General features: G+C 62.8%; 53 protein-coding genes and 1 pseudogene (1 of these 54 running past the window's edge). 30 read left to right on the top strand and 24 right to left on the bottom strand.

The features are described from left to right. Positions 1-337 carry the 3' portion of a (R)-mandelonitrile lyase gene (locus NKI70_RS27020; RefSeq protein WP_023678338.1) on the top strand. The gene continues 59 nt to the left of window position 1, outside the view, so the window shows 337 of its 396 coding nt (coding positions 60-396); its start codon lies beyond the left edge, outside the window; the stop codon is at positions 335-337. Between the two features lie 6 nt (positions 338-343). On the opposite strand, the gene NKI70_RS27015 is transcribed toward NKI70_RS27020, so the two are convergent. Then, a complete protein-coding gene (locus NKI70_RS27015) occupies positions 344-1,546 on the bottom strand; it encodes a pyridoxal phosphate-dependent aminotransferase (protein WP_023678337.1) in 1,203 nt (400 codons plus the stop codon). 202 nt (positions 1,547-1,748) lie between these two features. Here NKI70_RS27015 and NKI70_RS27010 point away from each other — a divergent pair, with 202 nt between their 5' ends. From NKI70_RS27010 to NKI70_RS27000, 3 genes are all read left to right on the top strand, one after another. Then, on the top strand, positions 1,749-2,642 hold the full coding sequence (locus NKI70_RS27010; protein WP_352586856.1) for an EAL domain-containing protein: 894 nt from the start codon (positions 1,749-1,751) through the stop codon (positions 2,640-2,642). Then, positions 2,639-3,493 carry an EAL domain-containing protein gene (locus tag NKI70_RS27005; protein ID WP_352586858.1) on the top strand — a complete coding sequence of 285 codons (855 nt, stop codon included), beginning with the start codon at positions 2,639-2,641 and terminating at the stop codon, positions 3,491-3,493. Before NKI70_RS27010 ends, NKI70_RS27005 begins: the two co-directional genes overlap by 4 nt. A gap of 262 nt (positions 3,494-3,755) precedes the next feature. Continuing rightward, positions 3,756-4,364 carry a glutathione S-transferase family protein gene (locus NKI70_RS27000; protein WP_352586860.1) on the top strand — a complete coding sequence of 203 codons (609 nt, stop codon included), beginning with the start codon at positions 3,756-3,758 and terminating at the stop codon, positions 4,362-4,364. A 332-nt stretch (positions 4,365-4,696) separates the two neighbouring features. On the opposite strand, the gene NKI70_RS26995 is transcribed toward NKI70_RS27000, so the two are convergent. Beyond that, on the bottom strand, positions 4,697-4,909 hold the full coding sequence (locus NKI70_RS26995) for a cold-shock protein (RefSeq protein ID WP_023678332.1): 213 nt from the start codon (positions 4,907-4,909) through the stop codon (positions 4,697-4,699). 300 nt (positions 4,910-5,209) lie between these two features. On the opposite strand from NKI70_RS26995, the gene NKI70_RS26990 reads away from it, so the two are divergent. Continuing rightward, the gene (locus tag NKI70_RS26990) at positions 5,210-5,536 is read left to right on the top strand and encodes a hypothetical protein (RefSeq protein ID WP_023719370.1); all 327 of its coding nucleotides are present in this window, start codon (positions 5,210-5,212) and stop codon (positions 5,534-5,536) included. 52 nt (positions 5,537-5,588) lie between these two features. Here NKI70_RS26990 and NKI70_RS26985 read toward each other — a convergent pair whose 3' ends face one another. Next, entirely contained in the window at positions 5,589-6,161 is a 573-nt protein-coding gene (locus NKI70_RS26985; protein ID WP_352586862.1) for a methylated-DNA--[protein]-cysteine S-methyltransferase, read from the bottom strand. 207 nt (positions 6,162-6,368) lie between these two features. Here NKI70_RS26985 and NKI70_RS26980 point away from each other — a divergent pair, with 207 nt between their 5' ends. From NKI70_RS26980 to NKI70_RS26965, 4 genes are all read left to right on the top strand, one after another. Next, positions 6,369-7,145 (top strand): transglycosylase SLT domain-containing protein, encoded by a 777-nt coding sequence (locus tag NKI70_RS26980; RefSeq protein ID WP_352697631.1) that lies wholly within the window; start codon positions 6,369-6,371, stop codon positions 7,143-7,145. Then, positions 7,138-7,626, top strand: coding sequence for a GNAT family N-acetyltransferase (locus tag NKI70_RS26975; protein WP_352697633.1), 489 nt, complete (start codon positions 7,138-7,140; stop codon positions 7,624-7,626). Before NKI70_RS26980 ends, NKI70_RS26975 begins: the two co-directional genes overlap by 8 nt. 351 nt (positions 7,627-7,977) lie before the next feature. After that, positions 7,978-8,361, top strand: coding sequence for a DUF6152 family protein (locus NKI70_RS26970; RefSeq protein ID WP_352725406.1), 384 nt, complete (start codon positions 7,978-7,980; stop codon positions 8,359-8,361). Continuing rightward, entirely contained in the window at positions 8,362-8,826 is a 465-nt protein-coding gene (locus tag NKI70_RS26965) for a hypothetical protein (protein WP_352725404.1), read from the top strand. Between the two features lie 268 nt (positions 8,827-9,094). On the opposite strand, the gene NKI70_RS26960 is transcribed toward NKI70_RS26965, so the two are convergent. The 4 genes from NKI70_RS26960 to NKI70_RS26945 all read right to left on the bottom strand — a co-directional run bounded on the left by NKI70_RS26960 (position 9,095) and on the right by NKI70_RS26945 (position 15,257). Beyond that, positions 9,095-9,676, bottom strand: a complete 582-nt coding sequence (locus NKI70_RS26960) for a Swt1 family HEPN domain-containing protein (protein WP_352725402.1) — start codon at positions 9,674-9,676, stop codon at positions 9,095-9,097. Beyond that, on the bottom strand, positions 9,673-10,401 hold the full coding sequence (locus tag NKI70_RS26955) for a DUF5343 domain-containing protein (protein ID WP_352725400.1): 729 nt from the start codon (positions 10,399-10,401) through the stop codon (positions 9,673-9,675). Before NKI70_RS26955 ends, NKI70_RS26960 begins: the two co-directional genes overlap by 4 nt. A gap of 254 nt (positions 10,402-10,655) precedes the next feature. Then, positions 10,656-14,159 (bottom strand): carbamoyl-phosphate synthase large subunit, encoded by a 3,504-nt coding sequence (gene carB / locus NKI70_RS26950; protein ID WP_352725398.1) that lies wholly within the window; start codon positions 14,157-14,159, stop codon positions 10,656-10,658. Between the two features lie 216 nt (positions 14,160-14,375). Continuing rightward, positions 14,376-15,257, bottom strand: coding sequence for an SH3 domain-containing protein (locus NKI70_RS26945; RefSeq protein ID WP_352725397.1), 882 nt, complete (start codon positions 15,255-15,257; stop codon positions 14,376-14,378). Between the two features lie 263 nt (positions 15,258-15,520). Here NKI70_RS26945 and NKI70_RS26940 point away from each other — a divergent pair, with 263 nt between their 5' ends. After that, entirely contained in the window at positions 15,521-17,911 is a 2,391-nt protein-coding gene (locus NKI70_RS26940; RefSeq protein WP_352725395.1) for a DNA/RNA non-specific endonuclease, read from the top strand. Positions 17,912-17,977: 66 nt separating this feature from the next. On the opposite strand, the gene NKI70_RS26935 is transcribed toward NKI70_RS26940, so the two are convergent. Continuing rightward, positions 17,978-18,724 (bottom strand): metallophosphoesterase family protein, encoded by a 747-nt coding sequence (locus tag NKI70_RS26935; RefSeq protein WP_352725393.1) that lies wholly within the window; start codon positions 18,722-18,724, stop codon positions 17,978-17,980. Positions 18,725-18,818: 94 nt separating this feature from the next. Continuing rightward, positions 18,819-19,172, bottom strand: coding sequence for an ArsR/SmtB family transcription factor (locus tag NKI70_RS26930; protein ID WP_352457526.1), 354 nt, complete (start codon positions 19,170-19,172; stop codon positions 18,819-18,821). A gap of 193 nt (positions 19,173-19,365) precedes the next feature. Between NKI70_RS26930 and NKI70_RS26925 the strand changes: the two genes are divergently transcribed. Beyond that, on the top strand, positions 19,366-20,544 hold the full coding sequence (locus tag NKI70_RS26925) for an MFS transporter (RefSeq protein ID WP_352457527.1): 1,179 nt from the start codon (positions 19,366-19,368) through the stop codon (positions 20,542-20,544). A gap of 146 nt (positions 20,545-20,690) precedes the next feature. After that, complete coding sequence (locus NKI70_RS26920; protein WP_352725391.1) at positions 20,691-20,903, top strand: hypothetical protein; 213 nt, start codon at positions 20,691-20,693, stop codon at positions 20,901-20,903. On the opposite strand, the gene NKI70_RS26915 is transcribed toward NKI70_RS26920, so the two are convergent. Continuing rightward, the gene (locus NKI70_RS26915; RefSeq protein ID WP_352567933.1) at positions 20,878-21,477 is read right to left on the bottom strand and encodes a LysE family translocator; all 600 of its coding nucleotides are present in this window, start codon (positions 21,475-21,477) and stop codon (positions 20,878-20,880) included. The genes NKI70_RS26920 and NKI70_RS26915 overlap by 26 nt on opposite strands. 92 nt (positions 21,478-21,569) lie before the next feature. On the opposite strand from NKI70_RS26915, the gene NKI70_RS26910 reads away from it, so the two are divergent. Beyond that, positions 21,570-22,439 carry a LysR family transcriptional regulator gene (locus NKI70_RS26910; protein WP_352567932.1) on the top strand — a complete coding sequence of 290 codons (870 nt, stop codon included), beginning with the start codon at positions 21,570-21,572 and terminating at the stop codon, positions 22,437-22,439. A gap of 53 nt (positions 22,440-22,492) precedes the next feature. Here NKI70_RS26910 and NKI70_RS26905 read toward each other — a convergent pair whose 3' ends face one another. Continuing rightward, on the bottom strand, positions 22,493-23,146 hold the full coding sequence (locus NKI70_RS26905; RefSeq protein WP_023678310.1) for a dihydrofolate reductase family protein: 654 nt from the start codon (positions 23,144-23,146) through the stop codon (positions 22,493-22,495). A 153-nt stretch (positions 23,147-23,299) separates the two neighbouring features. Next, on the bottom strand, positions 23,300-24,667 hold the full coding sequence (locus NKI70_RS26900; protein WP_352450711.1) for an Nramp family divalent metal transporter: 1,368 nt from the start codon (positions 24,665-24,667) through the stop codon (positions 23,300-23,302). Between the two features lie 235 nt (positions 24,668-24,902). Here NKI70_RS26900 and mntR point away from each other — a divergent pair, with 235 nt between their 5' ends. The 3 genes from mntR (at position 24,903) to NKI70_RS26885 (ending at position 27,920) form a co-directional block, all read left to right on the top strand. Beyond that, positions 24,903-25,358: a manganese-binding transcriptional regulator MntR gene (mntR, locus tag NKI70_RS26895; RefSeq protein WP_023678308.1), complete on the top strand. Its 456-nt coding sequence runs from the start codon at positions 24,903-24,905 to the stop codon at positions 25,356-25,358. A gap of 225 nt (positions 25,359-25,583) precedes the next feature. Then, a complete protein-coding gene (gene ypfJ / locus NKI70_RS26890; RefSeq protein ID WP_352725389.1) occupies positions 25,584-26,501 on the top strand; it encodes a KPN_02809 family neutral zinc metallopeptidase in 918 nt (305 codons plus the stop codon). A 150-nt stretch (positions 26,502-26,651) separates the two neighbouring features. Beyond that, positions 26,652-27,920, top strand: a complete 1,269-nt coding sequence (locus tag NKI70_RS26885; protein ID WP_352567929.1) for a TCR/Tet family MFS transporter — start codon at positions 26,652-26,654, stop codon at positions 27,918-27,920. A 54-nt stretch (positions 27,921-27,974) separates the two neighbouring features. Here NKI70_RS26885 and carA read toward each other — a convergent pair whose 3' ends face one another. Next, on the bottom strand, positions 27,975-29,192 hold the full coding sequence (carA, locus tag NKI70_RS26880) for a glutamine-hydrolyzing carbamoyl-phosphate synthase small subunit (protein ID WP_352567928.1): 1,218 nt from the start codon (positions 29,190-29,192) through the stop codon (positions 27,975-27,977). Positions 29,193-29,510: 318 nt separating this feature from the next. Here carA and NKI70_RS26875 point away from each other — a divergent pair, with 318 nt between their 5' ends. Then, complete coding sequence (locus NKI70_RS26875; protein WP_352697656.1) at positions 29,511-29,960, top strand: GatB/YqeY domain-containing protein; 450 nt, start codon at positions 29,511-29,513, stop codon at positions 29,958-29,960. A 56-nt stretch (positions 29,961-30,016) separates the two neighbouring features. Further along, positions 30,017-30,574 carry a GNAT family N-acetyltransferase gene (locus NKI70_RS26870; protein WP_352697658.1) on the top strand — a complete coding sequence of 186 codons (558 nt, stop codon included), beginning with the start codon at positions 30,017-30,019 and terminating at the stop codon, positions 30,572-30,574. Between the two features lie 2 nt (positions 30,575-30,576). Here NKI70_RS26870 and NKI70_RS26865 read toward each other — a convergent pair whose 3' ends face one another. The 3 genes from NKI70_RS26865 to NKI70_RS26855 all read right to left on the bottom strand — a co-directional run bounded on the left by NKI70_RS26865 (position 30,577) and on the right by NKI70_RS26855 (position 33,890). After that, on the bottom strand, positions 30,577-31,758 hold the full coding sequence (locus NKI70_RS26865) for an MFS transporter (RefSeq protein ID WP_352450716.1): 1,182 nt from the start codon (positions 31,756-31,758) through the stop codon (positions 30,577-30,579). 128 nt (positions 31,759-31,886) lie between these two features. Then, a complete protein-coding gene (locus NKI70_RS26860; RefSeq protein WP_023678301.1) occupies positions 31,887-32,096 on the bottom strand; it encodes a DUF2061 domain-containing protein in 210 nt (69 codons plus the stop codon). A gap of 129 nt (positions 32,097-32,225) precedes the next feature. Then, complete coding sequence (locus tag NKI70_RS26855) at positions 32,226-33,890, bottom strand: Na/Pi cotransporter family protein (protein ID WP_352638252.1); 1,665 nt, start codon at positions 33,888-33,890, stop codon at positions 32,226-32,228. 378 nt (positions 33,891-34,268) lie between these two features. Between NKI70_RS26855 and NKI70_RS26850 the strand changes: the two genes are divergently transcribed. The 5 genes from NKI70_RS26850 (at position 34,269) to NKI70_RS26830 (ending at position 40,246) form a co-directional block, all read left to right on the top strand. Next, positions 34,269-34,640, top strand: coding sequence for an RcnB family protein (locus NKI70_RS26850; RefSeq protein WP_352567922.1), 372 nt, complete (start codon positions 34,269-34,271; stop codon positions 34,638-34,640). A gap of 157 nt (positions 34,641-34,797) precedes the next feature. Then, positions 34,798-36,759, top strand: a complete 1,962-nt coding sequence (dnaG, locus tag NKI70_RS26845; protein ID WP_352567921.1) for a DNA primase — start codon at positions 34,798-34,800, stop codon at positions 36,757-36,759. A gap of 374 nt (positions 36,760-37,133) precedes the next feature. Next, the gene (rpoD, locus tag NKI70_RS26840) at positions 37,134-39,155 is read left to right on the top strand and encodes an RNA polymerase sigma factor RpoD (RefSeq protein WP_023678297.1); all 2,022 of its coding nucleotides are present in this window, start codon (positions 37,134-37,136) and stop codon (positions 39,153-39,155) included. Positions 39,156-39,361: 206 nt separating this feature from the next. Next, positions 39,362-39,655: a GYD domain-containing protein gene (locus NKI70_RS26835; protein WP_023678296.1), complete on the top strand. Its 294-nt coding sequence runs from the start codon at positions 39,362-39,364 to the stop codon at positions 39,653-39,655. Positions 39,656-39,865: 210 nt separating this feature from the next. Then, a complete protein-coding gene (locus NKI70_RS26830; protein ID WP_352457540.1) occupies positions 39,866-40,246 on the top strand; it encodes a thiol-disulfide oxidoreductase DCC family protein in 381 nt (126 codons plus the stop codon). A 62-nt stretch (positions 40,247-40,308) separates the two neighbouring features. On the opposite strand, the gene NKI70_RS26825 is transcribed toward NKI70_RS26830, so the two are convergent. After that, positions 40,309-40,566 carry a DUF2798 domain-containing protein gene (locus NKI70_RS26825; RefSeq protein WP_352570975.1) on the bottom strand — a complete coding sequence of 86 codons (258 nt, stop codon included), beginning with the start codon at positions 40,564-40,566 and terminating at the stop codon, positions 40,309-40,311. A gap of 270 nt (positions 40,567-40,836) precedes the next feature. Between NKI70_RS26825 and NKI70_RS26820 the strand changes: the two genes are divergently transcribed. Both NKI70_RS26820 and NKI70_RS26815 read left to right on the top strand, forming a co-directional pair. Continuing rightward, positions 40,837-41,520 carry a PadR family transcriptional regulator gene (locus NKI70_RS26820; RefSeq protein ID WP_352570976.1) on the top strand — a complete coding sequence of 228 codons (684 nt, stop codon included), beginning with the start codon at positions 40,837-40,839 and terminating at the stop codon, positions 41,518-41,520. Positions 41,521-41,633: 113 nt separating this feature from the next. Next, the gene (locus NKI70_RS26815; RefSeq protein WP_023678291.1) at positions 41,634-41,924 is read left to right on the top strand and encodes an HlyU family transcriptional regulator; all 291 of its coding nucleotides are present in this window, start codon (positions 41,634-41,636) and stop codon (positions 41,922-41,924) included. An 8-nt stretch (positions 41,925-41,932) separates the two neighbouring features. Here the strand turns inward: NKI70_RS26815 and NKI70_RS26810 are convergent, their stop codons facing one another. The 3 genes and pseudogenes from NKI70_RS26810 to NKI70_RS26800 all read right to left on the bottom strand — a co-directional run bounded on the left by NKI70_RS26810 (position 41,933) and on the right by NKI70_RS26800 (position 46,660). Beyond that, entirely contained in the window at positions 41,933-44,509 is a 2,577-nt protein-coding gene (locus tag NKI70_RS26810; RefSeq protein ID WP_352570977.1) for a polynucleotide kinase-phosphatase, read from the bottom strand. Further along, a pseudogene (locus NKI70_RS26805) lies at positions 44,506-45,884 on the bottom strand (3' terminal RNA ribose 2'-O-methyltransferase Hen1). Before NKI70_RS26805 ends, NKI70_RS26810 begins: the two are co-directional and overlap by 4 nt. 131 nt (positions 45,885-46,015) lie before the next feature. Next, positions 46,016-46,660, bottom strand: a complete 645-nt coding sequence (locus tag NKI70_RS26800) for an FMN-dependent NADH-azoreductase (protein WP_352697660.1) — start codon at positions 46,658-46,660, stop codon at positions 46,016-46,018. Between the two features lie 110 nt (positions 46,661-46,770). On the opposite strand from NKI70_RS26800, the gene NKI70_RS26795 reads away from it, so the two are divergent. After that, positions 46,771-47,727, top strand: a complete 957-nt coding sequence (locus NKI70_RS26795) for a LysR family transcriptional regulator (RefSeq protein ID WP_352697662.1) — start codon at positions 46,771-46,773, stop codon at positions 47,725-47,727. Here NKI70_RS26795 and NKI70_RS26790 read toward each other — a convergent pair. Continuing rightward, positions 47,660-48,277: a TetR/AcrR family transcriptional regulator gene (locus NKI70_RS26790; RefSeq protein ID WP_352725387.1), complete on the bottom strand. Its 618-nt coding sequence runs from the start codon at positions 48,275-48,277 to the stop codon at positions 47,660-47,662. The genes NKI70_RS26795 and NKI70_RS26790 overlap by 68 nt on opposite strands. A 66-nt stretch (positions 48,278-48,343) precedes the next feature. Between NKI70_RS26790 and NKI70_RS26785 the strand changes: the two genes are divergently transcribed. After that, a complete protein-coding gene (locus NKI70_RS26785; protein ID WP_352697666.1) occupies positions 48,344-48,769 on the top strand; it encodes a VOC family protein in 426 nt (141 codons plus the stop codon). On the opposite strand, the gene NKI70_RS26780 is transcribed toward NKI70_RS26785, so the two are convergent. Further along, positions 48,766-49,716, bottom strand: coding sequence for a S1C family serine protease (locus NKI70_RS26780; protein WP_023678284.1), 951 nt, complete (start codon positions 49,714-49,716; stop codon positions 48,766-48,768). The two genes, NKI70_RS26785 and NKI70_RS26780, sit on opposite strands and share 4 nt — an antisense overlap. Positions 49,717-49,885: 169 nt before the next feature. Here NKI70_RS26780 and NKI70_RS26775 point away from each other — a divergent pair, with 169 nt between their 5' ends. The 3 genes from NKI70_RS26775 (at position 49,886) to NKI70_RS26765 (ending at position 52,379) form a co-directional block, all read left to right on the top strand. Then, positions 49,886-50,755, top strand: coding sequence for a S1C family serine protease (locus NKI70_RS26775; RefSeq protein WP_352623573.1), 870 nt, complete (start codon positions 49,886-49,888; stop codon positions 50,753-50,755). A 7-nt stretch (positions 50,756-50,762) separates the two neighbouring features. Next, a complete protein-coding gene (locus NKI70_RS26770; RefSeq protein ID WP_352623574.1) occupies positions 50,763-51,398 on the top strand; it encodes a helix-turn-helix transcriptional regulator in 636 nt (211 codons plus the stop codon). A gap of 114 nt (positions 51,399-51,512) precedes the next feature. After that, on the top strand, positions 51,513-52,379 hold the full coding sequence (locus NKI70_RS26765; RefSeq protein ID WP_352683848.1) for an SDR family oxidoreductase: 867 nt from the start codon (positions 51,513-51,515) through the stop codon (positions 52,377-52,379). Positions 52,380-52,433: 54 nt separating this feature from the next. Here the strand turns inward: NKI70_RS26765 and NKI70_RS26760 are convergent, their stop codons facing one another. After that, positions 52,434-52,949 carry a TIGR00645 family protein gene (locus tag NKI70_RS26760; RefSeq protein WP_352683754.1) on the bottom strand — a complete coding sequence of 172 codons (516 nt, stop codon included), beginning with the start codon at positions 52,947-52,949 and terminating at the stop codon, positions 52,434-52,436. A gap of 238 nt (positions 52,950-53,187) precedes the next feature. Next, positions 53,188-55,010: OmpA family protein (locus NKI70_RS26755; protein ID WP_502897746.1), on the bottom strand; the 1,823-nt coding region annotated here is incomplete at its 5' end.

The raw sequence follows: 55,010 nt of genomic DNA, 5'->3' as shown, positions 1-55,010 counted from the left end.
TGGCCGGGTTTTGCAGACGCCGATCATCGAGAAAGAGGCGCCGGCGCGGCTCAGAGCCACGCTGGTCAGCTTCGAGCCCGGCGCTCGCACCCACTGGCACACGCATCCGCTCGGCCAGACGCTCTATGTCACATCCGGTGCCGGTCTCGTGCAAAGCTGGGGCGGGCCGCTGCAGGAGATCAGGGCCGGCGACGTCATCTCCTTTGCGGCCGGCGAAAAGCACTGGCACGGCGCCGCGCCCAAATCGGCGATGACCCACATCGCCATGCAGGAGGCGCTCGAGGGTGTGCATGTCGATTGGCTGGAGAAGGTGAACGACGAGCAGTATGGCGGCTGAAACGTCTCAGACCAGCGCGGCGGTAAAGCGCTGGATGCGCGTGCAGGCCTCTTCGAGCAGAGCCTCCGACGTGGCGTAGGAGATGCGGAAGTTCGGGCCGAGGCCAAAGGCCGAGCCGAAAACAACCGCCACGCCCTCGGCCTCGAGCAGTTCCGAGCAGAAGGTTTCGTCGCTGTCGATCACCTTGCCGCTCTTGGTCTTCCTGCCGATCAGCTGGGCACAGGAGGGATAGACGTAGAACGCACCCTCCGGCGACGGACAGGTGATGCCGCGCGCCTGGTTGAGCATCGAGACGACGAGATCGCGCCGGCCCTGGAAGATCGCCTTGTTCTTCGGGATGAAATCCTGCGGGCCGTTCAGCGCTTCGACCGCCGCCCATTGGGCGATGGTGCAGGCGCCGGAGGTCTGCTGGCCCTGGATCATGTCCATCGCCTTGATCAGCGGCACCGGGCCTGCCGCGTAGCCGATGCGCCAGCCGGTCATGGCATAGGCCTTCGACACGCCGTTCATCGTCAACGTGCGCTCATAGAGCTTAGGCTCGACCTCGGCGATGGTCTTGAAGACGAAGTCGCCATAAGTCAGGTGCTCGTACATGTCGTCGGTCAGCACCCAGACATGCGGGTGCTTCAACAGCACGTCGGCCAGGCTCTTGAGTTCCGCTTCGGTGTAGGCTGCGCCCGAGGGGTTCGACGGCGAGTTCATCAACAGCCATTTGGTGCGCGGCGTGATCGCCTTTTCCAGCACGGCCGCCGTCAGCTTGAAGCCGTTGTCGATGGAGGTGTCGGCAAAGGCCGAGGTGCCGCCGCAGATCGCCACCATTTCGGGATAACTGACCCAATAGGGGCGCGGGATGATCACCTCGTCGCCGGGGTTCAGCGTCGCCATGAAGGCGTTGAACAGGATCTGCTTGCCGCCGGTGCCGACGATGGTCTGCTCCGGCCGGTAGTCGAGATTGTTCTCGCGCTTGAATTTTTTTGCGATCGCATCGCGCAGCGGCACAATGCCGGATACCGGCGGATATTTCGTCTCACCGCGGCGGATCGCCTCGATCGCGGCGTGCTTGATGTTGTCGGGGGTGTCGAAGTCCGGCTCGCCGGCGCCCAGCCCGATCACATCGCGGCCGGCGTTTTTCAGCTCGCGCGCCTTCTGCGTCACCGCGATGGTCGCGGAAGGCTTTACGCGGGAAAGGACGTCGGCAAGAAAGGCCATGACAGATATCTCCAGAAAAGACCGGCGGGCGAAGGCGCCGCGGCGCCTCTCATGTCGCATCGTCTTCTCAAGCGCAAGCCCAGCGCAGGCATTGTCGAATGAGCCAGCGCGCAATGCTGGCAACAATAAATTCACCAACGATCGGTAAAAGCTTGAACGGCAGGACCGTGGCCGGTCCGCCAGTCTCGCATAGCGAGGAACCGTGACGCGCAGCATCGGGCTTGCCCATATCATCCGCCATGATGACGGCACCGCCAGCGGTGTCTGGGGGGTCTATACGCTGCAAAGCGCGTTCCAGCCGATCTTCGCCTTCAACAAGGGCAAGCTTTCCGTCGTCGCGTTCGAGGGGCTGATCCGGCCGTTCCGCGAAGGCGAGCCGCAGCCGCCAATGAGTTTCTTCAACAGCTGTCCGGCGGTCGACCGCCTGCATATCGAGGCGCTGACACGGACGCTGCACCTTCTGAACGCCGGCGCCTGCCTGCCGCGAGACGCCTCCATCTTCATCAATTTCGATCCATCGGTGTTCACCGACCGCAGCATCGCCGACAAGGCGCTGCGCGACATGCGGCTGGTGCTGCACGAGGCCGACATCGATCCGCGCCGCGTCGTCTGCGAGGTCACCGAGCAGAAATCGGCGTCGCAGGAAACGCTCTACAATTTCGTCGAGGCGCTCAGGGGCAATGGTTTGCGCATTGCCGTCGACGATTACGGCGCCGAGGAGTCCGACATCAATCGCATCAAGGAACTCAGGCCAGACATCGTCAAGTTCGACGCCGACTGGATCATGACGCTGATGGAGTCCGGTGCCGGCTTCGCCTTGCTGACCGCTATGGTGACAAGCTTCGAAGAGCAAGGCATCCGGACGGTATTCGAGGGCATCGAGACGGGCTGGCAGCTCGAGCTCGCCGAAAAGTCGGGCGCCTCGATGGTGCAAGGCTTCGTGCTGGCACGCCCGGAGCTTGCACCGACCAGCTTTCACGTCTTCGACAAGGCCGGGCAGGCATCAGCGGTGTCGCCCGATAAGGACAAAGTGCCCACGGCCGTTTCGACCTCGCGGCGACCGATGCGGGCTTTCGGGCGCAGGGTGGCATCGTGACCGGGCGGGCCGACATGCGGCGCAAGGTCGGCGAAGCGATCTTTGCCGACGAGGTCGGCATCGAATATGGCGTCTATGGCGCATTCCGGCTGAGGAGCGCCTACCAGCCGGTCTTCGCGGCTCGCGGCAGGTTTCTCGCCGCCGTCGCGGTCGAGGGACTGATCGAGCCGCATCGCGCAGGCAGGCCGGTGGCGCCGCAAATCTTCTTCGAAGGTGTGCCGGCAGCGGATCGGCTGTTGGTCGAAACCATGTGCCGGGTGCTGCATTTGCGCAACTTCCGCAACATCGGCGTCGACGGGCTCGACCTGTTCTTCAATTACAATCCGCTGATCAACGATGACCCCGCACGGGCGCTGGCCGAAATCAGGCTGATGACCAGGCATCTGGCGGATTTCGGCCTGCATCCCGGCATGCTGGTCTGCGAGATCACCGAGCAGGCGGCCGGCGACAAGGTGCTTGTCAGCCTGGCGCGCGAGATGCGGCGCGACGGCGTCCGCATAGCCATCGACGATTTCGGCACCGGGCATTCGACCGAAGAAAGGGTAGCCCTGGTGCAGCCCGACATCGTCAAGATCGACGGCACCTGGTTCGCAGAATTCTGCCGCCATGCCGCCGCCGAGCGGTTTTTCCGGCCGCTGGTTTCGACGCTGCACGACCGTGGCGCCAAGGTGCTGGTCGAAGGCGTCGAGAACGCCACGCATCTGCGCGTCGCGCTGGATGGCGGCGTCGACCTGCTGCAGGGCTTTTACCTTGCCCGGCCGGCGCTGGCCGGTACGCTGTTCGACGAGGAGCCTCTGTCGATCGACAGGCTGCTTGGCAGGGACAACAACGTCATCCCCCTATTCGGCTAGGATATGTCGAGATTCAAGTGATGCCGGCCTGCGAACGGCGGTTTCCTGCGCTTCCGGTGCTCACGTACCCAAAGTACGCTCCGCTCCGGTTCTCGGAACCCACCCTTCTCGGCTCGGCCTGACTTGAATCTCGATATATCCTGAAATGCATCAGCGGCGCTGATGGTTACGCCAAAACAAATCACTGGATGAAGCCGCCGCTGCCGCGATAGAGGCTGGATCAAGCCCTGAGACGGGTGGTTGCGAGCAAGGGGCAGTACCGATGATACTCTATGGAATGATCGACAGCGGCAATTGCTACAAGCCGCGCCTGTTGATGGCCAAGCTCGGCATCGCTTTCACCAATGTCGAGGTCAGCTCGCACACCGGCGACACGCGCAAGCCCGACTATGTCGCGAAAAACCCGAACGCCATGGTGCCGCTGCTCGAACTCGACGACGGCCGGCGGCTGGCCGAATCCAATGCCATCCTGCTCTATCTCGCCGAAGGCACGCGGTTTCTGCCGGCGGACAGATACGAACGCGCGCTGGCCTATCAGTGGCTGTTCTTCGAGCAATACAGCCACGAGCCTTATATCGCCGTGCGCAGGGCGCTGCTGACCTTCCCTGAAAGAGCCAAGGACGCAACGCCCGAGCGGCTGGCGCTGACGCTGGAGCGCGGCAACAAGGCGCTCGGCGTCATGGACAAGCACCTGGCCGGGAGCAGCTTCTTCGCCGGTGATATGCTCAGCGTCGCCGACATCGCGCTCTATGCCTATACGCACACGGCCGAGACGGGCGGGTTTCAGCTCGACGCCTATCCGGCGGTGGCCGCCTGGCTGAAAAGGGTCGAGGCCGACCCGGGGCATGTGCCGCTGGAGTGGGTGGGTTGAGTGCAACTCGCCGACTTTGCTGAGCAACGTTGACAATTGGCGAAAGCTTCGGCGAAAGCGTCCTTCTCCCCGTCACTATACGGGGAGAAGGAGCTGTATCGCCGGTTTCGCCAATTGTCGGCGTTTAAAATCCAGACAGCAAAAAGGCGGGACAAAATCCCGCCTTCCCATGCTTGGTAGCCTGATCGGGAGCGTTTTGGCCGGGCCGGCAGCAATCTGCTGCTTCGGCTTGTCGGGGTCTTTCGCTCCAGCGCGCTTCTCGCGCGACCCCCAGTACATCCGTGACTTGCCGCGCGCCCGGGGATAGCGCCGGGCGCGCGCCATTCGCAAAATCAGGCTGCCTTGCTCAGAGATCCAGCGGACGACTTGCCAGTGCGGCGGTCCTGCTCGATCTCGAAGTTGATCTTCTGGCCTTCAACCAGGGTCGACAGTCCAGCACGCTCGACTGCGGATATGTGAACGAAAACGTCCGCGCCGCCGCTGTCAGGCTGAATGAAGCCGAAACCCTTGGTGGAATTAAACCACTTGACCGTACCTGTTGCCATTTCGATAGTCCTTTACGTTTGCTTTAGTTTGACTGGACCGAAACCCAGCCGGTTTGTATCGAGATTTTGGAGATAGAACGTCAGCAAACGCGAAGATCGCGAGGCCCGGATCGATCGGCCGAAATATCAATGGACGGCATATAATATGCTTTCGCGCAAAAAACAAGACGGGGCGGAAAATGGCGCCGCGACAACCCTGCCCAACGGCCGCCCCAATCGCGTGAGAGCGTCGTCGCTGCGCGCCTGACGCGGGAGGATCGCGCCGGCTTCGGGCGCGACCGGGTTTTGGGGAGAGGGGCCATGAAAATCGTTCTGCTTGCCGCTTGCCTGACGCTGGTGGCCGCCGAGGCGCAGGCGGTCTCGCGCTACGACCCGACCCGCATGAGCTGCGGCAAGGTGCAGGCGACGATCGCGCGCGAGGGTGCGGTCATCCTGCGCTACAGATCGGCGCGCGTGCCGGGCCTGGCGCTCTACGACCGCTATGTGCGGAGCCAGCAATTCTGCGACATCGGCGAAGTCAGGGCGCGGGCCTCGGTGCCGAGCGCCGATACGAATTCGTGCACCGTCTACAAATGCAAGCGGGTGGAGATCGATCGGCGCTTCCGCCGGCGCCTGCTTCCGGATTAGAGTGGGACGAAATGGTGCGCCGGGTGCCGGCCTCGCCTGAATATCAGCACACCTAAAACCCGAACGACACCTGCGCCGGCGGTGGCGGGCCGACGCGTACGCCTTCCATGGCCAGCATCTTTTCCTTGGTAGCCGAGCCGCCGGGCGCGGAAAATCCACCGATCTTGCCGCCGGCGGCAAGGATGCGGTGACAGGGGATGACCAGCGGCACCGGGTTGGCGCCGAGTGCGGCGCCTGTCTCACGCGCCAGCCCGGCATGGCCGGCGCGTTTGGCCAGTTCGCCATAGGTGGTGGTTTCGCCGAAGGCGAGTTTTCGCGCCGCGTCATAGATCGCCAGGCGGAACTCGTCGACGCCGCTGAGATCGACCGGCACGCCGGAGAAATCGATATCCTCGCCGGCGGCATAGGCCTTGATCGACGCGATCAGCTCGGCAACCCATTGCGGCTCGGGCTTCACGGCTTGTTCGACGTCGGAGGCATGGCGCAGCAGCCGGCGCTCGACCGCGTCGCGATTGCGCTGCGGCAGGCAGAGCCGGGTCAGTCCGGCTTCGCTCCAGGCGATGCCCATGAAGCCGAGCACGGTTTCGAAGACCGCGTGGCCGGCGGTGGCATGAGAGGCGTCCATGGCGTGCTCCTTTCCGGAATCCTTCGAAGTACAAATCCAGAACAATATCGCATTTCCCGGCCCGGCTCGCCACCCGAAAACGGTCGAATGCCGCGGATTGCCCGGGGAAAGATGCTGGTGTAAGGACTTCTTAACACCCGACGAACCGGACCCGAGCGCGGCTTGCCAGCAAAATTTCTCTTTCCCGTCCTAGTGGCGGTGTTGGCCGTGGCCGCTCTCAGCGGCTGCACCTCGACTTCGCCGGTGACCCCGGCGCCGGCCTTTACCGAAAATAAGGCCAATACCGACGCCGGCTTTACGATGGCGCTGCCCGACACGGTTTCGGTGCTGCCGGAACCGTCCGGCGTCGCCCAGACGGCGGCGCTGCCGGTCGAGCCGGCCGCCGCCTTTGCCGGGCCGACGCCGCTGGCGGCAACTACCCCCGCCGTCATGACCGCCAATGCCCAGCCTGTTACCGCGACGCCAGCCGTCGCCATGCCGGTCACCCAACAGACCGCGGCCATGCCCGGCGTTCAGCCGGTTTCCTACACGGTGCCGCAGAACCCGGCCGTTCTGGCCGCGACCGACCCCACCGAGGGTCAGTCGAACGCCGGCGGCCGCAGCGAGATCGAGCGGCTGATCGAGAAATATTCCGCGCTCTACCAGGTGCCGGTCGATCTGGTGCGCAGCGTCGTCAACCGCGAGAGCACCTTCAACCCGAAAGCCTACAATCACGGCCATTGGGGGCTGATGCAGATCAAGCACGCGACGGCGCGCGGCATGGGCTATGACGGGCCGGCAAGCGGCCTGTTCGATGCCGAGACCAATTTGAAATATGCAGTGAAATATCTGCGCGGCGCCTGGCTGGTCTCAGGCGGCAATCCCAAGCGCGCCGACCGGCTCTACCAGAGCGGCTATTATTACGACGCCAAGCGCAAGGGGATGCTGGGCGAAACCGGCCTCGGCAGCGATAGCCTGCGCCGCCGCATGCAACCCGATGCCTGAGCCGCGCCCGCCGGCGCCAAACGACATCCGCCTGCGCAAGATCCTCGACGACACGCTTCTGGCGCCGCGCTGGCCCGAAGGTTTTTTCATGCGCGCCTTCGAAGCCGCCGATGCACTCGCTTTGCATGCGCTGTTGACCGCGGTGTTCGACGACGGCGCCGACGGGCCGTTCGACGAATGGTGGCCACGCATTTCGGCCGACGCGGAATTCGACCCAGCTTTGTGTTTCCTGGTCATCGACCGCAAGGGCCGGCTGGCGGGCGCGGCGCTCTGCTGGACACGGGCTTTCGTCAAGGACCTTGCCGTCCACCCGGAGGCACGCGGCAACGGCATCGCCGAGGCACTGATGCGGCACGCGTTTGCGGTGTTTCAGGCAAGGGGTGCTGCGCATGTCGATCTCAAGACCAATACGGTGGAGAACGCCGCCGCAGTGCGGCTCTATCAGCGGCTGGGGATGGTCGAGGTGGATTGGGCGGGGTGAGAGGTCGGGGGCTGAGCGGCTTCGGGTAAGTGCGTTGATATTCGAGCAGGCTGCGACGCTCGAAGGTAACGGCATGGATCCTAGGGTCTCCGCGACGTCGCTTCGCTCCTGCTCCGCCCTAGGATGACGAAGGGCACAGTGGCATAAAGGCCAATCGCGGGCGTTGGAGATTGGCTGGAAGCCTACCCGCGCTTCGTCATCCTAGGGCGGAGCGAACGCGAAGCGGGAGCGCAGACCCTAGGATCCATGCCGTTACATGGCTGTGGAGCGCAGCGACCCAAAAGGCCTCATGTGATTTGACGCTGCGGCGCGCTGACCTACCCTCTAGTGCCGGTACCGAGGAGACGAGCGATGCTGTCACCTTTCAACCGGAGCGTCACGCTGGCGGCGGCGGTGATCCTTGCCGCCGGCACCGCGGCCTATGCCCATCACGGCTGGTCGTGGACGCAGGACGGGTTTTTCGAACTCCGGGGCAAGATAACGGCCATCTATATCGGCAACCCGCATGCCACGCTGGACGTCGATGCGGAGGGAGAAGCCTGGCGGGTGGAGATGGCGCCGCCGTCCCGCACGATCGCCGCCGGCTTCACCGAGGAGGTCGCCAAGGTCGGCGACGAGGTGACCGCGATCGGCCATCGCTCGCGCGACGAGAGCGAAAAACGCATGAAGGCAGTCCGCGTCATCGTCGGCGGCAAGACCTATGATGTCTATCCCGAACGCGTGCCGCCGGCTTGAATGGACGGGTTTTTCGCCGGCATTGAGCAACTCGCTTTGGTGCGGGGGCTGAAGGCCTCCTTCGTCGCCTACCCAATCGTCAACGCGCTCCACATCATGTCGATCGGCGCGCTGCTGACCAGCGTCTGGCTCATTGACCTCAGGATCCTGGGCGCCTTCCGCTCGCTGCCGCAGGCGGCGTTCGTGGCGCTGCTGCGCCGCACCGCGTTGGGCGCGTTTGGCGGCGGGCTGGTCACGGGGTCGCTGCTGTTTTCAGTCAGGGCGAGCGAGTATGCGGCGATGCCGATCTTCCTCGCCAAGATGACACTCATCCTGCTTGCTGGAGCCAATTTTCTTGTTTTCATGCGCGGCGCACGCGGCGGTGACCAGTCGGCCGGCGGGGCCGCGACCATGCTGGCGGTGCTCTCGCTGGTGCTGTGGACGTCGGTGCTTTTCGCCGGACGGTTTATTGGGTTTCTCGGCTAGGCTGAGCGTCGGCAATGGCCTTCCCCAGGCGAGAGATAAGCTCCCTGCAAATGCAGCCAGAGGGAGTTTGCTATAAATCATTGAGTTGCCGGTGATGTCGGCCAAGGTGCGGGCGCACGGCCTACCGTGTTCAACAGCGGTCCGGGCCAACGGTTATTCATCTCGGCGACGCCGCCGGTGGACATCGTGACGGGCGAGATGGTGCGTGGTGACATCGGGACACAGATCGAGGCATCGCTGATCCCTTGCATTCATTGGAGATAGAAAACTACTTTGGTCCTTCTAGAAGCCTGAACCAATCCTTTACAGTCAATTTCAAACGGTCAATTTCGTCTTCGGCAAGCAAGCCGCAGTGGGCGATAGGCCCCCGAAGGGTATTTAAGGAAAACATTACTCTGCCTAGCGCTTTCTGATTGCTAAGGATCCCACCGAACAGAATCCAATTCGATCGAATTATTTCGCCCAATTGACCGAACGAAACATAATCAAGCTCATTCTCCGAGCGGCTAGTAACAGCCGCTTCTTGCTCTCGTTGCTGGTTAAATTTACACTCTTCTTTTGCACTACCGGGTGAATATTGATCCCACCAGTTAAGACCGTAAGCTTCAGATAAAGTTTCATCGATTAATTTTCTAATGTCATTTTCGAGCATATAGAATAACTTGTAGTACCGGGACATAAGGTCGGCATTTGCGCGCACATCACTAGAAAACTGATTGATTGATGCGAAAATTTCCGGTTCTTTTTCAATCGTCCGAGCGCCGACGTCTGCAGGAGAGTTGCCATCGACAGACATCTTTAGAGAGGCGCACTTAAGTATAAATAGCTCTATCTTTTCGGCTTGTCTCATTTCATCAAATTCTCTTTTATGCTCTTAAATATCGCATTAAGAACATTCAGGTCTGATGTTTCTGGTAATACAATATTTATATTGTAAAGCAATCCGATTTCTCGCGACTGGCCATCGCGCACTTCAGGTCGTAAAGGCGCTTTGTTCTCCAAGGGTTCCGTCGCTTCATTGATTTCAGCGGTGGGGGCGTTTAGATCGAGATTTGACGGGACGTAGGATTTGATAACGTTGAATGTGCCGCGGATAGCCATTGCGACAGGATCGTTGGATTTTAGGCCTGTTATTTCGACGATTATGTCTTTGAGCTTCGATTCTTCCGCCGAATGTGCATATTCGCTCCGGCGAAAAATCTCTTGAAACGCGCTTCGCAGACCTTGCAAAGCTGCCATTCCCCGACCGCTATCTGTTCTAAATTTTGCGTACAGCTCGGTCGGCGTACCGTCGCTGCCAAGGAAGTTCATTTTCTTTAGTACTGGTATCGTAGCTCTCGCAGCTCCGCCCGAGAGCTTGAGTACATTCTCAAGAAAATCAACGCTGAATCTTTCTGGGCGTTGGGCTTCGATCAGGCGGTCTAGCGCTTTTTTTAGAGTTCCGCTGGCAGTCAAGTAAGGTAGATTGCCGGGTATTTTTCGTTGCACCGCAGTTTGTTTGTCTCCGCCATTTGCCGCCGGGTCTGGCATTTCAGAAGGTTCTTTGTTCTCATTATCCTCAATTTTCTTCGCCATTTTCTACCCCATTATTTGAAGCGAGCCTGACAGATAAATTGATGCTTATCAATTGTAAGCGTTGTCCTTTTCACGGTGATCCCGTGTTGAGGCACTCCTCCGGCGGAAAGACTCTCGATCTTCTGGGCGAGATGGATCGGCACTTTTCTGCCACGACGGATGGAGGCTTCTGGCTGGCTTGCAACGTTGGCGGGACAGCGCCCCCCTCTGGCCTGCCGGCCATCTCCCCCACAAGGAGGGAGATTGGCTAATTGTCAGGCAAAATATTCCTGCAACGGCCTGACCTCGAGGCTCCCCGCCTTCAACGCCGCAATCGCCTCCGCCACCGCAGCCGCGCCCGATAATGTCGTGTAATACGGCACCTTCTGCATCAGCGTCGCCCTGCGCAGTGACTTCGAGTCCGACACCGCTTTCTGGCCGTCCGTCGTGTTGAAGACGATCTGCACCTGGCGGTTGCGGATGGCGTCCTCGATGTGCGGGCGGCCTTCCAGCACCTTGTTTATCTTTTCGGCGACGACGCCATTCTCGGCCAGGAAGCGGGCGGTGCCGGAGGTGGCGAGCACTTTAAAACCCTGGCCGGCGAGGCGCTTGACCGCCGGCAGGATGCCTTTCTTGTCCTCGTCGCGCACCGAGACGAACAGCGTGCCCGCGCGGGGGAGATCAACACCCGCCCCAAGCTGGCTCTTGGCGAAGGCGAGCGCGAAGTCGCGGTCGAGGCCCATGACCTCGCCGGTCGAGCGCATTTCCGGGCCGAGCAATATGTCGACGCCGGGGAAGCGGGCGAACGGGAATACCGCTTCCTTGACCGCGATGTGGCCGGGATTGCGCGGGTCGGGCATGGCGCCGTAATGGGCGAAGGCGTCTTCCAGGCTTTCGCCGGCCATGATGCGGGCAGCAATCTTGGCAATGGGCCGGCCGATGGTCTTGGCGACGAAGGGGACGGTGCGGGACGCACGCGGGTTGACCTCCAGCACATAGACGGTGCCGTCCTTGATCGCGTACTGCACGTTCATCAGCCCGCCGACATTGAGCGCCCGGGCAAGCGCTGCCGTCTGGCGCTCCAGCTCGTCGACCAGCTCGGAAGGCAGCGAATGCACCGGCAGCGAGCAGGCCGAGTCGCCCGAATGGATGCCGGCCTCCTCGATGTGTTCCAATATGCCGGAGACGTAGGTCGACTTGCCGTCGCAGAGGCAATCGACATCGACTTCGATGGCGCCTGAGAGATAGGTATCGAACAGAAGCGGGTTCTTGCCGAGCAGCGTGTTGATCTGGCCGGTCTTGTCGTTGGGATATTTCTGTTTGATGTCCTCCGGCACCAGGCCGGGCACGGTGTCGAGCAGATAGGATTGCAGCATGCTCTCATCGTGGATGATCTGCATAGCGCGGCCGCCGAGCACGTAGGACGGGCGCACCACCAGCGGGAAGCCGAGCTCGCCGGCGACGAGGCGGGCCTGCTCGACCGAATAGGCAATGCCGTTCTTCGGCTGGCTGAGGCCAAGCTTGTGCAACAGCTTCTGGAAACGGTCGCGGTCCTCGGCGAGGTCGATCATGTCGGGCGAGGTGCCGAGGATCGGGATGCCGGCCTTCTCCAGCGCATCCGCCAGCTTCAGCGGCGTCTGGCCACCGAACTGGACGATGACGCCGACGAGCTCGCCGGCCGCCTGCTCGGCGCGCAATATCTCCAGCACGTCCTCCGGCGTCAGCGGCTCGAAATAGAGCCGGTCGGAAGTGTCGTAGTCGGTCGACACGGTCTCCGGGTTGCAGTTGATCATGATCGCCTCGAAGCCGGCGTCGCGCAGCGCAAAGGCGGCATGGCAGCAGCAATAGTCGAACTCGATGCCCTGGCCGATGCGGTTGGGGCCGCCGCCGAGGATGACCACCTTCTTGCGCGACGAGACCTGCGCCTCGTTGGCGAGCGCGCCGGCGAAGGGAACCTCATAGGTCGAATACATGTAGGCGGTGGGCGAGGCGAACTCGGCGGCGCAGGTGTCGATGCGCTTGTAAACGGGATGAACGTCGAGTTTTTCGCGAATTTTTTGGATCTCTTCGACGTCCTTCCTGACCAGGGATGCTAGGCGGGAATCGGAGAAACCCATCGCCTTCAGCATGCGCAGATTGGCGGCGTCCTCGGGGATGCCGTGCTCGCGGATGCGCGCCTCCATGTCGAGAATGCCGGCGATCTGCTCGAGGAACCACGGGTCGATCTTGCACATTGCGTGCACGTCTTCGAGCGAGGTGCCCATGCGGATCGCCTGCGCCACCATGCGCAGCCGGTCCGGCGTCGGCGTGCCCAAGGCGGCGCGGATGGCGTTGCGGTCATCGACATGGCTGGCCGGCGCGTTCCCGTGGCCGATGCCGGGGATCTCGATTTCGTCCAGACCGGTCAGGCCGGTCTCCAGTCCACGCAAGGCCTTCTGCAGCGATTCCTGGAAGGTGCGGCCGATGGCCATGACCTCGCCGACCGACTTCATCGAGGTGGTCAGCACCGGCTCGGCGCCGGGGAATTTCTCGAAGGCAAAGCGCGGGATTTTGGTCACGACGTAATCGATGCTCGGCTCGAACGAGGCCGGCGTTGCTCCGCCTGTGATGTCGTTCTCCAACTCGTCCAGCGTATAGCCGACGGCGAGTTTTGCCGCGATCTTGGCGATCGGGAAACCGGTCGCCTTGGAAACCAGCGCCGACGAGCGCGAGACGCGCGGGTTCATCTCGATCACCACCAGGCGGCCGTCTGCCGGGTTGACGGCGAACTGCACGTTGGAGCCGCCGGTCTCGACGCCGATCTCGCGCAGCACCGCGATCGAGGCGTTGCGCATCATCTGGTACTCTTTGTCGGTGAGCGTCAGGGCAGGGGCGACGGTGATCGAGTCACCGGTATGCACGCCCATCGGATCGATATTCTCGATCGAGCAGATGATGATGCAGTTGTCGGCCTTGTCGCGGACAACCTCCATCTCATACTCCTTCCAGCCGAGCACGCTCTCCTCGATCAGCACTTCGGTGGTCGGCGAGGCGTCGAGGCCGGACTGGACGATCTCGAAGAATTCGGCGCGGTTGTAGGCGATGCCGCCGCCGGTGCCGCCCATGGTGAAGGAGGGGCGGATAATTGCGGGCAGGCCGACATGGTCGAGCGCTTGTGCTGCAATCGCCATGGCATGGCTGATATAGCGCTGCTTACGGTCGCCCTCACCGAGGTTCCAGCGCGTTTCCAGAGCATCGAGCGCGGCGTCGAGATTTTCGGGCTTTTCCGCCTTCAGCGCGGCGCGCTCGGCCTCGTGCGTCTTGCGGTCGGCATTCTTGACGTCGGTGGCGTTGGCCAGCATCGACTTCGGCGTTTCCAGGCCGATCTTGTTCATCGCCTCGCGAAACAGCGCGCGGTCCTCAGCCTTGTCGATTGCGGTGGCGTCGGCGCCGATCATCTCGACCTGATAGCGGTCGAGGACGCCCATGCGGCGCAGTGACAAAGCGGTGTTGAGCGCGGTCTGGCCGCCCATGGTCGGCAGCAGCGCGTCCGGCCGCTCCTTGGCGATGATCTTGGCAACCACTTCGGGCGTGATCGGCTCGATGTAGGTGGCGTCGGCCAGTTCCGGATCGGTCATGATGGTGGCCGGATTGGAGTTGACCAGGATAACGCGAAAACCCTCTTCCTTCAGCGCCTTGCAGGCCTGGGTGCCGGAATAGTCGAATTCGCAGGCCTGACCGATGACGATGGGGCCGGCCCCGATGATCAGGATCGACTTGATGTCGGTGCGTCTTGGCATGTCGAGGGTCCGTTTCGGCGGGCGGCTTGCACAAAAAGCCGGACGGGATGACCCGGCCGGTTGTGCTCGCGATTCTGGTATCAGGCTAGGAGGGCCTTATAGGGAAGAGTTTTGCCGGATGTAACCCCCTAAAATGCGGATAGGGCAGTAGGGCAGTAGGGCAGTAGGGCAGTAGGGCAGTAGGGCAGAGGTTCGAACGCCTTTAAACATATTGCCCTACTGCCCTACTCCCTTACCACTATCCCCCAACGCCAAAGCATCCGTAATCTCGAAGCGTTCGGAAGCACCGACGCGGATCATGTTCAGGCTGCCCTCGCGGGTGAAGCGGAATTCGCCGGGCGCGTCCGCACCGGCCGGCTTGCCGGCCTTGAAGCTGATGATGCGCGTGCCGCCATCGGGCCAGGTCACGGTCACGTCGGTCTTGTCGCCGGTGCGCACGACGCCTGCCTTGCAGCTGGTCATCGGCTCGCCGAGATAGCGCGCGCAGGGGATGGCGTTGCCGGCACCGGGTACCGGTGTCCCCGGCGGCTGCAGCCGCGCAACGGTCTGTGCGTCGGCCGGGGGCGCCGCGTTGGCCGCGCCGAAATTCCGGACGGGGTCCGCAGCCACGGGCGGCGATCCATCAACCGGTCCAGTCGCGGGGTTTCCAGCGGCCAGGGCCAGGCGGTAAGCATCCTCGATCGCCACCTTGCCGATTGCGTCAGCGGAGTTCAGCGTCGTTTCGGGAGCGGTTGCGCCGAGGCGCGTTGTCAGATCGGGCAGCGGTTGAGAGGCAGGATTCTCCGTATCGGCCGCCGCCTGGGGTGTCACTTGCCGGGGATTGATAGGGTCGAGGTAGCGTGCGGGAGCCCATCCGCTCAGCTTCGGGTCGTCAATGTCTTCAACCTTGCACCACTTGTGGCCGCTGACGTCGCCGCAGCCGAGATTTTTCACGCTCGAACCACTCGGCAGCCGTGCCTCGACCTTGCCCATGGCCGACGCCGTGGCGCGCACGTTCAGGAGATCATCCGGAGCAAGACCCGTCACAATCGAGATGATGGGCTCCGGCTCCTGGCCGTTGGCCGGCAACTCCGCCAGCATCAGTGGAGCGGCAACCATCGCAAGCAGCGTCGTCGGGAGTGTTAGTGTGCGCCTAATCATCTGCCATGGGCGGTAGGTTCAATTGCCGAAGGCGCGGCCAGGCACGAAAGCGCCATCGCACGCCAGCCGGTTTTTATAGGCGACGAGACGGCGCTGTGTAAGCCCGAAAAGGTGCCGCGTGTTGAATCGCGACCAGGCCACTTCCGTGAACTAACAGCCGGCAAAATATTGCACATTTCATGTAAATATGCACTCTCTCAAGTAAGGTTGAGAAGGGCAATATGGTCGACCTTGAAATATTTGCGCAGGTGGAAAACATAGTTCGCCAGCGTATCAAGAAAACGCGCGCCGAAATTGAGGCTTCACTTGGTCACATCGCCAACGGCAATCCGCTGGCCGCCGAACAGACCCTCTCCAGGCGCCTCGACAGGTTGCAGGTAAAGGCGTCGCTCAGCCGCACCGAAGCGGAGATGATATCGGCAGCGATCGACATGAGGTCTGCCGGGGAAAGAAAGGCCGCCGCCAAGCAGCCAGGGCCGGAGGCAATTCTCGGCCCAACGCTCGATTTCATCGGGGTCGCATTCCTCGAGCGTGGGCGCCGTGCTGCCGATGCGGTTGGCCGCGTTGCCTTTCTCAACGGCAATCCACAAGGATCGGGTTTTCTCGTCGGGCCAAGGCTGTTCCTCACAAACAACCACGTGATTTCGTCGCTGGCGGATTCCCGGCGCTTCCAGGTCCAGTTCGATTATGAGCAGGACGGTGCGAATGCCGTGCGTGCGCCGACGACGTTTCTGTTCGATCCTGAATCCTGTTTCGTGACCGATAGCATAGAGGGTCTGGACTATACGCTGATCGGAGTTGGCGAGCGGCGTTCCGGTCCAAAGGAACTGGGGGAGTTCGGTTTTATCTCGCTGTCGGATGCGCGCGACAAGCATATGCTCGGCGAAATCGCCAACATCGTCCAGCATCCCGATGGCCGCTTCAAGGAACTGGTGTTGCGTGAAAACCGGCTGGTGGCCCGCGACGAAACGGTGCAAGTGCTGCACTATGTCGCCGACACCGAACAGGGTTCGTCCGGTTCACCGGTCTTCAACAATGAATGGGAACCTATTGCCCTGCACCATTGGGCCGGCCCGTTCCACGAGGTGACGGGCATAGGTGGCTATGCGCTTGCGCGCGAGATCAACGAAGGCGTACGGATCAGCGCCATCGTTGACGATCTGGGTGCTAGAAAGTCCAAGCTGCCGGGCTCCTCGGCATCGGCGGTTTCGCAAGCTCTGGCGATTTGGGCCGGCATGCCGCGCATGATGGACGAGACAGTTCGGCTGAACGCCGATATTCGCGAAGATGTGCCGGACAAGCCGGTGCAGCGGCCGGAACCGGATCGCAATCCGCCGGCGACGAGACACAATGCCGATGGCTCGGTCACCTGGACTTTTCCCGTCGAGATAAATGTCCGGGCGCCGCTGATCGACCGCGACGGAGGCGATGCGAGACGAAACGACGGCAAAGGCCCGGCAAGCGAACCCGGGAAGGTGGCCATCGCCGAGGCCGCGGGTTGGAAAACAGAGGATTTCGACGATCGTGGAGGGTATGAGCCCGGCTTCATACCGGGCTTTGTCCTGGCAATGCCGACGGTTGCCAATTCACCCTACCGGTTGGCCAAAAACCTTCTTGCCAAACCGGGAGAGGACCCACACGAATTGCGCTACCATCATTTTTCGATCTTGATGAACGCCGATCGCAGGCTTGCCTTCGTCACCGCCTGCAATATCGATGGATCCCGCACCAAGGCGGTCAATCGTGAGGACAAGACGGTCATCGACAACCCGTCGCTTGTCGAATTGGGGGTGGAGTCGATTTCCGGTTCGGAAGCCAGCGATGCTTTCCGGCCGGATCGGCGCATCGACCTTGGCGAGCAGATGAACCAGGAATTCTATTCGAGCCAGAATGTCCCTGGATTTCCCGTCGCAAAATCCAAGGAACGAATCGCTCGAATGTTCCAGAAGGGCCATATTACACTTCGCGGCGACCCCGCATGGGGCGTCGATCAGGAGGCGGTCGCGGCAGAACGCGACACGTTCTTTTATACCAATGCTGCGCCGCAAGTCGGCTTCTTCAATCAAGGAAGCTCGCTTAACCATCCCGGCTCCAAAGGGAAGTTGAGATGGCGCGCGGTAGAAACCTATGTGCTGCGCAACGCCTATACGACGCGAGGCCGTGTCACGGTGTTTGCCGGGCCAGTGTTCGGCGAGGACGATCCTCCCTACCGCTTCGACAGCCATGTTCCGCTGAAGTTCTGGAAGATCGCGCTGTGGTCCGATCAAGCTGGCCTGCGCGCCATCGCGCTGCTGGCGGACCAGAAGCCGGTTTTGGAAGTGATGCCCGAAGCGTTCGGCGAGCGTGCCGAGGCATTCGATGACCCGCTTGAAATTGCCAGGGTATCGGAGTTCCTTTCGACGGTGGCCGAGATTGAAGAGCTGACCGGCCTGAACTTTGGCCAGCAGGTGCGCGACGCCGACATTCGGGCCGGCTCCGAATCGGTTCCAGCACAGACTTTCAACCCGAGGCAACTGGCGCCCAAGACGTCACGGCCAAAGTCTTCAAAGACTTCGGCGGCCAGCACCCGACGTCCTGCCAAGCGATCGAAGCGATCCGCGTCTGGCAACTGAAGATTGGACCGGTCGCGACTTCTGCCGCTCGAAGGCGGTCATCCGTTCAGCTAGGCATGAGCAAGCTCAGCCCGGCATGAAGCCGGTGCGCAGCGCGTGAGCCCATTCGGGCCGTCCCGCCTGCTCGGCCTGGCGCGCCGCCGCCTCGTGGTCATAATCGACGGCGATGGCTTCGAAACTGTCGGGGTGCAAGTCGACGATGCCGTAGCGGGCGTGCGGCGAGCCCTGCTCGGAGACATGCGCCGGCGGCGTATCATCGTGATAGGCCGGGCAGCCGATGCTGCCCGGGTTGAAGATGACCGGACCGCCGGGAATGCGGACCAGCTCGCTGCGATGGCTGTGGCCGCAAAGCATGATGCGGCAGGCGGGATCGATCGCGCCGAGGCGCCGCTCGATTGCGACCAGCGGCGCGCGCACCAGCCGGCCGTCGACGATCGCGTCAGTCAGGTATTTTTCGTCGTGGTCGGGCCGGGCATGGAAGGCGAGTATGCCGGGCGCGACTTCCAGCGTGAGGGGCAGCGCGAACAGCGCCTCGCGCTGGCCTGCGGTCAGCCGTTCCTGCGCGTAGGGGTCGGACGGCCACATGGTCTCGTCGGCGGTGTCGCGGGCAACGCGGCGGTCGTGGTTGCCGCGCACCGTCGGCAGGTCGAGCGTCTCGAGCCTCTCCATGGTCTCGCGCGGCCAGAGCGGGCCGGAAACGCAATCGCCGAGATTGACGATGAGGTCGGCGCCGCCGCGCTGCCGCAGATCATCGAGCACGGCGTCGAGCGCCAGGACATTGCCGTGGATGTCGGCGAGGACGGCAATGCGCATGGCAGGCTCCGTTAATTGGAATGGCTGGAGGGCGGGTGAAGCTACTTTGCTCGCCTCGCGAGGCGAGCGAGAGCGGAACCCAGCTTCGGGTCGTTCAGGCGCGGACTTCGATCTCGTGGCCGCCGACCGCCGGCAACGATGCGTCGCCGGCCGCGGCAATAACACTGTCGAGCAGGCCCGGGAAGCGGCGGTCGAGATCGTCACGGCGCAGCGTGATCAGCCGGCTGGTTCCAACCGCCTCGGTGCGGGTGACGCCGGCCTCACGCAGCTTGGCCAAATGGTAGCTCAGATTGGTCTTCGAGCAGAGATCGAGGAACCGGCTGCAATTCAGCGGCACGCCCTCTTTGCTGGCGAGATAGCGCACGATGGCCAGTCGCGTCGGGTCGCCGAGCACGGCAAGCACGTTCGGCAGGCTGATCTGGTCGGCGGTGGGATGGGGCAAGGTCATGCCCAGGAATTAAGCACATTCGGAGCCGATTTCAACGCATCTTCTCTCGTGGCTAATGGACACATAGTTTCGTCCCGTCGCCCCGTCCTGACACCGGGCTGTCAGGATGGTTCGGCTATTTTGCAGCGGCTTTATTGACATCATGCCCTGTTATGTCCAATTGTTCAATAACCTTTGAACTAAGGAAATTGCCATGGATAAGCGCCTCATCTGGCTTGCGCTCGGATCGTTCACGATTTCGACCGAAGGTTTCGTCATCTCCAGCCTTTTGCCCGACATTGCAAAGGATGCCGCCATCTCCGTTCCGCTCGCCGGCACGCTGATCACCGCGTTTGCGCTCGCCTATGCGATCGGCACGCCGATCCTGGCAACGCTGACCGGCGAATGGGACCGGCGCCGCGTCATCCTGTGGACGCTGGTGTTCTTCGTGTTGGGCAACGTCGCCGCGGCGCTAAGCTCCTCCTTCGAATTGCTGTTGATCGCGCGCATCGTCATGGCGCTGTCGTCAGGCTTGTTCGCGGCGACCGCACAGGGAACGGCCGTTGCGCTTGTCGACGATCATCACCGCGCCCGCGCCATTGCCGTGGTCGTCGGCGGCACTACGGTTGCGGTCGCGGTCGGAGCACCGCTCGGCGCGCTCGTTGCGACGGTTGCCGGCTGGCGCGGCACCTTCTTTGCCATCGCCGGCCTTGGTGCGCTCGCCGGCGCGATCCTGTGGTACCGGCTGCCGCGCGGCATCGTCGGCACCAGGCTGCCGCTCCGGATGCGGTTGGCAGCGGCACTTCGCCCCGGCGTCATGCCTATCCTGGTGACGACCATCCTGGCCCTGATCGGCGCCTTCACCGTCTTTGCCTTTGTCGCGCCGCTCGCGATCGAAGGCGGCGGACTGAACCCGATCGCGCTTCCCGGAATGCTGCTCGCTTTCGGCGTTGGCGCGGTCATCGGCAATATCGGCGGCGGTCAGGCCGCCGACCGTTTCGGCGCGACGCGCACCGTCTGCTGGTCACTGGCGCTGAGTGCCGCGATGCTGGTCACGTTTTCGCTGATCCCGATGTTCCTGCCGCGCGAGATCGCCGGGCCGGCATTGATGGCCATGATGGTGCCGTGGGGCATCGTCGGCTGGGCATTCCCGCCGGCGCAGGCCAGCCGCATCATCAAGCTGGCGCCCGATGCCGCGCCAATCGTGCTGTCGCTGAACGCTTCGGCGCTCTATCTCGGCGTGGCACTGGGTGCCGTGGTCGGCGCCGCGGTGCTGCGCTATGGCGCACCGGCCGACCTCGGCGTGGTCGCGGCGGCATTCCCGATCGTCGGTCTGGGCGTCGTGCTGGCGGGCCACCTGGCGGCGCGTCCGGTGGCGATGCCGGCCGAGTAAGGCTTGTTAGCAAAGCTTGGCTGCCGGCCGCCGATAGTTCAAGTCGCGGCGGCGGTGCGTCAAAATCCAGCGCGGCGATTTCGTCCAGTGCCGAATTCTGGGAAGTTGCCGGAAGCGACCTCGCCGACGTTCCGCAAGAAATCGTCATGACCGCCGACGATCTGGTCGATGCAGCGCTGGTTGGCCTGGAAAAAGGTGAAGCATTCACGGCACCGGGTCTTGCCGATATTGCCGGGGGGGTGCCTTTCTTCGCGTCCGCAAGGCTTCTTCGGCAGTCTTCTGGCGGGCAAGCCGGCGGCGCGTTACGCTGCCCGACATGGCTAAAGACTGATCTTACGCTGTCCGCCACATCGGGATGATCGAGGCGGCCAGCAGCAGGCCAAGCACGGCGTTGAGCATGCGCCACTGCCGCTCGGTTCGCAGCAACCGGGCGAGCAGCGTGCCCGCCACGCACCACGCCGCCAGCGATAGGGCCGCTGCAAGGCCGAAGACCGTGCCGAGCAGCACGGCGAGCTGCAGCGGCCCGTTGGCGAGCGCGGCAAAGGATGCCGCCGCTCCCAGCCCCATGGCCCAGCCCTTTGGGTTCATCCATTGCAGGCCGGCGCCGCCCAAAAAGCTGTTCGGCTTTGCCATGGCCACGTCCAGGTTGGGCGGACCGCTGCGGCCGATCTTGAGGGCAAGCCACGTCAGATAGAGGGTACCGGCCATTTTCATTGCCAGTTGCAGCGAAGGAGCGGCAGCCAGCAGACTGGCGAGCCCGGCAGCACCTGCCGCAGCCACCGTGGCCAAGCCGGCCGCACTCCCGGCCATCAGCGGGATAGAGCGGCGAAAGCCGAACTGCGCGCCGGACGCCGTCGATAAGGTCGTGGCCATGCCGGGCGTTGAGGTTGAGACCAGCGCGAACAGGACGAGGGGAAGGACGGTTTCAAACATGCTGCTTCCTTTGAAGCCTGCACGGTAGGCTGTTTGGCTCATCAGTAAATGCAATGTTTGCTATGATCTGTATTAGCAAATATAATAGCCGGATGCTCCGCAACCTCGATACTGCCCTGGTTCGAACCTTCGTCACCGTTGCCGACAAGGCCAGCATGACGGCGGCGGCCAACGCGCTGCATTTGACGCAAGGTGCCGTCAGCCAGCAGATCAAGCGTTTGGAAGAGGTTCTCGGCTGCAGCCTGTTCGATCGCGATCGGCGCGGATTGCGATTGACCCGCTCCGGCGAGCGATTGTTCGGCAAGGGCAAGCGCCTGCTTTCCCTCAATGACGAGATCCTGGCGGAGATGGCGGGCGATGCGGTTGCCGGTCAGGTGCGGCTCGGGGTGCCGTACGACCTTGTCGGCACCTTGCTTGCGCCGGTGCTGAAGGCCTATGCCGAGGCCTATCCGCAGGTCGAGATCTCGCTTGTCTGTGCTTCGTCGCCAGAGTTGGCCGCAGCCTTGGCGACCGGCACTATAGAGCTCGCGGTGATCGAGGAGCCGATCGGTCGGTCGGCCGGTGAATGCCTTGTTGTCGACCGGCTGGTCTGGGTCGGCGCCAAAGGCGGCGCCGCCCGCGGCAAGCGGCCCTTGCCGGTTTCGATGGTCGCCGAGACCTGTGCGTTCCGCCCGGTGGTGCTGGAGGCGCTTAACGAGCATGGGCTGGAATGGCGCACCGTATTCGAAAACGGCAGCATCGACGCGACGACGGCGACGGTGCGTTCGGACTTGGCCGTCACCACCTGGTTGGCGTCGACCGTGCCTGTCGACCTCGACATTTTGGCCAACGATCCGGAGCTGCCGTCATTGCCGAATTTTTCGATCAATCTGCATTTGCCGAAGCACGACGTCGCGCCGGCTGCACTGGCATTCGCGGGCCACCTCCGCGATGGGTTGGCAGGGCGACGAGAGGCGGCTTAAAAACAGCAAAAAGGACGGCCAGTGTTCAGCCGTCCTTGATCGCCCCGCGGCATCTACTTCCAGTTCTTGCGCCGCTCGATCTCGGCTTCGGACGGCTGCTCCGTGGCAAATGACCCGGTCTTGATCTCGCCGGAGCGTTCATAGCTCGCCATGAGGACGCCGGTGGTCGATGCCTGCGAACGGGTCAGCTTGAAGGCGGCAGGTATCGTGCCGCTGCCGAACAGTTTTTTGCCCTTGCCCAGCACCAGCGGGAAGATCAGCAAGCTGATCTCGTCGATCAGGTCATTGGCGAGCAAGGTCTGGATCAGCTCGCTCGATCCCTGAATGAGCAGGTCGGGGCCGTCCTCCTGCTTCATCCGGCGCAACGTCGCCACGACATCGCTGCCGAGCGGCTGGCTGTTTTGCCAGGACAGCGAATCCGGCCTGTGCGTCGCCACATATTTGGTGACGGCGTTGAAGCTGTCGGCGATCGGATCATTCTTCTGATAAGGCCAGTGGGCGGCGAAGATGTCGTAAGTCTTGCGGCCGAGAAGCAGCGCGAACGGTTTTGAAAACGTCTCGCCCATCGCGGCGCCCATCACATCGTCCCAGTAGTGAAACGTCCAGCCGCCGAATTTGAAGCCGCCGACAGGGTCCTCTTGCGGGCCGCCGGGCGCCTGCATGACGCCGTCGAGGCTGACGAATGTTGCGGCGATGATCTTCCTCATTGGAGCTCCCTTTCCCTGATCCGTGCCGTCATGGCCGGAGTTCGAGCCAAGGACGGGCGAACGGACATTTATCCGACAGCGGCCGGCAAATTTCCAGGGTTGGAAGGGCGGATGACTGCCGACCTTATCGTCTCAGCTTGGAGCCGAGAACGCTCAGCCCAAGCCAACGACCGTATCGTAGAGCAGCTTGAAGTTGAGCACCAGGATGAGCCCGGCGACCACCCAGGCCAGCACGGCAACGGCGCGGGAAATGGCGAAATTGCCCATCTTGCGCTTGTCCGAGACGAACTGCACCAGCGGTACGACAGCGAAGGGGAGCTGCATCGACAGGATTACCTGGCTGAAGACCAGCAACTGGCCGGTTCCCTTCTCGCCATAGAGCGCGGTGACCACCACCACCGGGATGATGGCGATGCCGCGCGTCAGCAGGCGGCGCGCCCATTGCGGGATGCGCAGCCGCAAGAACCCTTCCATCACGATCTGGCCGGCGAGCGTCGCCGTCACCGTCGAGTTCAGGCCGGAGGCGAGCAGCGCTACGGCAAACAGGATGGAAGCGATGCCGAGGCCAAGCAGCGGCGACAGAAGCTCGAAGGCCTGGCCGATCTCGGCAACGTCATGATGACCGGTGCCGTGGAACGCCACCGCCGACACGATCAGGATGGAAGCATTGACGAACAACGCCAGTATCAGCGCGATGGTCGAGTCGGTCGTCGCCCATTTGATGGCGTCGCGCTTACCGCGATCGGTGCGCTCATAGGCGCGGGTCTGCACGATCGAGGAATGCAGATAGAGATTGTGCGGCATCACCGTGGCGCCGATGATGCCGATGGCGATGTAGAGCATGGCCGGATTGGTGACGATCTCGGACGACGGCACGAACATCGCGTGCAGGATGGAGCCGACCGGCGGGGCGGCGGCAAAGATCTGAATGGCGAAGCAGCCGAAGATGATAATCAAAAGCGCTATGATGAAGGCCTCGAGGAAACGGAAGCCCTTGTTCATCAGCAGCAGCAGCAGGAAGGCATCGAGCGCGGTGATAATGGCGCCGCCGATCAGCGGAATCCCGAACAGCAGTTGCAAGGCGATCGCCGTGCCAATGACCTCGGCCAGGTCGCAGGCGATGATGGCCAATTCGCAAGCGACCCAAAGCATGAAATTGACCGGTCGCGGATAATAGGCGCGGCACGCCTGCGCAAGGTCGCGGCCGGTGGCGATGCCGAGCCGGGCGGCGAGTGCCTGCAGCAGGATCGCCATCAGGTTCGACAACATGATGATGAAAAGCAGCGTGTAGCCGAATTGGGCCCCGCCGGCGAGGTCGGTCGCCCAATTGCCCGGATCCATATAGCCGACCGAAACCATGTAGCCCGGCCCCATGAAGGCGAACAGCCGGCGAAGCCAGATCCCCGAGTGCGGCACCGCGATCGTTGCGTTGACTTCGCGAAGGCTGGGCTGCTCGTCGTCCTCCGGGCGGGCAAATCGCCACATGGACCGGGGGGCTGAGGTGGCTTCGGCTTCCGACATGAAATGGCTTTCCACTGGAACGATCGATGTTGTCCCCTTATCTATGCCACGGCTGAACATTATGCAATATGCTATATTTCATTGTCTGAGCTTTTTCTTGTGGCCGCTTGGCGTGCGGCCGGAACGGCAGTGAACGCCGGTTGCGCCGGCCACCGAATGGAAATAAACGGCCAGAACCAATAGGGTTCCGTGTTATGACCGCAATGTCGATTCAAACTGCCGGGAGGAGCGCGTATTGGCGCTGAAGAAAAGACCGGTTCCTCGCGAAAAGCCGCTGCCTGACGCAGAAATCCACTCGGAAGGCTTCAGGCAGACGCGTGAAGCGCGCCGCAGCGCGCTGGTCGAGGATTATGTCGAGCTCATCGCCGACCTGATCGAGGATGGCAACGAGGCGCGCCAGGTCGATATCGCGGCACGGCTCGGCGTCGCTCAGCCGACGGTAGCGAAAATGCTGACGCGGCTGTGCGCCGACGGGCTGGTCTCCCGGAAACCCTATCGCGGCGTGTTCCTGACCGATGCCGGCCGCAAGGTTGCGGAAGAGAGCCGCATTCGCCACCAGACGGTCGAGGCCTTCCTGCGCTCGCTCGGCGTCAGTGCCGAGACGGCGCGCATCGACGCCGAAGGCATCGAGCATCATGTCAGCGCCGAGACGCTCGAAGCCTTTCGCAAGGCAATAATCGCCGCCCGCTGAAAAGCACGGCCAGCGTATCTCTTCGCGCGACTCGCTTCCCACGAGCAGGGTGAACGGCACAGACCTTGCGATGTCTCGGCCAGAGAGCAGGCAAGCGTCAGCAAGCATTGCTTGTTCGCACGAAAAATACTGTGACTTGGCGTAACCGTTGAGATAATTGTTGTCGCGTCCGATCGAACCGGGACACGGCCCGATCGGCCGGAAAATTGCATCACGGGGGTTGCCATGCTCTGGAAGGGCCGTCGTCAGAGTGACAATGTCGAGGACGAGCGCGGCCAGAGCGGCGGGCTTGGCGGCGGGCCGGGGCAGTTTCGCATCCCGATCGGCGGTCGCGCCGGCGGCGGCGGCATGTCGGGCATTATCATCGTAGGGTTGATTTTCCTGGCAGGGTGGTATTTCGGCTTCGACCCGAGTCAGATCCTCGATAACAGCGGCTTGCAGCCCGGCGGCGGTCAGATCACCGACAATAGCGGTGCGCAAGGCGGCGGCACCGGTGCGCCGGCCTCCGACGAGATGAAGCAGTTCGTGTCGACTGTGCTGGCCGAGACCGAGGACACGTGGACCGGTATTTTTCAGTCCGAGGGCCTGACCTATCAAGATCCAAAACTGGTCCTGTTCAGCGGACGGATCGGCTCTGCTTGCGGCTCTGCCTCGTCAGCGGCCGGACCATTCTACTGTCCCAACGATCGCAAGGTCTATCTCGACACCACCTTCTTCCAGCAGCTCGATCAGCAGTTCGGTGCCTCGGGCGATTTCGCACAGGCCTATGTGATCGCGCATGAGGTCGGCCATCACGTGCAGAACCTCGTCGGCATCCTGCCCAAATTCAACCAGATGCGGCAGAGCATGGGCGAAGCGGACGCCAACCACTTGTCGGTGCAGGTCGAGTTGCAGGCCGACTGCTTTGCCGGCATCTGGGCGCATTTCACCGGTCAGAAGGGCATTTTGGAGCAGGGCGACATGGCGGAGGCACTGAACGCCGCCAAGCAGATCGGCGACGACACGCTGCAGAAGAAGATGCAGGGCTACGTGGTGCCGGAAAGCTTCAACCACGGCACGTCGCAGCAGCGGCAGACCTGGCTGGCGCGAGGCTTCCAGAACGGCAAGCTTTCGGACTGCGACACGTTCAACAACCCGATCTGAGCCGCCGGTTTTCTCGTAATCCGAGAGACTGGATCGCAGTCAGGGGATGTCAGGATGAAAGCACTCGGCCCGTTCCCTCATTGTTCCCAGCGATGTGCTCGCCTATAAGGTGTGTTCCCGTTCGCTCGGGCGGCCCGAGGAGATACCATCATGATAGACCCCAAAACCGCCAGGCGGGGCCTTGCGCTTGTTTTCACCACCCTGCTGCTCGACGTCATCGGCTTCGGCATCATTATGCCGGTGCTGCCGGCCTATCTCAGGGAATTGACCGGCGTCGGCATCAGCGAGGCGGCTATCGAGGGCGGCTGGCTGTTCTTCGTCTATGCGGCAATGCAGTTCGTTTTCGCACCAGTGATGGGCGGGTTGAGCGACCGGTTCGGGCGGCGGCCAATTCTGCTCGCCTCGGTGCTGACGTTCGCTATCGACAATCTGATCTGCGCTATCGCCTGGTCCTATCCGATGCTGTTCATCGGCCGCGTGCTGGCCGGCATTTCCGGCGCCAGTTATTCCACGACATCGGCGTTCATTGCCGATATCTCGACCGACGAAAATCGTGCGAAGAATTTCGGCCTGCTCGGCATTGCTTTCGGCGTCGGCTTCGTCATAGGGCCGGTTCTGGGCGGGTTGCTCGGCACGTTCGGGCCGCGTGTGCCGTTCTATTTCGCTGCCGGGCTTGCTTTCGCAAACTTTCTGATCGCGCTGTTTCTGTTGCCGGAAACACTTGATAACAAGCACCGTCGCCGCTTCGAGTGGAAACGCGCGAACCCGGTCGGCACGCTCGTCCAGATGCGCAACTACGAAGGTATCGGCTGGATCGGACTTGTCTTCTTTCTGATGACGCTGGGGCACATGATGTATCCTGCGGTCTGGTCGTTCGTCTCCAGTTATCGCTATGGCTGGAGCGAACAACAGATCGGCTTCTCGCTCGGCGCCTTCGGCCTGTGCGGGGCGATCGTCATGGCGACAGTCCTGCCGCGCGTGATCCCTAAGCTTGGCGAGTGGAAGACGGCGGTAATCGGTCTGGCATTTACCGCACTCAGCGCCTTCGGCTACGCCTTCGCGTCACAAGGCTGGATGATCTATGCAGTGATCGTCGTCGGATGTCTCGAGGCGTTGGCCGACCCGCCGCTCAGAAGCCTTGCGGCCGCCAAGGTGCCACCTTCCGCCCAGGGCGAACTCCAGGGCGCAATGACCTCGATCTTCTCGATCACCTCGATCATCACACCGCTGCTTTATACGGCGATCTTTTCCTGGTTCACGGGGCCGAGCGCGCCCGTAGCTTTCGGCGGTGCCCCGTATCTGCTCGGCGCGATTTTCCTCACGCTGGCGCTCGTCGTCTTCGTCACCAGGGTGGCCAAGCCGACGCCGAAGGAAGTCAAACGCATGCACGCGCAGGAAGCGGTGACGGACGGGGCTTGATCGGCGCCGGGAGCCCGGCCGGCGCCGTCAATCAAATCCGTTTTTGCGCATGCGCTAAACACGCTCGGCCAGTGCCGGCTCGCCGCGCTTTTCGCGGATGAGATTGACGAAGCGGCGAAACAGATAGTGCGAATCCTGCGGGCCGGGCGAGGCTTCGGGATGATGCTGGACCGAGAAGACCGGCCTGCCGGTGAGCGCAATGCCGCAATTCGAACCGTCGAACAGCGAGACATGCGTTTCCTCGACGCCGCTCGGCAATGAGTCGGCGTCGACGGCAAAGCCATGGTTCATCGAGACGATCTCGACCTTGCCGGTGGTGTGGTCCTTGACAGGATGATTGGCGCCGTGGTGGCCCTGATGCATTTTTGCGGTCTTGCCGCCCAGCGCCAGCGCCAGCATCTGGTGGCCGAGGCAGATGCCGAAAAGCGGGATTTCGGTCTTCAACAGATCCTGGATGACCGGAACGGCGTAGTCGCCGGTGGCTTCCGGATCGCCGGGGCCGTTGGATAGAAAAATGCCGTCGGGCCGCATCGCCAGGATCTCCTCGGCGCCGGTTTTTGCCGGCACCACAGTGACCTTGGCGCCGAGGCCGGCCAGCAGGCGCAATATGTTGCGCTTGACGCCGTAGTCGACGGCAACGACGTGCATCGACGGATCAGCCTGTTCGCCAAAGCCCTCGTTCCAGACCCAGGGCGTCTCGCGCCAGACCGATGACTGGCCGGAGGTCACCTCCTTGGCGAGATCAAGCCCGATAAGCCCTGACCATGCGGCGGCGCGGCGCTTGAGGTCATCGACGTCGAAGATACCGTCGGGCGCGTGCGCGATGACGGCATTGGGCATGCCCTTTTCGCGGATCAGCGCGGTCAGCGCCCGCGTGTCGATGCCCGAAAGTGCGACGATGCCGCGCTTCTTCAGCCACTGGTCGAGACCGGTTCCGGCGCGGTAATTCGACGGGTTGGTGACATCGGCCTTGAACACGGCGCCGACGGCGCCGGCGCGGGCCAGCGGGTTGAGGTCCTCGATGTCTTCGTCATTGGTGCCGATATTGCCGATATGCGGAAAGGTGAAAGTGACGATCTGGCCGGCATAGGATGGGTCGGTGAGTATCTCCTGGTAGCCGGTCAGCGCGGTGTTGAAGCAGACCTCGGCGACGGCGGAGCCGGTGGCGCCCAGACCGCGGCCCTCTATGACAGTGCCGTCGGCCAGCACCAGCAGGGCTGTCGGCCTCTCGCTGGCCCAAGGGGGGGTCGACGCGGCTGTCTTCGTTGCCATGGCGGCACTCCTAAAGGTTGCGCCCTCAGTCGGCGCAACAAAAGGCGCGAAGCGGCGATCTCACAGCCTCGGCGCGCTAAGTTTTCATTTGTGCCTGTCGTTGCCAAAACCGCTACGCATTTTTGGGCGACGTGCACTAGAATTCAATTCATGCAAGGCCCAGTACATAGGGGAAGGCGCCAAGGCGGTCAATGATGCCGCGCCGTGCGTGCCTGGATTTATTTCGTCGAATAATATCAGCGGTTTGCCGGACGCTATCGAATTTGCCTTGAGCTATCGGCACGACTATTGTCCGCGGCATTCGAAGGAGAAAGCACCATGCGAGGCAAAATCGCCGAATCCCTGAAGAGTGCGATGAAGGCGCAGGACAAGCGCCGGCTGCCGACATTGCGGCTGATCCAGGCGGCCATTCATGATCGCGACATCGCCAATCGCGGCGCCGGCAAGGAGCCGGCCAGCAACGACGAAATCCTGCAGATCCTGGCCAAGATGGTGAAGCAGCGCGAAGAATCGGCCAAGGCGTTCGATGACGGCAAGCGGCCGGAGCTTGCAGCGCAGGAGCGCGACGAGATGGCCATCATCCGCGACTTCCTGCCGACGCAACTGGGTCAGGCCGAGACGGAAAGCGCCGTCCGTTCCGCCATCGCCGAGACCGGCGCCAGCGGCGTCAAGGATATGGGCAAGGTGATGGCGGCGCTCAAGGAGAAATACGCCGGTCAGATGGATTTTTCCGAGGCGAGCGGCATCGTCAAGAGCCTGCTTCAGTAAGCTGCCGAAGGCCCTTGCCGTCGCGCCCGCAATCCGGCAGCCAAAAGCTCGCGCCCGTGATCAAACTCGTCAAACCGGCGCTTGAACACCTGCCGTCCTACAAGGCGGCCCTCGAGCGCGGCTGGTCGCCGGACAATGTGGGGCTGCTCGACGCGACGCGCGAGCAGCTTGCGGCTATCGAAAAGGATCCAGCGACTTTCCTTGGCGATCTCGACGATTCCGATGGCAAGGGACCGCCGATCACCTTGCCCGACGGTTCGACGGTGCCGCGGCTGCCCGGATTCCGGCGCTGGATCTGGGACGGGGAAGTCGCAGGCTCAATCGGCCTGCGCTGGCAGCACGGCACCGCGGCGCTGCCGTCGCATGTGCTCGGCCACATCGGCTATGCGGTGGTGCCGTGGAAACGGGGACGCGGCTATGCGACCGAGGCGCTGCGGCTGATGCTGGTGGAGGCGAGGGCGGTTGGCCTGCCCTTCGTCGAAATCACCTGCAAGCCTCACAATGTGCCCTCGCAGAAGGTCGTTCTGGCCAATGGCGGCCGGCTCGTCGGGCGTTTCTTCGAGGACGCCGCCTATGGCGGCGCGGAAAGCCTGCGCTACCGGATCGATCTGTAGCCCTATTCGGCGGCAGCCGGCAGCGGCGGCGCAGCCCGGCTTCGCCATTCCCAGACATGCGAGGCAAGCGCAACCGCGACCGCGACCAGCATGGCGATCGCGCCAACCACCGGCAGGCTGCGATAGCCATAGCCGGCATTGAGCATCGCCGCGCCGAGCGATGCGGCGAGCGCGATGCCGACATTGAAGCCCGACGGGATGAGCGACGAGGCAAGGTTGGAGGCGTCTGCGGTCCAGGTCAGGATGCGGGTCTGGATCGGCGTGCCGATGGCAAAGTTGAGGCCGCCCCAGACGAAGATCGCTATCACCATCGGCAGCGGGTAAGGGCTGACAGCGTAGATCAAGGCGAGCATTGCCGCCTGTAGGAAAAGCATGGCGATGAGCGACGGCATCAGCTTCCAGTCGGCGAGCCGCCCGCCGACGAAGACGCCGATCGTTGCGCCGACCCCATTGAGCAAGAGCACCCAAGGTATCCATTTCTCGTCGAGGCCTGTGACCTCAAGCAGCGTCGGCGTGATGTAGGTGAACAGGCCGAACTGGCCGATCATCAGCATCAGCATAATAATGAGCGAGGTCCAGACCTGCTGGCGTGCGAGCACGCGGACCTCGCTTCCAAGGCTCGCCGACGGGCTCGACGATCCCGTCTTGCGCGGCAGCAGGGCGCCGATTGCCGTGAAGGCCACCACACCGAGCGCGCACATCACCCAGAATGTCGCACGCCATCCCCAGATGTTGCCGATTGCCGTGCCGGCCGGAACGCCGATTACGTTCGATACGGTGAGGCCGGACAGGATCAGCGCCACCGCCATGCCGCGCTGGTCTTCGCGCACGAGGCCGACGGCCACCACCATGGCAACGCCGAAATAGGCGCCATGCGCCACGGCCACCGCTATCCGCAACAGCAGCATCGAAGCGAAGTCGGGCGCCAGCGCGCAGGCGGCCTGGCCGATGGTGAAGGCTGCAGTCAGTCCAAGCAGCAGGGCCTTGCGGGAGAACCTTTTGGTGGCGAGCGCCAGCAGCGGGCCGCCGACTGCAATGCCGCCGGCATAGCCGGAAACGAGATAGCCGGCGGTCGGGATCGCGACGCCAAGGCCCTCCGCCACCTGCGGCAGCACGCCGGCGATGACGAATTCGGTGGTGCCGAAGGCGAAGGCGGCAATGAACAGGGCAATGAGGGGGAGCATGGCGGAAAGGCGATCCTCGGATAAGGTCGCCTCAAACCACGGATGAGGGCAGCGGGCAATCCAGAAATTGTCGACGCCGCTTTAGCTTTTCTTGATCGCCGGTCAGGCGCCCGCCGCGGAGGCAAGAGCTAGGCGGCTGCCTTCCTTCCATAAGGAATTTTCAGCCACGCTCGCTCGTGAAGATAGTAGAGCAGCGACTTGGTGACGACCTCGGTCAGGCCGATGGCCGCGGCGAGCTTGATGCTTCCGGTCACGACGAGCGAAATGATCATCGTGTCGATGGTGCCGGTGACGCGCCAGGAAAGCGCTTTGGCGAAGCTGCGGGAATGGGTGTCCATCGACTTTCCTTCCGGTAGATGCGGCGATCTTTAGCCGACAGACAGGAGGTGGCGCAAAGATAATTTTTGCGCATTGGCCAACAGCAATTTTCTAGGCGATGTTCTGAAGCTACCCGGCCTGTGGATGCACTATCCGGCCTTCAGCCGCGAACCGGTGAGCAGGCCGCGCTCTTCAAGTACGGGATAGGCCATCGAGGCGAGCAGCGAGTTGATCTGCTTGAGGTCGCGAATGGTGTCGAGATGGATCGAACTGGTCTCGACGCTCTTGGGGGTGCCGTCGCGCAGCCGCACGAAATGGCTCTGGCTGGTTTCCTTCTCGCGGTCGCGCAGCCGGTCCTTTTCCAGCACCAACTGGCGAGCGGTCTCCGGATCGCGGGATACCAGCACGTTGAAGGCAAGCCTGGCATTGGCAAGCACCAAGCCATGGAAGGCGCAAAGCTCACGCCAGCCTTCCGGCGTGAACTCCAGCCCGCGCTCGAATTTCTTCTTCACGTGGACCAGCATGTTGCGCACGATGATGTCGCCGACCTGCTCCAGCTTGACGCAGGCGCCGATCAGCTCCTGGCAACGCAGCGCCTCGTCCTCGCTCAACGGGTTCTTGGTGACCTTGGCCAGATAGAGCTTGATCGCAGCGTGCTTCCTGTCGACACGGTCGTCGAGTGCGGCCAACGCGCCGATCTTGTCGGCATCGGCGCTCTCATAGAGCTCGATGATCCGTTTCAGCATGATCTCGACCGTTTCGCAGACCCGCACCACCTCGCGGGTGGCGTTGGCCAATGCCTGGCTCGGCACGTCGAGCGCACTTTCGTTGAGCGCCGAAAGCTCGACGACGTCGAGCGCGTTGGCGGCCTGGGGCTTGGTGCCCAACGCCACGATCCTTTCCGAGGCGCGATAGACCAGGCTCGCCAGCGGTAGGCCGGCGATCAGGATCAGGATGTTGAAGACAATGTGGGCATTGACGATCTGCTCGGGCACCGTGCTGCCCAAGAAGGCGACCGGCGGCTTGAACGTCAGGAACAGGATCAGCATGATCAGCGAACCCATGCCGCGCATCAGGAGATTGCCGATCGGCACGATACGAACGCCGGGTTCTGCGTTGCGGGTTAGAAGCGGCGCAATGATCGAAGAGCCGAGATTGACACCGAGCACCAGCACGATGCCGAGTTCGGGCGGGATGAAGCCGCGGCCGGCCAGCGTCACCATCAGCAGCACCGCGGCGATCGAGGAATGGAACAGCCAGGTGACCAACGCCGCCAGAAGATAGGCGGTGACCGGATCGCCGGAGAAGTAATCGACGATGAGCGGCATCAGCGTGCTCTGGCGCAGTGGCTCCGACGCCTGGCCGATCATCTCCAGCGACAGAAGCAGCAGGCCGATGCCGACCAGGATGCGGCCGAACTGGCGCCAGTCGCGCCGCTCGGTGGCCATGAACATGACGGTGCCGGCGACCAGGCAGATCGGCACCAGCAGCGACAGATCGAAGGTGAGCAGCTTGACCACCAGTGCCGAGCCGATCTCGGCGCCGCGCACCGCAAGCTGGCCCGACATGCCGCTGACAATACCGGAGCCGGCGAATGAGCCGACCAGCAAGGTGACGGCGGTCGAGCTTTGCAGCGCGACAGCCAGGCCGCAGCCGGCCAGAACCGCCATGAACGGATTGCGCATTGTGGCGCGCAGTTTGTGGCGCAGCACATCGCCATAGGCGCGCTCGACGCCGGTCTTCACCAAACGGGTGGCAAACAGCATCAATGCGACCGCACCGGCAAGGTGCAGCAAAACGACAGAGCCACTCATGCCCGACCCCGCAACCCAACAGATGCCAGCGACGCGGGCGCCGTGACGTCAAGGGTGCAAAAGTGGGCGCGAATCGTGGACATTGCAGAGGTTGATATTACTCCGATTTATTTTAGCCGAATAATAAATTTTGCCCGGTTCCGACGCCTGTTGGCACGCGACGGAGCGTGTCGGAAATGGATGGCTGACAAAATGGTTGCATAGACTGCGGAGTTGCGGCGGGTCATGCGTCCATTCGCGGATGCCAGCTTTAAAGGTAGCGCTGAATTAGTCGTTCTAAATATAAGAAATCATTACGAAAACGTAATCTCGGTGTTCAGTTTCGGTTCATCCGTCCGGCTCTATTCCCTAGGCATCGACAACCAAGGAGTACCCGCCATGAAACGCGTCGTTCTTTCCGCCATTGCCTTCTCGATGCTGGCTGCAACCACCTGGCAGGGCCAGGCTGCACCTCTGAACACACCAAACGCGCCGCAGTCGAACTACAGCCAGGTCGACTGGCAAAGGCCCGGCAGGCATGTCGACGTGAACAAGCGCGTCGTAGTGAAGAAAAAGATCGTCGTGAAGCGCAGCCATTGGCGCAACGGCCAGAGATATTCCAGCTGGAAGCGTCACCAGCCGATCCGCGACTATCGCCACTATGGCCTGCGCCGTCCGGGTCCCGGGCAGGAATGGATCCGGGTCGGCAACGACTATCTGCTGGTCAGCGTTCTCTCCGGCCTGATCTTCGGTGCTATCGCCGCGCAATGAGCCCGGAACGGCTGACCGCGCTGCGTCGGTTTAGATCGAGAAGGCGGCCCGCGGGCCGCCTTCTCTTTTTGGCCTGTGAAAACCGGGTATGATCGCCATTAGGAGTCGTCGGGCTTCGCCCGTGTGATTATATGGAGGCCAAACGGGCTGTCCCCCCATGCGCTTTCCACCTGCTTTCCTCGACGAGATCCGCGACCGCGTGCCGATTTCTTCGGTGATCGGCCAGCGCGTCGCGTGGGACAGGAAGAAGACTAACGCGCCGCGCGGCGACTATTGGGCGTGCTGTCCCTTCCATGGCGAGAAGAGCCCGTCCTTCCACTGCGAGGACAAGAAGGGCCGCTACCATTGCTTCGGCTGCTCGGTTTCGGGCGACCATTTCAAGTTCCTGACCGAACTTGACGGGATGAGCTTTCCTGAAGCGGTCGAGAAGATCGCCGACATGGCCGGCGTGCCGATGCCGGTTCGCGATGCCCAGGAGGAGCGGCGCGAAAAGGAACGCGCCAGCCTGACTGACGTCATGGAGATGGCGACGGCGTTCTTCCAGGAACGGCTGCAGGGACCGGAAGGGGCAAAGGCCCGCGCCTATCTGCGCGACCGGGGGCTGACACCGGCGACGCAGCAGTCTTTCCGCCTCGGCTATGCCCCCGACAGCCGCAATGCGCTGAAGGAGCATCTTGCCGCCAAGGGTGTCCCCAAGGCCGACATCGAGGCGTGCGGGCTGGTGCGCCATGGCGACGACGTCCCGGTTTCCTATGATTGGTTCCGCGACCGCATCATGTTCCCGATCCCGGATTCCAGGGGCAAGATCATCGCCTTCGGAGGGCGGGCACTGGCGCCGGATGCGCTGGCCAAATATATGAACTCGCCCGATACGGAGCTCTTCCACAAGGGCAACGTGCTCTACAATTTCGCCCGTGCGCGGCAAGCACTGGGAAAGGGGGCGCTGGCCAAGGGCGGCACCGTCATTGCCGTCGAAGGCTACATGGATGTGATCGCGCTGGCGCAGGCCGGCTTCGAAAACGTGGTGGCGCCGCTCGGCACCGCGTTGACTGAAAACCAGCTCGAACTTCTATGGCGCATGGCTGGCGAGCCGGTGCTGTGCTTCGACGGCGACCAAGCCGGGTTGAAGGCAGCGTGGCGCGCCGCCGACATGGCGCTGCCGGCGGTCCAGGCAGGCCGCTCCGTGCGCTTCGCCCTGCTGCCGGAGGGCAAGGATCCCGACGATCTGGTCAAGGGTGACGGGCCGGATGCGTTCCGCGCCGTGCTTTCCGAGGCGCGGCCGCTGGCCGACCTCTTGTGGATGCGCGAGACCGCCGGCGGCATCTTCGACACGCCGGAACGGCGGGCGGAGCTCGAAAAGACGCTACGCGAACTGACCAGCCGCATCCGCGACGAGAGCCTTCGCTATCACTACCAACAGGAAATGCGCGAGCGCGTGCAGAGCTTCTTCGGTGCCCAGCGCGGACGCCAGGGACGTCAGGACGGACGACCCGGTGAGCGCTTCCCGGGCAGGGTCTCAGCACCCGGCGGACAGTTTGCACGTGGCGGCGGTGCCGGTGGGCGCACCGCGATCACCGAAAGCCTCGGCCGCTCGGCGCTGGTCAAACGCGGCGGCGAGGGCATGTCGGTGCGCGAGGCGACGATCATTGCGGCCCTCGTCAACCATCCCGTGCTGATCGACGAGAATTTCGCCCATGTCGAGTTCCTCGATCTCGCCAATTCCGATCTGAAGCGGCTGCATGCGGCCATCCTCGACGCCATGGCGCACGATATGGCCAACAACCGCGAGGCTGTAATCGCGACGATCGAGCGGGCCGGCTGCGGTGAGATCTGGCAGCGCGCGGTGGCGCTGATCAAACGTGCGCGGCAATGGCCGGCGCTGGAAACGGCAGCACTCGACGATGCTCGCGATGCGTTCAGCCAAGCTCTCCACTTGCAGCGCAGCGCGCGCACCTTACATAAGGAGCTGAAGCAGGCGGAAGCAGCGCTCGCCAGCGATCCCACGGACGAAAATTACCGGCACCTGGTCGAAATCCAGGCGCAATTTCGTGATGTGCAGGCAACGGAAGCGCTGATCGAAGGGTTTGGCGTATCGTCGGGCAGAGCTGGGCGCGTTTAGATCGAAGCCTCCAGAAGACTGAAATGTAAGGCCGTGCTTGCGCGTTGAATCAAGCGTGCGGTGCTCTAAGTCGGGTAATTGATTCGCTTTTTTCATGCGAATCATGCGAGAGGCGCTTGACCTTCCGGCAGAATGGCGGAATCAGGTCGATTCGAAACGTTAACCCGCCCCGGCATCGACGGGAATGCAGCGATGTAAGGTACTGATCACTGGACAGGCAGTCAGCTTGCCACAGATATCAGGGTTAATCTGGACTTAACGAGAGATGCAGTTACTGGCCCGGTAAAGCGCGTTCTGGAAGGAGCGCATCCAATTTGACCGGACCGGCAGCTTACGCGGCTTTGATACTCAGCCGCTTGGAGAAAATAAAGACTATGGCGACAAAAGAAAAGGAAGAAGTCGAGACCGAACGCGAGGCCGCGACCGATGGCCCTCTGCTCGACCTTTCCGACGATGCTGTCAAGAAGATGATCAAGGCCGCCAAGAAGCGCGGTTATGTCACCATGGACGAGCTGAATTCGGTGCTGCCCTCGGAGGAAGTGACCTCCGAGCAGATCGAGGACACGATGGCCATGCTTTCCGACATGGGCATCAACGTGGTCGAGGACGACGAGCAGGGCGAGGAGCCCGAAGCCGCCGACACCGCCGCTGATGCCGAGGAAGACGCCAACGAGCTCGCCGAGCAGACCGGCACCGCCGTCGCCGCCACCACGACCAAGAAAGAGCCGACCGACCGAACCGACGATCCGGTCCGCATGTATCTGCGCGAGATGGGCTCGGTGGAGCTTCTGTCGCGCGAGGGCGAAATCGCGATCGCCAAGCGCATCGAGGCCGGCCGCGAGACGATGATCGCGGGCCTTTGCGAAAGCCCGCTGACTTTCCAGGCCATCATCATCTGGCGTGACGAGCTCAACGAATCGAAGATCCTGCTGCGCGAGATCATCGACCTCGAGGCGACCTATGCCGGGCCGGAGGCCAAGCAGGCGCCGGTTGTCGAGCGTATCGAGGAAGCCAAGACCGAGGAAAAGTCGCGCCGTTCGCGCGAGGACGAGGACGACATCACCAATGTCGGCGGCGACACGCGTGGCCTGGTGGACGACGACGAGGAAGACGATGACGAGGCGAGCCTGTCGCTGGCGGCCATGGAAGCGGAACTGCGCCCGCAGGTGATGGAGACGCTCGACGTCATTGCCGACACCTACAAGAAACTGCGCAAGCTGCAGGACCAGCAGGTCGAGAACCGGCTGGCCGCCGCCGGCACGCTGTCGCCCAGTCAGGACCGCCGGCTGAAGGAATTGAAGGACCAACTGATCAAGGCGGTGAAGTCGCTGTCCTTGAACACGGCGCGCATCGAGGCGCTGGTCGAGCAGCTCTACGACATCAACAAGCGCCTGGTGCAGAACGAAGGCAAGCTGTTGCGGCTGGCCGAAAGCTATGGCGTGCGCCGCGAGGAATTCCTCAAGGAATATCAGGGCTCGGAGCTCGATCCGAACTGGACCCGCTCGATCGGCAATTTGACTTCGCGCGGCTGGAAGGAATTCACCAAGAACGAGAAGGACGCCATCCGCGACCTGCGCGCCGAGATCCAGAACCTCGCCACCGAGACGGCGATTTCGATCCAGGAATTCCGCAAGATCGTCAACCAGGTGCAGAAGGGCGAGCGCGAAGCCGCGATCGCCAAGAAGGAAATGGTCGAGGCCAATCTGCGCCTCGTCATCTCCATCGCCAAGAAATACACCAATCGCGGCCTGCAGTTCCTCGACCTGATCCAGGAAGGCAATATCGGCCTGATGAAGGCGGTCGACAAATTCGAATACCGCCGCGGCTACAAGTTCTCGACCTACGCGACGTGGTGGATCCGGCAGGCGATCACCCGTTCGATCGCCGACCAGGCGCGCACCATCCGCATTCCGGTGCACATGATCGAAACGATCAACAAGATCGTGCGCACCTCGCGCCAGATGCTGCATGAGATCGGCCGTGAGCCGACGCCGGAAGAACTGGCGGAAAAACTCGCAATGCCGCTGGAAAAAGTGCGCAAGGTGCTGAAGATCGCCAAGGAGCCGATCTCGCTCGAAACGCCGGTTGGCGACGAGGAGGATTCGCATCTCGGCGATTTCATCGAGGACAAGATGGCGATCCTGCCGATCGACGCGGCGATCCAGGCCAATTTGCGCGAGACGACGACGCGCGTGCTGGCCTCGCTGACGCCGCGCGAAGAGCGCGTGCTCAGAATGCGCTTCGGCATCGGCATGAACACCGACCACACGCTTGAAGAGGTCGGCCAGCAATTCTCGGTCACCCGCGAGCGCATCCGTCAGATCGAAGCCAAGGCGCTGCGCAAGCTCAAGCACCCGAGCCGGTCGCGCAAGCTCAGAAGCTTCCTCGACAGCTGAGGCCGGGTGACGGATAAGCAGTTTCAAGGGCGCCGGTGGCGCCCTTTTCCGTTTGGGCAGAGGCGATCACGATTGAACGCGCCGCTCTTGCGTGTCGTGCCCTACGAGAGGATAATTCCGCGACGGACGCATTCTCTGGGCGACAAACCCGGATGCCCGCCCCGGCGGTTGACGCCGTGCTCCGTGGCCCCGGAGGGAGGTGTGCCATGACAACTTACATCGTGCTGATCAACTGGACGGAACAAGGCGCCAAAAACGTGCGCGAGTCGCCGAAGCGGCTCGATGCCGCCAAGAAGATGCTGGGAGACATGGGCGGATCATTCAAGGCATTTTATCTCACCATGGGGGATTGCGACATGGTGGCGGTGCTCGAAGCGCCCGACGATGCCGTCTTGGCTCGTTTCTCGTTAATGCTGGCGACGGCTGGCAACGTCAGGACGCGGACGCTCAAGGCTTTCCCGGAGGATGCCTATCGCGAGATCATCACCTCGCTCGGGTGAGCCGCTGCTCCTGAAGCGCGTCGCGCTGAACGGCCCTTGCGACGCGCTTTAAGCTCTTCTTTTTATGCATGTCGTTATCGTAAAACCGCTGCGTACCCTTTGGGCGACCTGGATCAGCGAAACCGGCCATTCCGCCGGTATCGTGTCACGTTGCGGCGCAACGGCATTTCTCGGATAATCCGTGCGTGTCCTCTGGTGCCGTTTCGAAACATGGCCAAGCCTCTGCTGACTGTCTGGTACAATACGCGCTGTCCGGTCTGCGATGCCGGTATCAGCCGGCAGAAGCGGCGACTGATCGAGGCGGTCAAGGCCGGGCGGATCGAATTTCGCGACATCAATGCCGAACCGGCGGCGCTGGCCGGATACGGCATCGGGCTGGAGGACATCCGGCGCCGGCTGTATGCGATCGACGCCGACGGCAAATTGCTGGCCGGCGCCGATGTTGCCATTGCTGTATGGCGGACGACGCCCGGCGAAGGCTGGCTCGCAACGCTGTTCGGCAATCCCGGCGCACTGCCGTTGACGCGCTATGGCTATGATCGTTTCGCCGATCTGCTCTACGCCTGGAATCGGCGCAAAGGCCGCTGGTAACGGTATTATTCGCTCCGCACCGAAAGGTCCGGAGATTGTTTCCAGGCCTTTCGCGTGCCCTGCTATCGAGCCGCGGGCTCGCAAAGCCAGCCAATGATGCAGCGCACCGCCGGCAGCACCAGCAGCAGCGTCGGAAAGGCCACCAGCCAGGACAGACCCCAAGCCGTCAGCCAAGTGGCCAGCATGTCGGGCTGGAAGCCAAGGCTTTTCAGTGTCGAGATGAACGACACGATGAACGTCATCAGCAACGACAGCACCAGCGGGCCGAGCACGGCGGCATAGCGCGCAGGCAGCTTACTGCGCGGGGTGTTCATGGTCATTTGGATTTCCCTGAAGCATCCGGTTCGTCGCCTTGCATCCATTCGCCGGTATTGTCGGCGTAACTGCCCGGAACGACCGGGGTGGATGCGTTGCTTCACGTCAGACGCTTACGGAGCGGCCTTCGGCCCTCATGCACCCTCTAGCTGCCCTCGCTGGCGAAATCAATCCTGCTGGTGCCATTTTCAGATACATCGTAAGATATATCTTGACTCGACCGTGGCGGGCACTTAGTTGAGATATATCGTAAGACATAACTCAAGGAGCAGACAATGCACAAAGGCGATCATTTCGGGCATCATCGTTTTGGCGAACACGCCGAGCGCGTTTTCATGCATATGGCCGGCAAGTTCGGTGGGCGCGGCGGCTTTGGCCCGTTCGGGCATGGCATGAGAGGCGGCGGACGCGGCGGGCCGGGCGACATGTTCCGCGCCGGCCGCATGCTGGCCGACGGCGATCTCAAGCTGATCACGCTGTCGCTGCTGGCCGAGGCGCCGCGGCACGGCTACGACATCATCAAGGCGCTGGAGGAGCGCACCAGCGGCGTCTACAGCCCGAGCCCCGGCGTGGTCTATCCGACGCTGACCTTCCTGGAGGAGGCCGGCTACGCCGTTTCTGCGCCGGAAGGCAACAAGAAGGTGTTTTCGATCACCGAGGCGGGGCAGGCGCATCTCAACGAAAATCGCGAGATGATCGACCACGTGCTCGACCACCTCGAGCGCTTCGGCCGCAAGATGGCGAAGGCGCGCGACTGGTTCGGCTGGAACGATGAAGGCGAGGACGGCGGCCGGCGCGGCCGCGGCCGCTCGGAAAAGCGCGACGAGTTTCGCGCCGTGCGCCACCGGCTGCGCGCCGCGCTCGGCGAAATCGCCGATGCGCCTGAAGCAAAGCAGGCCGAGGCAATCAGCATATTGGAAGCTGCCGCAGAGGCCTTGGAAGCGTTGTCGCGCGACTGATCTCTGAGTGCCAAGCTAGCTGCGGCCCTTGCCCGCTCGGCCAAGGACCGGTACTGAAAATCATCCTGCACCGCGCTATGTGGTGCAGGATGATTGCCGTTGGAGGATACCCCATGTCTTTTCTGAAGCGTCTTTTCGGCGGAGGCAACGAAGCCGCCGAGCCAAAGACAGCGGCGCCGGCAAAGCAGATCGAGCACAAGGGATTTTTGATCAGCGCCACGCCCTACAAGGCGGAGGGCCAGTACCAGACCTGCGGCGTGGTTTCGAAGGAGATCGACGGCGTGATGAAGGAGCACAAATTCATCCGCGCCGACCGCTTTGCCGGGCTTGATGATGCCGTCGACATCTCGATTAAAAAGGGCATCCAGCTGGTCGACGAGCAAGGCGAAAAGATCTTCGGATAGATCGGCTACTACAGCCTTGGGTCGATTGGCTCGCTTTCCAACGCCAGCACGGCGAAGACACACTCGTGAACCCGGCGTAGCGGCTGCTTGGCGACAAATCGCGTCAGTGCTTCGTGGCCAAGCGCGAACTCCCGGAGCGCCAGGCTGCGCTTGCCGGCCAGGCCGCGTTCTCGGAGGCGGACGAGATTGTCGGGCGCGTCATATTCGGGACCATAGATGATGCGCAAATATTCCGGGCCGCGGACCTTCAGCGCCGGCTGGATGAGCCCCTTCTTGCCACGGCTGACGAAGTCGCGTGGTTTGACCACCATGCCTTCGCCGCCTGAGCCAGTCAGCGCTTCCCACCAGGCGACGGCCTCGGCACACGCGCCGCCGTCGGCCAGATCAACCATACGCCTTCGAGTCGGCGTGACCACGCCGCCACGGGCAGCCAGACGGTCCGCGAGCGACATGTGCCAGACATGGTCCTGGTCAAACCAAATACGTCCCTCGCTGGCCAGCAGGTGGAAAGGCGCGGCCTTAAGGTCCTCGACGCCCGAAACTGGCCATACGTAGGGCGCCCAGGCGGTGGCGTATTTGGCTGCGCGGACGGCCCGGTCTTCAAGGCGTGCGTTCAGGCCGGCTGCATCGACGCCGCGCGCAATAGCACGGGCCAGCGCTTCGCTGCTGGCCTTGAGACCGGCGGCAGAGGATGTGGCCACAGGCGCATACTGGCTTTCGATCAGACTGCCGGCCTTGGCCGACCAAGGCATTATCTCGGCGTCCAGCAGCAGCCAGTCGCTGTTCAATTCCTTCCACAGGTCCGCCGTGTCGACCTCGGCGCGGAGACGGGCGAGCAGGCCCTCCGTCATGGCACTGTCGTTGAAAAAGGAGCGTCCGGTGCGGGTCCAGATTGCGCCGGTTTCGTCGCCAGGGACCCCGAAGCGGCTGCGTGCCGCCTGCGCGTTGCGGCAGAGCGCGATCACTGCCCGCGAACCCATGTGCTTCTCCTCGCACACGATCTGCGCAACGCCGCGCTCGCGGAAGTAAGCGAAGGCATCCTCCGGACGTTCCAGCCAGCCGTCCTGGCTGCTGGTCTCGGACGGCGACATGGTCGGCGGCAGATAGATCAGCCATTGCGGCGAGAGCGCGAAGCGGCTCATCACCTCCAGTGCTGCCGACGCGTTCTCCTCGGCCACGACAATCCGGCCCCTCAGTCCGGTCTCGATCCAACGGCGACCGGAGACATCCTGATAATCGAGCACGCCGTCGGCGTCGGCCTGTGCCGATTTACCGGGACCGGACCCGCCCAGCGGACGTATCGGCTCCGACCAGGTCTGGATTGCCGGCACCTCGACCAGTTCGCGTTCCGGCCAGCGCAAGGCCGTCAGCTTGCCGCCGAATACGCATCCGGTGTCGATGCACAGGGTGTTGTTGACCCATTCAGCCGATAGCGTGGGCGTATGTCCATAGATAATGGCCGTCTTGCCACGATAGGCCGCGGCCCAGTCGGCGCGGACGGGCAGCCCGAACTCGTCGGTCTCGCCTGTGGTCTCGCCGTACAGAGCGAACTCGCGCACAGCGCCGGAACCGCGTCCGATCATCTCTTCCTTGAGGCCGGCATGGGCGACGGCGAGGCCTCCGCCATCGAGCCAGACATGGCTGCGCAGGCCGTCGAGAAAGGCCGGCAGCGCCTCGCGCAGGCCTCGGTCCTGTGCATTTAGCTGATCGACAGTCTGCTGGAGGCCGTGAGCGACCGTGACCTTGCGGCCTTCTAGCCAGCGGCTGAGTTTGCCTTCATGGTTGCCCTGGACACAGTATGCGGTTCCAGCCGCGACCATGCTCATGGCAATGCGCAGCACGTCGGGCGAGTTGGGGCCGCGATCGACGAGGTCGCCGACAAAGACGATCTTGCGGCCCTCTGGTGGGACCACGGTGACCGTTCGGTCGCCCTGATGCTCAGACCAGACGATGCTGTAGCCCAATCGAGCGAGCAGGATATGAAGCTCATCCGAACAGCCGTGGATGTCGCCAATGATATCGAACGGGCCATGGTCGTCGCGCTTATCGGTCCACAGCGGCTGTCGCGACACCTCGGCCGCGTCGATGCTGGCCTCGCTGGTAAGCTTCCAGACTTGGCGGAAGCCCTCGCGTTGCAGGGCGCCAAGACCCTTGCGGATCTCGGTTGTCATGCGCTGGGCGACCCCGGCGCCGAACTGCCGGTCGGCTCGCACCGCATTGCGTGCGACGCACACCTCGACGCCTGGATCGAGGACCACGGCGACGGGCAAAGCGTGCCACTTGCGCGCCAGCTCAATCCAGGCCTTGCGGTCGGCGGCTCGCACATTGGTGGCGTCGATGACGGCCAGCCTGCGGTGTTTAAGCCGTTTGCCGGCTATTTCGCGAACCAGATCGAAGGCATCCGCAGAGACGTCCTGGTCGGTCTCGTCGTCGGAGATCAGCGCCCGGCACTGGTCCGAGGAGATAATCTCGGTCGTCAGGAAATGCTTGGCGGCGAAAGTCGACTTGCCCGATCCGGTCGAGCCGATCAGCACGACGAGGGCGAAGTCAGGAATGGTGAGGTTGGTCTTATCGGGTTCTCTCATCGGGTGAACACCGCCATCTGTGTGGGGGCGCCGAGGGTCGGGTCCTCGGCTCCGATACCGCTGAAGGTGGCTGCATAGCCATAGATCTCGCCGATTTTGGCCGCCCAGGCTTGGAACTGAGCCCGGCTCCATTCGAAACGGTGATCGGGATGGCGAAATGCGCCAGAGACCAGTCTTGGAAACAGAGCGTTGTAGTCCGCATTCGGAGTGGTCACGATGACGGATTTGGGCGCCGTCTCACCGAAAACGATGCGTTCGACCAGGGGCAGCCTGTCCTCGTCGAGATGCTCGATGACCTCGACCAGAACGGCGATGTCGGCTGCGGCCCAACGGCTGTCCCGGTAGGTCAGCGATCCATGCAGCAGCGTGACCCGGCCCTCGGGCGGCCCGCCTAATTCGTTCAGCTTGAGACGCTTTGCGGCCCATTCCAGTTCGCGCGCCGCCGGATCCAGACCGAACAGCTTGTGGATCCATCGCTCGCGCACCAGCCTGTCGAGCAGCTTGCCTTCACCGCATCCCAGGTCCGCAACCGTGGTTCCTCCCGTCGCCCGAATGGCGTGGACAACTGCGTCCATGCGCAGATCGTTGAGCCGGATAGGCGTCTCAAGCGCTTCCTCGGGCGTGACGCGCAGCTCGGCAGGTTGTGCCTCGCCAGCCGTCTCGGGAGCTAGCCGCTCCAGGGCGATGCGGGCCAAAGCCCGGCGATTGCCAAGGTAGCGGCGCACGATCAGGTCTTTGGCCGGATGGTTTCCCAGCCAGCCCTCTCCCTTGGACAGCAGCTTGTCGATCTCTGCTTCGCCGACCCAGTAATGCTTGGCATCGTCCATCACCGGGATCAGCACATAGAGGTGATTCAACAAGGCGCTGAGCCGGCCCGTGCCGGTCAGCTTCAGATGGCCGTATCGGGGCTCGCCTGCAGCACCCCCGATTCCTTCGATTGGCGTCAGATCGACTGTCCAGCCCAAGGGTTCGAACAAACTTCGAACCAGAACCTCACCGCCGCGCATTGGCAGTGGCGTGACCACGGCTTCCAGCGGCAGTTCGCTGTCGGCCAGTTCCTGGCGCTCCTTCGATATACCGGTCATCGCCGTCCGCAGCATTTTATTCAGCGCCACCGACAGGAAGGATGATGCTGCGTAAGGCCGGTCGTTCACATATTGGTCGAGCAGGCCTTCTGGCCCTTGCCCCGCACCAGGCCCACAGGATCGACATCGAGCAGGAGTGCAGCCTCGCAACGCTCTTCGGTTGCCTCGGGATAGAACAGCCACGCCTTGCCGAAAGACAGGTCGGTCTCGTGCAGGCGATCCGGATGCTTGTGCAGCAAGAAGCCGAGATCGGTGGCCGGACGGTGCGTTGTGGCAACGGAAAGGAACATCCGCGACCGATAGCGCAGACAAGCGGAATAACCAATGGCGGTTGTGTGGCCCACCACAGGCTGTCGCTAACGAAAAACAAGGGCAGGCGCCGGGCGCCTGCCCTTGTACAATTCAGACGATGCTGACGCTTTTACGCCGCGGTGGCGACGCGCTCGGCATTACCGGTCGCGGCCACAATGGCGTCGACCTTGGTCGAGGCCTTGGCCAGCGCTGCTGCCACCGCATCGGCGCCCATGCCGACTCCTTCGATGCGGATGACCTCGACATCGGTCATGCCGAGGAAGCCAAGCACGCTGCGCAGGTAGGGAATGGCGTGATCGAACTGCACGGCCGCACCTTCGGAATAGATGCCGCCCGAAGCCAGTACGATGTAGACCTTCTTGCCGGTGACGAGCCCCTTGGGGCCGTTCTCGCCATAGGCAAAGCTCTTGCCGGAACGGGCAATGTGATCGACCCAGGACTTCAGCGTCGAGGAGATGTTGAAGTTGATGAAGCCGGTGGCGAGAATCACCGTATCGGCCGCGAACAGTTCATCCAGCACGACATCGGAGACGCCAACGACTTCAGCCTGGCGTGAGGTGCGCGCTTCGGCCAGCGTGTAGATGCCGGTCGCATAATCGGCATCGATGTGCGGCAACGGATTGGCGACGAGGTCGCGCACGACAAGCGTGTTCGACGGATCGGCGGCAACAAGCTTTTCAGCGAATTCAGTAGCAATTCGGGTCGAGTGCGAGGCAGCGCCGCGCGGGCTCGATGTGACAAGAAGGATGGACATAATGGGGTCTCCAGTGTTGGATCAAAATCTCCCGGCAAACATGTGTGCGCAGACCCATTTGAAAAACTGGTATATTTTGTATATTATCCATCTAAAATGTGGATTGAACGATGCAACCGAACCCGACGCTTGACCAATTGCAGATCCTGGTTGCGGTGGCCGAGACCGGCAGCTTCTCGGCCGCCGGGCGCAAATTGAATCGGGCGCAATCGGTGATCAGCTACGCCATCGCCAACCTCGAAGCGCAGCTCGGGCTGAAGCTGTTCGAGCGCGAGGGCACGCGTGAACCGCAACTGACCGATGTCGGCAAGGCGACGCTGGAAGATGCGCGGCGCATGGTCGGCGTGCTGCAACGCATCCGCTCGCGTGTCGACGGATACCGGCAGGGATTGGAGGCGGAAGTTACGCTGTCGGTCGACGTGACGCTACCGTCGCCGGTGCTGGTTCGGGTGCTGAAGGCATTCGAGGCGCAGTTCCCTGCCGTGACGCTGCGTCTGCATATCGGCTCGCTTGGCCTTATCCTCGATCATGTTGTCGGCGGACAGGCCGATCTCGGCATCGGGGGGCTTCTGGGTGAGACGGACGTGAATCTGCTTCGCATCGGCTTCTTCTCCCTGGTGCCAGCCGCAGCGCCTGATCACCCGCTGGCGCTGCTGCCGAGACCAGTGGCGCTGGAGGATGTCCGCGAACACATCCAACTGGTCGTCTCGGACCAGTCCGAGCGTACGCGCGGGCGTGACTATGGCGTCTTCGCCTACCGCACCTGGCGGCTGACGGATGTGCGCACCAAGCACGTGCTGATGCGCGAGGGGCTGGGCTGGGGCGGGCTGCCGCGGTGGCTGATCGCCGATGATCTGGCGAACGGCCGGCTCGTCGAACTCGATCTCGAGCCTTACAGCGAAGTCCGCTCGCCGCTCTATGCCATGCACCGCGCCGATCGCAGCCCGAAACCGGCGGCCGCCTGGCTGATCGACCAGTTCAAGCGCCAGCTAGGCTGTTTCAACGAGTTCGAACCGGGTGAGATACCCGAGGAGCAGCCGGAGACAGGCCGTCGATCACCGCCATGAGAACGGCGCGATAGTCCTCGATCGATGCTCCAGTTTCGATGGCGAGCGCTGCGCGGTCGAAGGCGGCTGCGAGCAACGCGGTCAGTGCTTCCACAGGCAGTCTCGTCATGGAGTGCGAGCGCATCGCGGCAACAAGGCCTTCGCGCAGCGAACGGTTGCCATGGCGATTGTCGATCGCATCCATGGCGGCGCGGCCGAGCACGGCCGGGCCATCAAGCAGCAAGAGCCGCGTACGGCCGGGCGCACGCATGGCAGCCAGATAGGCATCCGAGCCGGCAATCAGCGCATCGCGGGCAAATAGCGAAGGCGGCGACGCGCGTTCGATCTCTTCCGAGACGGCTTGCGCCTCCTGTTCGACCACAGCGGCAAACAACGCCTGCTTGTCGGCAAAGTGATGATAGAGCGCGCCGCGGGTAACCCCGGCAGCGGCGGCGATCTCGGGTGTACCGGTCTCGGCATAGGACTTTTCGGTGAACAGTTTGCGAGCCGCGGCGATGAGCTCGGCGCGTGTGCGATCACGGTTGGAGCGACGAGCAGATCCCTGTTGCATACATGCAGCCTGTATGTTATTGCCATTTACATGCAGACTGTATGTTATTTGCCGGGAGAAGGAAAGATGAGGACGACGAGCTATTATCCGGTGCTGATGACGAGCGACGTTGCCGGCACGGCAGCCTTTTATGTTGCGCATTTCGGCTTCAAGCCGCTGTTTGAGGCCGACTGGTACGTGCATCTGCGCTCGGCCGAAGACCGTCGCGTCAACCTCGGCATCGTCCAGGGCGATCATGAGACGATCCCGGAGGAAGGGCGGGGCCGCACATCTGGCCTGCTGATCAATTTCGAGGTCAGGGATCCGGATGCCATCTATGAGCGGATCACCGCCGCTGGCCTGCCGATCCTGCGAACGCTGCGCGACGAACCCTTCGGCCAGCGCCATTTCATCACCAAGGATCCCAACGGCGTGCTGATCGACGTGATCAGGCCGATCCCGGCGAGCCCAGAATTTATGGCGCAATATGCGCAGCGTGCTGCGGCGCGCTAACTCGCCCGCGCCAACGGCATCACGGTGACCTGAGTAATGCCGGAGCGGCGCACCACCGTGCACAGTGTCTCGCGGCCGATTCGCTCGGCGTCGAGCATGCGCACCAGATCGTCGACGCCGGTGACCGGACGGCCGTCGATGGCGGCAATAATGTCGCCTTCCCTGAGGCCGGCTTTGGCCGCCGGGCTGTTCTTTTCGACGGTGCGCAGGCGCACCGCCGTGCTGCTCGACACTTGCGACAAAAGGGCTGCGCGGCGCGGCAGGTTGGTGGTGTCGGCGGAAACGCCGATGAAGGCACGGCGCACACGGCCGAAGCGGATGATTTCCGAGATGACGAAATTGGCGGTGTTGGAGGCAACCGCGAAGGCGATGCCTTGCGCACCGTGGATCATCGCGGTGTTAACGCCGATCACCTCGCCAGCCGAGGACACCAGCGGTCCGCCGGAATTGCCGGGGTTGAGCGCGGCGTCGGTCTGGATGACGTCGTCGATCAGCCGGCCGGTGGAGGCACGCATCGAGCGGCCGAGTGCCGAGACGACGCCAGTGGTGACGGTCCATTCGAAGCCGAGCGGGTTGCCGATGGCAATGGCGATCTGGCCGCGCCTCAGACGCTTGGAATCGCCAAGCGGCGCAACGTCGGCAAAGTTGCCGTCGGCGCGCACCAGCGCAATGTCGGTGTCGGGATCGCGGCCGAGCACGCGGCCTTCCCTGGAGGCGCCGTCCGGCATTGACACGCGCACGCTGCGCGCATCGCCGACGACGTGGAAGTTGGTGACGACCAGCCCGTCCTGCGCGATGACGAAGCCGGAGCCATGGCCACCCGGGCCACCGATGCGCTCGATGCGGCAGACGGCGGGCCCGATGCGGTCGACGGCATCGGCGACCGTCGCCGAATAGGCATCGAGAAGGGCATCGTCATATTGCAATTGCTGGGCGGGCAGGGCCATCCGAGGGCTCCGTTTGGAACAAGATGAACAATGCCTATATGTGCGGAGCGGCCGGACCGGCCGCGACCTGACCAGATGGCCAGTCAAATGCCCAACTAGCCGTCAGGCGAGTATCCGCCATCGCCCTGCCGGGCGATATCTGGGTCACGAAGAACCCAGGAGATAAATCATGAGCGATTTCAATCTGAGCACGTTTTCCGACGCCATTGCCGACATCGCGGCAGCCGCGGCACCAGCGACGGCCAGCTTCGCGACGCACCACCGGACGTCAACTGCTTTCCACTGGCGGGACGGCTATTTCGTCACTGCCGAGGAGGCGGTCGAGGCCGGCGAGGAGATCGAGCTGACGTTTTCTTCGGGCGAAGCCGTCAAGGCGGAACTGGTCGGCCGCGACCCGTCCACCGGCACGGCCGTTTTGAAACCGGCCGGCGCGCCGGGCGCCCCGTCACTGGTAAAGGCGGATGCGGTGCGGCCGGGCAACCTGGCGGTCGTGGCGGGCAATAGCGACGGCACCTCGCTCGCTACCTTCGGTACGGTCGGCGAGGTCGGCCCGGCCTGGCGTTCAATGCGCGGCGGCACGATCGACCGGCGCATCAATCTTGCCGTCAATGCCGGCGGCCGTTTCGAGGGTGGCCCTGTGCTCGACGCCAAGGGTGGACTGATCGGCATGCTGCTGTTCGGGCCACGCCGGCGGGCGCTGGTCATGCCTTACGAAACGATCGAGCGGGCAGTCACGACGCTGCGCGAGAAGGGTCATGTGGCGCGCGGCTATCTTGGCGCCGGCCTGCATCCGGTCCGCAATGGTGATACACAGGGCGCCATGGTGATGAGCCTCGACGATAACGGGCCGGCGAAAGCAGCCGGTCTCAGTCTCGGCGACATCATCGTCTCGTGGAACGCAGAGACGGTGCATGGGCCGCGCGAGCTGATCCGCAAGCTCGGGCCGGACAGCGCCGGTGCCTTGGTGACACTCGGCGTGGTGCGCGGCGGCGAGAATCGTGAGGTTTCCCTGACCATCGGTGAAAAACCACTGAGCTGAGGGATTGATGGTAAGCGGTGAGGTCGCTGGCAGACGGCTGACGGTGCTGATCGCGCTCGGTGACGCCGAGCGCGCACGAAGTCTGTCTGCGGCTCTCGCCGCGACCGATGATCTGCGGCCGGTTCTGGCCGGCGAAGTCGACGGGCGTGAGGCGGCGGATGTCGCCATCGTCGGTGATCATGGGCTACAAGGCGGGCTCGTCGACGCGGCTATGCCTCGCGTGCTGCTATCGTCGCGAGCGGCCCGCGAACGGCCGGCCGATACAGTGTTTGCCGTGCTGCCGGTGCAAGCGGACGAGTTGCTGATCGCCGCCGCCGCGCGGCTCGCGGCTGCGGGCTACCGGATTTCGCGCGACAGCCATGCTCTATCCGATCGGCATCACGATTTGATCTTCCATGACAGCGACCGGTTCGAAGAGGAACCGACTGACGAGCATATCGTCCGGCCGACGCTTTCGCCGCGGGAAGGCGAGGTGCTGGCGCTGCTGGCCGAGGGCGCCCCCAACAAGGTCATCGCGCGGCGGCTGAACATCTCCGTGCATACGGCGAAGTTCCATGTCGCAGCGATTCTGACGAAGCTCGGTGCCGCCAACCGCACCGATGCGATTGCCATCGCCATGCGGCAGGGCCTGGTGCTGGTCTAGCTCAGATTGTCTCAAGGCCGACGCAGCGTAACCCGCATGCGGTGTGTTGGGCCTTGCGCGGCGGTTCTCAGCCGCGCAAGGATCGTGTCTTTCATGTTGCAGGAAGGCGCAAGGATGTCGCTCAAGGGAAAGACGCTTTTCATCTCCGGCGGGTCGCGCGGCATCGGGCTGGCGATTGCGCTGCGCGCCGCGCGCGATGGCGCCAATGTGACGATCGCGGCCAAGACCGCCGAGCCGCATCCGAAGCTGCCCGGGACGATCTACACGGCGGCGCACGAGATCGAGCAGGCCGGCGGCAAGGCGCTGCCGGTGCTGTGCGACATTCGGGATGAAGAACAGGTCGCCGAAGCGGTCGCCAAGACCGTGGAGAGGTTCGGCGGCATCGATATCTGCGTCAACAACGCCAGTGCCATCCAACTCACCGGCACGCTGGAGACTGATATGAAGCGCTACGATCTGATGCACCAGATAAACGCGCGCGGCACTTTTCTCGTCTCCAAAATGTGCATTCCGCACTTGAGGTTGGCGGAAAATCCTCACATCTTGAATCTGGCGCCGCCGCTCGACATGAAGGCCAAGTGGTTCAAGAACCATGTCGCCTACACGATGGCGAAGTTCGGCATGTCGATGTGCACGCTGGGCATGAGCGCCGAGTTCGCCAGGGATGGCATTGCGGTCAATTCGCTATGGCCGATCTCGACCATCGACACCGCGGCGGTGCGTAACCTCCTGGGCGGGGCGACGGTGGCGGCGATGAGCCGTTCGCCCGACATCATGGCCGATGCGGCATACGCCATCCTGGTCAGGCCGTCGCGTGAAGCGACCGGCAATTTCTACATTGACGAAGAAGTGCTGCGCGCTGAGGGCGTCAGCGATTTCTCGGCCTATGCGCCGGGTGCGACAGGCCCGCTCGCCGCCGACTTTTTTGTGCCGGACGAGGTGTTCGGCCGGTCGGATACCAAAATCAAAGGTATCTACTGACGGAAAGTATCTCGCTACAGAAGTATCTCTCAAAAGACCGGCACAGACGCGTGCTCACTCCCCGGCTTTCTTGGCTTTGCCAAGACCCATCAGCCGGTCGATATAGGCAAGCATCAGTGCCGACAGAACGAAGGCCAGATGAATGATGGTCAGCCACATCAGCTGGTCGGTCGTGTAGGAGACCGAGTTCAGGAACACCTGCAAGAGGTGGATCGAGGAGATCGCTACGATTGTCGAGGCGACCTTGACCTTCAGAGAGCCGACATCGATCGTGCCCAGCCAATGCACCTTGCCGTCATTTTCATCGAAGCGGCTGACGAAGTTTTCGTAACCCGAGATGATCACCATCACCACCAGTGAGGCGACCAGCGCGGCATCGATGAGGCCGAGTATTTTCAGGATGGTGTCGGTGTCATCGAGCGTGAAGGCGACGGAGACGAACTCGAACAGCTTCTTGCCGAAGGACACGGCATAGATGGCAAGTGCCGCACCCAGTCCGAGATAGAAGGCGACCAGCAGCCAGCGCGAGGCGAGAATGATCGATTCGATGGCGAGTTCGAGGCGCTTCATGCGGCGATTCGGGCTCCGTTGTCGGAGCGCCGTATTTCGGGCAGGCTGCGGCGGTTTGCAAGGTTTCAAAAAAACGAACCCCGCCGGGGAGGGGAACCGGCGGGGCTCGTGTGTCCCGCTGGAGTCGGGACAGGGCAGGGAACGCCCTTTCCAGAATCTGGGATGGGTAACCGCGCGTTTCAAGATTGATGACCGCGCGATTCAATGGTTGATCAAATCGCGCGGTTCACATTGCGGTTTATTGGGCGCTGGCCACCGGCGCTACCAGGGGGGTAATCCGGCGGATGGCGACGCGGCGGTTCTCGCGGTTGGGTCCCGACGTGTTGACCTTGAGATACTCCTCGCCATAGCCCTGCGTCGTCAGGTTCTCCGGCGGGATGCCAAAGGCGTTGGTCAAGGCTTCGGCGACCGCCTCGGCGCGGCGGTCGGACAGAGCAAGGTTCGCTTCCGGTGTGCCGACAGCGTCGGTATGGCCCTCGATCAGGAAGCTCTCGGCCGGGTTTTTCTTCAGCAGCTTGTCCATGGCGTTGGCAACACCCTCCAGCTTCTGGACCTCGGTGTCGGAAATCGAGGCCGAACCGAATTCGAAGTTGAGCGTGTCGAGGTCGATGCGGCGGGCGATGTCGCGCACGCGGGCCGAGCGCTTGACCTCGTCGATCGAATAGAGGCGCTGGACCCTCTCGACCGGCGGCCGTTCGAGGAAGGTGTAGTAGTCGTCCGGATCCTCGACCTCTTCGGAATCCAGAATGTATTCCTCTTGCGGGATGGTAAGGCGCATCGGCGGCAGGTCGTCGCCCGGGTCGCGCCAGTCTGCATCATCGTCATAGTTCCGCTCGTCGACATAGCTCAGCACATATTCGCGGCCGTCGGGCGCGATGCGTGAACGCTGGATGACGTCGCCGTAGCGGTTGCGGATGGTGACGATCCGGACACCATTGTCACGCTCGACGATTTCCCGGGTGCGATCGCCCGACAGGTCCTCATAATAGACATTCCTGGCGCCGCGGTGCATGCGCGGTGCATCGCTGCTTTCGACGAACGTCTGGTTGTTGAACTGGAGGATGACGCGGTCGCCGAATTCCCTGACGACGTTGGCACCCTGGGGGCGCGGACGACGACGAACATCCTCGATGTCCGGCGCACGCTCGACGCGCTTGCCTTTTTCCTCGGTCACCGGAACGATCTTTTCAGGCTTGATCTCCCGCTGGGCTGCCCGGTCGTCGGTGGGCGGCGGCCCCTGATCGACCGGAGCCGGCTTCGGGGCTTCCACCTGGTTCTCGCCCTGCTGGGCGGGCTGGTTGCCCTGCTGCTTACCGGCATTTTGGCCGCGCTCCTTGCCACCCTTGCGCTTGCGCAAGACATCCTTCTGGCTGTCCAGAACAGGTGCCTCGTTCGGATTGGCCTGGGCTTCACCCTGGACCGGATTTTCACCCTGGACAGGCGCGGCCTGGCCAGTCGAAGGCTGTTCGCCGGTCGAGGGCTGTTGCTCTCCTGTCACCGGCTGTTCGCCGACAGGCCTCTTGCCACGTTTCTTGATCTTGTCCTGGGGCTGTTCGCCCTGGACGGGAGCGGCCTGCTGCTCGGTCGGAGCCGGTTGGGCCTGTGGGGTCGCTTCCTTATTGGTCGGCGCCGGCTGGCCTTCCGCCTCCGTGGCGGGTCCGGTCAATTCAGCAGGCTTCTTGCGCTTGCCCGGCTTTTGTCCGGGCTCGACAGTCGGAGCCTGTTCTGCCGGGGCAGCCTCGATCTGCTGGTTCTGTTTTTGCTTCTTCTTGCGCGGATTGACGTTGGGCTGGTTGTCGTTTGCCGGCGCTGCCTGCTCGGCCGGTTGTTCCGATGGGGCCGCTTCGATCTGCTGCCGATTGCGCCGCTTCTTGCGGGGTTGCTCGGACTCGGCCGGAGCGATCTGCTCGGCCGGAGCGGATTCTGTTTGCTGCTGCTGATTGCGCCGCTTCTTGCGGGGTTGCTCGGACTCGGCTGGAGCGATCTGCTCGGCCGGAGCGGATTCTGTTTGCTGCTGCTGATTGCGCCGCTTCTTGCGGGGTTGCTCGGACTCGGCTGGAG

Origin of the sequence: Mesorhizobium sp. M0500, from assembly GCF_040321165.1 — a bacterium.
Classification (GTDB): Bacteria; Pseudomonadota; Alphaproteobacteria; order Rhizobiales; family Rhizobiaceae; genus Mesorhizobium.
Note: the sequence above shows the minus strand (reverse complement) of the source record. Positions and strands in the feature narration are given on the sequence as shown.

What these genes read in the sequence shown, in the direction of transcription:
- NKI70_RS26830 (WP_352457540.1), top strand. Translation starts at nt 39,866, where the DNA reads ATGGCCAAGCCTCTGCTGACTGTCTGGTACAATACGCGCTGTCCGGTC.
- NKI70_RS26995 (WP_023678332.1), bottom strand. Translation starts at nt 4,909, where the DNA reads ATGGCAACAGGTACGGTCAAGTGGTTTAATTCCACCAAGGGTTTCGGC.
- NKI70_RS26865 (WP_352450716.1), bottom strand. Translation starts at nt 31,758, where the DNA reads ATGCTCCCCCTCATTGCCCTGTTCATTGCCGCCTTCGCCTTCGGCACC.
- NKI70_RS26965 (WP_352725404.1), top strand. Translation starts at nt 8,362, where the DNA reads ATGGACGGGTTTTTCGCCGGCATTGAGCAACTCGCTTTGGTGCGGGGG.
- NKI70_RS26780 (WP_023678284.1), bottom strand. Translation starts at nt 49,716, where the DNA reads ATGGCCCTGCCCGCCCAGCAATTGCAATATGACGATGCCCTTCTCGAT.
- NKI70_RS26855 (WP_352638252.1), bottom strand. Translation starts at nt 33,890, where the DNA reads ATGAGTGGCTCTGTCGTTTTGCTGCACCTTGCCGGTGCGGTCGCATTG.
- NKI70_RS26970 (WP_352725406.1), top strand. Translation starts at nt 7,978, where the DNA reads ATGCTGTCACCTTTCAACCGGAGCGTCACGCTGGCGGCGGCGGTGATC.
- NKI70_RS26945 (WP_352725397.1), bottom strand. Translation starts at nt 15,257, where the DNA reads ATGGTTGCCGCTCCACTGATGCTGGCGGAGTTGCCGGCCAACGGCCAG.
- NKI70_RS26925 (WP_352457527.1), top strand. Translation starts at nt 19,366, where the DNA reads ATGGATAAGCGCCTCATCTGGCTTGCGCTCGGATCGTTCACGATTTCG.
- NKI70_RS26960 (WP_352725402.1), bottom strand. Translation starts at nt 9,676, where the DNA reads ATGAGACAAGCCGAAAAGATAGAGCTATTTATACTTAAGTGCGCCTCT.
- NKI70_RS26905 (WP_023678310.1), bottom strand. Translation starts at nt 23,146, where the DNA reads ATGAGGAAGATCATCGCCGCAACATTCGTCAGCCTCGACGGCGTCATG.
- NKI70_RS26930 (WP_352457526.1), bottom strand. Translation starts at nt 19,172, where the DNA reads ATGACCTTGCCCCATCCCACCGCCGACCAGATCAGCCTGCCGAACGTG.
- NKI70_RS26875 (WP_352697656.1), top strand. Translation starts at nt 29,511, where the DNA reads ATGCGAGGCAAAATCGCCGAATCCCTGAAGAGTGCGATGAAGGCGCAG.
- NKI70_RS26815 (WP_023678291.1), top strand. Translation starts at nt 41,634, where the DNA reads ATGTCTTTTCTGAAGCGTCTTTTCGGCGGAGGCAACGAAGCCGCCGAG.
- NKI70_RS26760 (WP_352683754.1), bottom strand. Translation starts at nt 52,949, where the DNA reads ATGAAGCGCCTCGAACTCGCCATCGAATCGATCATTCTCGCCTCGCGC.
- NKI70_RS26910 (WP_352567932.1), top strand. Translation starts at nt 21,570, where the DNA reads ATGCTCCGCAACCTCGATACTGCCCTGGTTCGAACCTTCGTCACCGTT.
- rpoD (WP_023678297.1), top strand. Translation starts at nt 37,134, where the DNA reads ATGGCGACAAAAGAAAAGGAAGAAGTCGAGACCGAACGCGAGGCCGCG.
- NKI70_RS26790 (WP_352725387.1), bottom strand. Translation starts at nt 48,277, where the DNA reads ATGCAACAGGGATCTGCTCGTCGCTCCAACCGTGATCGCACACGCGCC.
- NKI70_RS26935 (WP_352725393.1), bottom strand. Translation starts at nt 18,724, where the DNA reads ATGCGCATTGCCGTCCTCGCCGACATCCACGGCAATGTCCTGGCGCTC.
- NKI70_RS26765 (WP_352683848.1), top strand. Translation starts at nt 51,513, where the DNA reads ATGTCGCTCAAGGGAAAGACGCTTTTCATCTCCGGCGGGTCGCGCGGC.
- NKI70_RS26985 (WP_352586862.1), bottom strand. Translation starts at nt 6,161, where the DNA reads ATGGACGCCTCTCATGCCACCGCCGGCCACGCGGTCTTCGAAACCGTG.
- NKI70_RS26990 (WP_023719370.1), top strand. Translation starts at nt 5,210, where the DNA reads ATGAAAATCGTTCTGCTTGCCGCTTGCCTGACGCTGGTGGCCGCCGAG.
- NKI70_RS26900 (WP_352450711.1), bottom strand. Translation starts at nt 24,667, where the DNA reads ATGTCGGAAGCCGAAGCCACCTCAGCCCCCCGGTCCATGTGGCGATTT.
- NKI70_RS26920 (WP_352725391.1), top strand. Translation starts at nt 20,691, where the DNA reads ATGACCGCCGACGATCTGGTCGATGCAGCGCTGGTTGGCCTGGAAAAA.
- NKI70_RS26940 (WP_352725395.1), top strand. Translation starts at nt 15,521, where the DNA reads ATGGTCGACCTTGAAATATTTGCGCAGGTGGAAAACATAGTTCGCCAG.
- NKI70_RS26835 (WP_023678296.1), top strand. Translation starts at nt 39,362, where the DNA reads ATGACAACTTACATCGTGCTGATCAACTGGACGGAACAAGGCGCCAAA.
- NKI70_RS26915 (WP_352567933.1), bottom strand. Translation starts at nt 21,477, where the DNA reads ATGTTTGAAACCGTCCTTCCCCTCGTCCTGTTCGCGCTGGTCTCAACC.
- NKI70_RS27000 (WP_352586860.1), top strand. Translation starts at nt 3,756, where the DNA reads ATGATACTCTATGGAATGATCGACAGCGGCAATTGCTACAAGCCGCGC.
- carB (WP_352725398.1), bottom strand. Translation starts at nt 14,159, where the DNA reads ATGCCAAGACGCACCGACATCAAGTCGATCCTGATCATCGGGGCCGGC.
- NKI70_RS26810 (WP_352570977.1), bottom strand. Translation starts at nt 44,509, where the DNA reads ATGAGAGAACCCGATAAGACCAACCTCACCATTCCTGACTTCGCCCTC.
- carA (WP_352567928.1), bottom strand. Translation starts at nt 29,192, where the DNA reads ATGGCAACGAAGACAGCCGCGTCGACCCCCCCTTGGGCCAGCGAGAGG.
- NKI70_RS26885 (WP_352567929.1), top strand. Translation starts at nt 26,652, where the DNA reads ATGATAGACCCCAAAACCGCCAGGCGGGGCCTTGCGCTTGTTTTCACC.
- NKI70_RS26975 (WP_352697633.1), top strand. Translation starts at nt 7,138, where the DNA reads ATGCCTGAGCCGCGCCCGCCGGCGCCAAACGACATCCGCCTGCGCAAG.
- NKI70_RS26825 (WP_352570975.1), bottom strand. Translation starts at nt 40,566, where the DNA reads ATGACCATGAACACCCCGCGCAGTAAGCTGCCTGCGCGCTATGCCGCC.
- NKI70_RS27015 (WP_023678337.1), bottom strand. Translation starts at nt 1,546, where the DNA reads ATGGCCTTTCTTGCCGACGTCCTTTCCCGCGTAAAGCCTTCCGCGACC.
- NKI70_RS26860 (WP_023678301.1), bottom strand. Translation starts at nt 32,096, where the DNA reads ATGGACACCCATTCCCGCAGCTTCGCCAAAGCGCTTTCCTGGCGCGTC.
- dnaG (WP_352567921.1), top strand. Translation starts at nt 34,798, where the DNA reads ATGCGCTTTCCACCTGCTTTCCTCGACGAGATCCGCGACCGCGTGCCG.
- NKI70_RS26850 (WP_352567922.1), top strand. Translation starts at nt 34,269, where the DNA reads ATGAAACGCGTCGTTCTTTCCGCCATTGCCTTCTCGATGCTGGCTGCA.
- NKI70_RS26800 (WP_352697660.1), bottom strand. Translation starts at nt 46,660, where the DNA reads ATGTCCATCCTTCTTGTCACATCGAGCCCGCGCGGCGCTGCCTCGCAC.
- NKI70_RS26820 (WP_352570976.1), top strand. Translation starts at nt 40,837, where the DNA reads ATGCACAAAGGCGATCATTTCGGGCATCATCGTTTTGGCGAACACGCC.
- NKI70_RS26770 (WP_352623574.1), top strand. Translation starts at nt 50,763, where the DNA reads ATGGTAAGCGGTGAGGTCGCTGGCAGACGGCTGACGGTGCTGATCGCG.
- ypfJ (WP_352725389.1), top strand. Translation starts at nt 25,584, where the DNA reads ATGCTCTGGAAGGGCCGTCGTCAGAGTGACAATGTCGAGGACGAGCGC.
- NKI70_RS26775 (WP_352623573.1), top strand. Translation starts at nt 49,886, where the DNA reads ATGAGCGATTTCAATCTGAGCACGTTTTCCGACGCCATTGCCGACATC.
- NKI70_RS26785 (WP_352697666.1), top strand. Translation starts at nt 48,344, where the DNA reads ATGAGGACGACGAGCTATTATCCGGTGCTGATGACGAGCGACGTTGCC.
- NKI70_RS26795 (WP_352697662.1), top strand. Translation starts at nt 46,771, where the DNA reads ATGCAACCGAACCCGACGCTTGACCAATTGCAGATCCTGGTTGCGGTG.
- NKI70_RS26955 (WP_352725400.1), bottom strand. Translation starts at nt 10,401, where the DNA reads ATGGCGAAGAAAATTGAGGATAATGAGAACAAAGAACCTTCTGAAATG.